Below are 57671 nucleotides of genomic sequence, written 5' to 3'. Positions count from 1 at the left end.
AACAGCAGCATGAGTGCAAGGCTCAAGATCGTCCCTGCCAAGAGAAACATCATCCGCTCCCCCCGAGGTGAAAATCGCCTCGGCTCCGGTGCTCTTCTCTTGAGATTCCCCATACTCGAACCGACGCTAAACGAATGTTTGTTTATGCGTCAAGTAAATTTGATCCCGAGCTCATAATCGCCTGCCCGCCCCCCCCCCGGAACGCTGCGCTTGAGGACAGGGCGCGAGATTGCAAGAGTGGCGAGGTGGCCGGAAAAAAACTGCTCTATCGAATTCGTTTTCGCACCGAGGACAAGATTCTCGAGGTCTATTGCCGGAATGTGACCCAGGGCGAGTTATTCGGCTTTATCGAAATTTCCGGCTTCGCATGGGGGCGCAAGTCGGAAATCATCGTCGATCCGACCGAACAAGAAGTGCGCAACGAGTTCGCAGGCGTGAAAAGCGCCCAAATTCCCATGCATGCCGTGGTGCGAGTCGATCAGGTCGAAAAAGGCGGGACGGCGAAAATTCTGCCGCTCGACAAGACCGAGGAGAATTCCACCTCGGACCTTCTCGGCGGGCCGAATATCCCCATTATCGACCCTTCCAATACAAAACCACGCGGGCGCAAGCGCTGACTGAACCCCGCCAAGGAGAGAGTTTATGTTCGATTTGCAGGAATTCGAAGCGATCAAGCGCCTGAAGTACAAATACCTTCGGTGTCTGGACAACAAGCTCTGGGACGAGATGGGGGAATGCTTCCTCGAAGAGGCAACATCGGCCTACAGCGGCGGAAAGTACGCCTTCGAGGGGCGACAGGCCATCCTCGATTTCTTTCGGGAGTCCATGAGCGGCGGGCATATCCTCACCAGCCACACGGTTCATCATCCGGAAATCGAACTCGACTCCGAAACCAGCGCCACCGGCATCTGGAGACTCGAGGATGTCTTCATCGACGATGAGAATGGCTTCGCCATTCAGGGAACCGGCTGGTACCGCGACAGCTACCGCAAGGTCGACGGAAACTGGAAGATCCTGCACACCGGTTACAAACGCTCGTGGGAAGAAATGGTCAAGCGCAAGGGCGACGAACGCCTCACCATGCTGCAACGGTGGTCGGACCCTACCGGTGCCAGTTCCGGGATCTGAGAGATCTCGGACCGACATACGCCCTGCTGGTCGCGGGTAAATTCCGGTAAATTGCGAAAACGCCTCAGAACGGCGTCATTTCGTCGTCCGGAGGCGGAGCGTCCCCGAACGGCATATCGTCAGCGGGCATCTGATCCCCGGCGCGGGAGAGGTCCCAGACGTCGAGGCTGTTGAAGTATTTCACAACCCCATCCTTGGGACTGGTCCATTCTCGGCCACGCAGACTGAAATCCACCCGGACCTCGTCGCCCACCTTGAAATCCGCGAGCTTGTCGCAGCGGTTGCCCGTCATCTGGAAGAGGACATGCTGAGGGTATTCCGAGTTTTCCTCCAGAATCAGAACGAACTCACGCTTCCGGAAGCGCTCCGTGATCTGCTTGGTTTCCTCAATTTTGTGAATTTTGCCGGCAATCTCGATTCCCATACCGTCCGGTCTAGCGCCTCCTGCGAAAAAATTCACCCCGGCTGACTCGGGCAATCGATTGACCGGAACAGGTCCGATGGCCTAGAGGAGAACGTAGCATCGGTTGCCCAACCTCAGGAGATTCGAAATGCGCACGGAAGATCTGATTCTGGTCAGTATTGACGATCATGTCGTCGAACCTCCCGATATGTTCGAGCATCACCTCGCTCCGGAATGGAAGGAAAAAGCACCCCGAGTCGTCCAACAAAAAGACGGCACGGATATCTGGATGTTTCAGGGGCAACCGATCATCAATCTCGCGCTGAATGCGGTGGTCGGACGCCTGCCCGAGGAGTACGGCATGGAGCCGACCTCCTTCAGTCAGATTCGACCGGGGACGTACGATATTCACGAACGCATCCGGGATATGAACGTCAACGGCATTCTCGGCTCGATGTGCTTTCCCTCCTTCATCGGCCTTTGCGGCGCCCTCTTCTCGCGCCATGAAGACAAAGCGCTCGCGCTGGTCATGCTGCGAGCCTACAACGACTGGCACGTTGATGAGTGGTGCGGCACCTACCCGGGGCGGTTCATTCCGCTGGGGCACGTCCCCCTCTGGGATGCGGAACTGGCCGCCGAGGAAGTGCGACGCCTGGCCCGCAAAGGTTGTCACGCCATCAGCCTGAGCCAGAATCTCGAGGAGTTGGGCTTTCCCAGTTGGCACAGCCCGTCCTGGGATCCGCTTTGGAAAGCGTGCTCCGAGGAAGGAACGGTGGTCTGCATTCATATCGGGTCGGGCGCGGGCATGCACTTCACGTCGATGGAAGCACCTGTGGATGTGATGATCACGACAGCCCCCATCACCATCGTGAATTGCGCGGCGGATATTCTCTGGTCACGCACGCTGCGCGCCTTCCCGGACCTGAAAGTCGCTCTCTCGGAAGGCGGGATCGGATGGATTCCCTACTTCCTCGAGAGGGCCGACTACGTGCACGCCAACCACCACCAATGGACGCATCAGGATTTTGGTGGAAAACGGCCGAGCGATGTCTGGCGGGAGCATATGATCTCCTGCTTTATCGACGACCCCATCGGTTTGAAGAATCGACACGAGGTCGGCATCGACACCATCACCTGGGAATGTGATTACCCCCACTCCGATACCACCTGGCCCAATTCACCCGAGGTGCTCGCCCGTCAGCTCGACGGGATTCCGGACGACGAGATCAACAAGATCACGCACGAAAATACCGGCCGATTCTTCCAATTCGACCCGTTTGCCCACAGAGAGCGTGAAGCTTCGACCACAGCCGCTTTGCGCGCAGAGTCGCCGGATGTGGACACCCGCGCAAAAAGCGTTCGGGAAGGAACACCGCCGTCTGCAGAGGCCGACCGCCCGGTAACCTCCGGAGATGTCGTCGCCCAGCTCTCAAGCGTCTACGAGCAGCAGAACCAGACCGGTGGATCCTGAGCTGTAAAATTCAGCCCCGAGAGGCACAAAGCCTCCCGCCCGATCTAGAACCCGCGATGTCCGGGCCGATGACCCCCAATATGCCGCGCCGACTTTTCGCGACGTTCTTCTCGATTTTCATTTTCTTCCTGTTCAACCTGCGCGGTCTCCGTCTCCGTCGCCGTCGCCGTCGTATTCGAACCTTTCAACTCGTCGACGCCTGACCTCAAGACTCTTACCGGCGCCTTGAAGACCGTGGAGGCCGCCGTAGTGATTCGCGGTGCCCAATCCAACCAGCGGTCCTCGGGCTTCTCGGCAATCTTGAAATAACTATTATTCGGCACAGGTGCCCCGGGGTCATCGGGAGTCGCAAAGGCGATACCACCCGCGATCAAGGATTCGAGCGATTCGAGCGACACATCCAAACCGCTGAACAATCCGAAATGCGCCTTCACGCCGCTGGCGTTCCAAAACACCGAGTTATCGCGAACCAGGGGGGCGTACTTCGGCCAGATATTGACGTAGACGAGTACCTTGCTCGATTCGGAGCCTAACTTCTGGCGCAAAACCTGCCCGACTTTGACTTCGCGATAAGAAACGGGATCCCCTTTCTTGACCGAGCCTGCAGATCCCGACTCAAGAATGACCACCAGTCCGTTCTTGATGCGCCTCTCGCGGTGAACCGCGTCCAGATCCTCGAAGAGTTCAAACTCGACTCCATCGGCCACCGAGCCACCCGCGCGCTCGCCGCTTGGGGTCAGAAAGGAAATCCCACCGAGCAGCACCGCTGCCAGCGATTGCGTCTTGAATTCCAACCCGGCGGCGCCAAGGGTCATATTGATACCGCTGGCGTTCCAGAACTTCGAATGCTCGCGCACCAGATAGGCATGTCGCTTGTAGACAACGGCGGTCAAATCCACCCCGCTGCGATCCTCTCGCAGTTCATAGCCGGTAATTTCACCGACCTGAATTTGGCGGAAGGCTATTGGCGATCCAACCTCGAGCGACGCCAAACCCGTCGACCGGAACTTCAACTGCAATCCCGGGATCCGGGTCGTCGCCATCGGCGGCTGTCCCACCGCAACAAATTCCTTTTTCTTGCTGCCTTGCCCCGGAACCACACCGATATAGGAACCCGAGACCAGTGTCTCGAGTCCGCTGATCCCGCCGATTCCGATCGAGGGCCGCACCACCCAGTATTCAGCACCGTCGAGGGCCATTTGTGTCGCTGATTCGTCAAGGCGAATCTCGGTTCGGACCGACTTCAGATCCTCGGACAGTTCGACTGACTGAACCCGTCCAACCTCAACCCCTTCGAAAAGGACTTTGGTCTTCCCCGCCTCCAGACTGCTGCCGTCATCAAAGAGAACCGTCACCATGGGCCCGCGAGACTGCAAGGCTTGCAACCAGAGCCCCCCCGCGACCACGGCAGCAATGATCGGAACCATCCAGACAATCGAGATCCCGCGTCGTTTGCGCACCTCTGCTTTGGGGGCCGGCGGAGTTTCTGCAGTTTCGTTTTCGCTCATCAAACTTCCTCCAAATCATCCCAGATCAACCGCGGATCAAAACTCGCTGCGGCAAACATGGTGATTACGACCACCAGAGCAAAACTGGTAGCGCCAATTCCAGGCTCGATCGAGGCGATCGCACCGAAACGAACCAGTGCCACCAACATCGAAAGAAGAAACATGTCCAGCATGGACCATCGGCCCACAAATTCGATCGCGCGGAACAAGCGCGTTCGATCGCGCCGCAGCTTGCGCCCGGGGCGAGCACCGCGGCGCGCCCGGTACACGCTGATCAGAAGATAGGACAATCCGACCAACTTCAGCAGAGGGACCAGAATGCTCGCACTGAACACCAGCAATCCGATCTCCCACATTCCGCTCTGAAAGAGTTCCTTCACGCCGGTGAAAATCGTATTTGGGTCGGGCCGACCCACGAGTTCGATCGTCATCACCGGGTAAAGATTCGCGGGAACGTATAAAATAAAGCCGGCAATCACCAGCGCGACCGTCCGAGAAAACGCGTTCGGTCGCCGAAGGTGGAGCGTGGAGCGACAGCGCGGGCACTCCATCCGCGGAAGATCCGGCTCGGGAACAGCCACCAGAAGTTCGCATACTTCGCAGGAACAATAGCCCGCCCGACGCGCTGTCTGGCCCGTGCTCATCGAAGCACGACCAGACGACGCCAGATATCGCGGCGGTCAATCGCGCTGCTCGTGGCGATCATCAGGACGGCTGCGGCGACAAGCGCGAAGCAGCCGGTCGAAATTGTCGCATTGGCCAGATCGGCCAACTTCACCACCGTCACCAGAATCGCCAATGCGTAGACATCGAGCATCCCCCACTTTTCAATCGACGAGACCGATCGGAATACCGTTCTTGCACCCGGCAGGGACACCCCCGCTCGCAGGGGTAATAGCACATAGAGCAGCCCACCCGTGCGCAGAATCGGAAAGATGATGCTGGTGAGAAAGACGAGCAGGGCGACCAGCTGCAGCCCGCCGTCAGCGAGCCAAAAAACTCCATCGAGCAAAGTATTCGACTCGCTCTGACCGGCGTAGCTGAAGATCATGATGGGAAAGACATTGGCGACGAATAACAAAAAAACTGTCGCGATCGTCAGCGAGAGTGCGCGGTCGAGCGCCCGAGGATCATTGGAAAAGAGCACGGCCCCGCACCTGACACAGCACCCGCGGTCCCCTTCGGGAATCGCGTGCTCCCGGTTGAGCAAGTCGCAATCCGGGCAGGCAATCAGCCCGGAGGCTGGTTCCACAGGGGGATTCATGGAGAGAGCCTACCCCTTGCCCCCCTGATCTCTCAAGCCGAGGAGACGAAAATCCCGGCTCTCGCCGAGATGGCCCTCGCATGGCCAGCCCTCGAGGTTGACGCCCGGCCGGGACGACCATAGCTTGAAGCGAAGATCAATTGTCCAACCGGCCCGATATCGCAAGACCAAAGGAGACAGAATGAGATTTGCCACCCCGCCCCAAGCCCTGCTCGCGCTCGCCGCTTTCACTGTTTTTTTCGCTGCAGGATGCGGCGACTCGAAATCGGGCTACAACCCGACACCAGAGCCAACGAGCACGCCCGCACCGGAACCGACAAGCTCGCCCCAGCCAACCCCGCCCGGGATGGAGCCCGCCAGTTTCGAGGCTAATGGAAGCGTCAATCAGGTCTGGGTGATCGATGCCGAACCCGGACAAACACTGCAGCTGAAAAATGCGTCCGGCGAAGAAATCCGGATCGGCGAAGCCGATGATCTCGGTAGCATTATCTTCCGCGAGATCCGGGCAGGCGATGGGTATCGTGTGACAAGCCCGGAAGGGGCGCCGGCTGGTGTCGCCTCCCCCGCCTTTACGGTGAGAAACCCCGACCAACATCCGGGTGCTGATTTTTATGCGGATATCCAACTTCGCGAGGGCTACCAATACCTCGAGACCCGTGACGGCACACTGCTTGCCGTGAACGTCATCTTGCCCGGTCCGATCGAGGACGGTCCCTACCCGACTGTCGTTGAATATTCAGGATATTCCCCCGCCGATCCGAATAACCCGCAACCGTCGATGTTGATCACCGGCGTCCTCGGGTACGCCTCGGTGGGCGTCAATATGCGCGGCACCGGATGTTCGGGCGGGGCCTTCGAGTTCTTCGAGGATCTGCAGAATACCGATGGCTACGATGCGATCGAGGCTGTCGCTGCGCAGGCCTGGTCGGCACACGTCGGCATGGTCGGACTCTCCTACCCCGCGATCGGGTCGCTCTTCACGGCCCAGACGCAACCCCCAAGCCTCGCGGGAATCTTCCCGAACTCGGTCATTTCCGATACCGGCAAGGGAACGCTGCGCCCGGGAGGAATCCTGAACTCCGGCTTCGCCGTCAGTTGGGCCGGTGGCCGCGACGCCGACTCCAAGCGCGGCGGTCAGAGATGGTCGCGCGAACGCCTCGAAGCCGGCGACCAGACATGTATCGATAATATGAAGTTGCGAGATCAGACCATCGATATCTTTGGCGTGATCGAGGATAATGCTTTCTACCGACCCGAGGTCGCCGATCCTCTCGCCCCGGATACCTTTGTCGACAAAATCACGGTTCCTGTCTGCCTCGCCGGGACCACGAATGACGAGCAAACCGGTGGCTACTGGCTTAATATGATCGCGAAATTCACCGGCACCGAGGATAAAAAATTCACCATCACAAACGGAGGACATACCGACTCGATCGGACCGGAGAGCTTCGCTCGGTGGCTGGAATGTCTCGAGCTATTCGTCGCAAAGAGAACGCCCCAGCGCGGAGTGGGCGTCCCTCTAATTCTCGACTTTGTCGCCGGAAGTATTTTCAAAGTCGACAGTCTGGAAATCCCCGAGAGTCGTTTCGACCCGGACATGCCTTACGAAGAAGCGCTCGCCTTTTGGCGGGAAACGCCTGATGTTCTGGTGCTGATGGAAAACGGCGGCTACCCGGAATACCCGGGATACCCCTACTCCACTTTCCAAATTGAATTGGAAACCTGGCCCACCCCCCACGAGAACCTGACCCTGTATCTGGAAAGCGCCGACCCTTCGGGCGATGCCGGCGCGACTCTCGAAGGCGGTATGACCCCCGAGGATCTGCCCACAAGTCTGGCTTTGCCGGAAACGGGTCCATCAGCTCCCGCATCGGAGGAGTTTCTCTACGACACGAGTTTCTCCAAAGTGCAGACTCTCGATGGGGCCGATGGCGGTCCCTGGGATGCACTTCCCGGCTGGAATTGGCAGGAGGCCACGCAGGGCACAAACCTTAAATTCACCACCGCACCGCTGGAGGAACCTCTACTCCTCGCCGGATCCGCGGCGGCGAATCTCTACGTGCATGCTTCGGTGGCCGATGTCGACCTGCAGGTCACCCTGAGTGAGGTGCGCTCGGATGGATGCGAGGTCTACATCCAGAACGGATGGCTGCGCACGAGTCGGCGCAAGCTGGACGCCGAACAATCGACAACCACCCGACCGGTATCGACCCATTTCGAGGAAGACGCCGCCGACCTTCCGGCCGATGAGTTTACGCTGGTTCAGTTGGAAATCTTTCCTTTTGCACATTACCTGCGCGCCGGTTCCAGCATTCGGATGGAGATATCGGCACCAGGACGCACCCGCCCCGAGTGGCAATGGGATGCGCTGGAGTATGAGGACGAAGTTGTCGTCAAAATCGCCGTCGATGGAACTTCTCATCTCACTCTTCCGGAGGTTATTTCCGTGACATCGATGACCATGCCACCGGAAACCCTGCCGGCCTGCCCTGGCCTGCGCGGGATGCCGACGCGACAGGCGCAATAAGAGTACGGAGGGGTGCGGGCACTTGTTCGTGCCCCGCCCCTCCGCATTCGGCGCTCGATTCCACGAGAGATTCCGTACCGGATTTCATAACGGAGTCCGGGACGGCCTTTCGCCTGCAGTCCAAATCTCCGGTACCCCGGCATGGGGACTCCGAGAGACCCTTTGACCGGGCATCTTCCAGCACCTAGCGTGCAACGGGCAGATGAAGGATCGCGCACCAGAAGAAATGCAGGACATCCTGCGGGCCAACCCGGCGCTCGACTTTCGAGATCCCGAAATGGACCTCCACGAGACGATTCGGCCCGAGGAACCCCTCGACAGTAATACGCCGACGATTCTCGTCCCCGGCACCCGGTCGCCCTCGCCTGACACCGAGAAGGAGAACGAACGGCCACCGCCGCCGGCTCAGGGGTTCGAGATTCGCGACCTCCTTGGGCGCGGGGGGATGAACGTTGTTTACCGTGCCCTGCAGCGAGATTTGCAGCGCGAGGTGGGCATCAAGAAAATCCGTCCCGAGAAAGAACGGCTGGGTTCGGCGCAGCGGGATTTCTTGCGGGAAGCTCGCGTGACTGGCGCATTGGAGCATCCGAATATTCTGCCGGTGCATGGAATCTCCGTGAACGAGAAGGGCGATATCGCCCTCGCCATGAAACTGATCGAGGGCCAAACCTGGGCCGAACTGCTGCACCCGCAAACACCAGCGGGGATCGAAGCTGCGCGCGGCTTCGATCTCACGGAGCATCTTCGCCTCCTGATCACTGTCAGCAACGCAGTCTCCTTTGCCCATAGCCGGGGTGTGATCCACCGCGATATCAAGCCGGAGAACGTCATGGTGGGGGCTTTTGGTGAAGTGGTGCTGATGGATTGGGGGATCGCCCTGGAAACCGGCATTGAGGATTCCGGGAGCCGGGCACCCGGTCCGCGCGTCCGCCTTGCCGGCACGCCAGCCTATATGGCCCCGGAAATGGTCTCGCCCGGGGGACGCAATATCAGCCAACAAACGGACGTCTATTTGCTCGGGGCCCTCCTTTTCGAACTTCTCGAAGGGAAGGCACCACAGGCTGCGGGAACGCTATTTGAAGCGCTGGCATTGGCCACCAGCAGCCGGCCGCCGAAATTTTCCGAGGATACGCCCGGCGAGCTCGCGGACCTCTGCCGGCGAGCGATGGCACACGATCCCGCCCAACGGCCATCGAATGCCCGGGAATTTCGGCAAGCAGTCGAGGAATATTTATCCCATAGGGAGAGTCTCGCGATTTCTTCCAACGCAGCAGCTCTTCTGGCCGCGACACAGACCTCCGACTCGGGTGTCGGCGCCCCGGAGCCGGAACATCGCGCGGATCTTTACTCCCAAATGTCTCGCATCATTGCCGGCTTCGAGCAGGCTCGCCTGCTCTGGCCCGAGAACCCCGAAGCCCTGCAGGGGGAAGACGATGCACGGTTCCACCTCGCGGAAACCGCTCTCGAATCCGGGGATCTGGTCATGGCGGCCTCCGCAATCAATGCACTCCCCACGGCATGCCAGGGCGTGCTTCAGGCCAGGCTGAGCTCCGCCCGCGGAGCCCGCGAAAAAGCGCGCCATGCCGCGCGACGCACGGGTGCAGGCCTGATCGTGCTCCAGATCGTGATTGCGCTGATTTTGGGCGTTTTTGCCTGGGGCGAACTCGACGAATTCTACCACGAAGAGACCGCCCTGCGGCTGCGCGACGTCAACCCGCTCGCGATGGCCGCCCTGCGCGAAGCCGGCTCTCTGGAACCCGAAATAGTGGACCCGATTCTGGACGAGATCGCTGCCGGAAAGGATATGCGGCTGACCGTTCTCGATACCGATGGACGCGTGCTCGGAGATTCCCACGGCGACCCCGGGAAAATGGAAAATCACGGCAACCGGCGCGAAATCCGCGAAGCCCTGCAGACCGGTGAGGGCTCTGCCGTTCGGGACAGCACGGTCCAGAAATCTCGCGTCGTCTACTACGCGCGGCCAATGCTCGATGATGCAGGAAAGCCCGTCGCTATCGTGCGGACATCGCTCCCCTGGAGCGCCGTCCACGAAAGTCTCCTCGACTTCCTCACGCCGCTGGCAAGCGCTCTGATCATTTCGGTGCTGGTCGGCGCTCTCGGAACCTGGCTTGCCTGGCGACGCCTCGACCGCCGCGTCGCCCAACTCTGATTCCAATCGGCTCCACAGCCCCGAGATTTCCAATTTTTGTAAATCTGATAGGGACTCTCCTATGGATCGATTTGTGGTCGGAACGGGTCGTTGCGGCTCAACCTTGCTCTCACGGATGCTCGCCGAACATCCCGATCTGCTGAGTATTTTCGAATTCTTCAATGGACTCGACGGCGCTCGGCGGTTTTCCCGCTCAGCCGTCTCGGGAGCGGAGTTCTGGGAGATCATCTCTCAACCCCATCCCTTTATCACCATGATCACCAGTCGAGGCTATCCGGTCGAAGAAATCACCTACCCTTTTCGCGCAAACGATCGCTTCCAACGAACCGATGATATCCCCTGGCTTTTGGTGACGACTCTCGGTCGACTCGACAACGATCCCGATACACTTCTCGACCGGACCGAAGCGTTTGCGCGAAAACAGCCCGGCCAAACTCTGGGAGAGCATTACCGGAAGCTCTTTGCGTGGCTCGCCGAGGTTTGCGGGAAGACGATCTGGAATGAACGTTCGGGATCTTCAATCGATTATATTGCCGATCTCGCGCAGACATTCCCCGGTGCACGCTTTCTCCATATTCACCGATCCGGAGAGGAAGCGGCCCTCTCGATGCGGGAGCACCATGCCTTTCGGCTCGCCATCTCCCTTGTCCACGGGCTTCATCCCGATGTCGATATTGCCACAGCAATCGCCCATCGAACGCCACCGAAAAATGCAGAAGACCCGGTCCGTAAAATTCTGGAGAGTTCTCCGGATGCTGCCTATTTTGGTCGGTTCTGGAGTGACCAGTTGACGCGCGGATTTCGTCAGCTGCAATTCCTCGACGCGAATCAATATATGGAAATTCGCTTCGAGGATCTGATCACCGAGCCCACGACCACTTTGAAGAAGTTGTCGGCGTTTTTCGAGCTGCCCGACCGCGAGTGGATCGCAAAGTCCGCAGCACTGGTGCGCCAGCTGCCGCCGCCGCGCCTCCCCACGCTTCCGGAGGAAGAGCAGGCACGCCTCATCGAAGCATGCCATGCCGGAAACCAGCTGCTCGGGCGGGCCTGAATAGCCTCAGAGCAGAACGGCCACCTCTTCGGAAAAAGCATCGATTTGATCGAGCATTTCGTCAGCATCACGAACATGCAGGCGAATGCCCATATGCGTGCATCCCGCCCGCGCGTTTTCGTGCATGAATTCAGCCATTCGCTCCGGGCGACCCGTGAGAACTTTATCCGCGACCGCGTGCGAGGGTTCCCCGACGTAGGCATCCAGAGCCATCCCACCAATTTCCAGTGGCTTGGTCCTGTTGGAATTCGCACGGCGTTCATGAAGAAATTCAATGGCATTCGCCATCCCCACGGCAGGTGGCCCTTGGGGGAGCCATCCATCGGCGAGTTCGGCTGCACGTCGCATGGCGGCGCGGCTCGAACCGCCAACCCAGATCGGCGGTCCGTCCACCTGAACCGGCCGCGGTTGCTGGCCCAGATCCTTGTACGACCAGAACTCGCCGTCGTGCTCCGGGTAGTCCTCACGAAAAGCCTGCTCAACGCAACCGATCGCCTCTTCGAGCATCTTGCCACGCTTCGAGAAGTCGAGCCCCAGGGCTTCGAATTCCTTTTGTGCGTGCCCGGCCCCGACCCCGAGAATGACCCGACCGCCGGTCAGGCAATCCAGGGTCGCGTAGGATTTGGCTGTCTGCAGTGGATGCCGATAGGGCAAAACAGAGACGTAGGCCATCAAGCGGACCCTGCATGTCGCCGAGCCTAACCAGGCCAGCGTCGCCACCGGATCGTACCATGTGGCCGACATATGGGGGACCAGATCTCGCGGAACGCCGACATGGTCGGAGACAGCGAGATAGAGAAAACCTCGCGCATCGCATCGCATTGCGATCTGCCGCATCTCTTCCGGACCACAGGACGCCTCCCAGGGTTGAACAAAGGTGGGGCTCTGCTGTGCTATCGGCATATGGATGCCGTAGGCCATTTTTGCCGACTTGGAATCGACCGTCTTTTCGTCTTTGTGGGCTGCGCTCATCTGCGGAGGTGGTAAGTCTTTTGGTAGGCCGAGGTCAACCCGGCGATCTTTGTGAAAAGAAAACTTCGTTACGAAAAGGCTCGCAAAGAGCCTCAGGAGAATTTCGATGTTGCATTTTTGTGTGTCCGGCGCCTTCCAGCCGATCGAGCATTACGTTCCAGTCGCCAAAGCCGCCGAGGCGGCCGGATTCCGGTATATGGCGGTCTCTGACCATATCGCGCACCCCGAGAAAATCGAATCCCCATACCCCTACACACCCGATGGGGGCCTGCGCTGGGAGCCGTTCACCAACTGGCCTGATCCGATGGTCGCCGTTGGTGCCATGGCCGCTGCAACTGAAACGATCCGCTTTGTCACGGGGATCTATATTCTACCCGCACGTCGGCTTTTCTCCGTCGCCAAATCAGTGGGAACGGCGGCCGCTCTTTCCAATGGTCGACTCACACTCGGGATCGGTGTGGGATGGATGAAGGAAGAGTTCCAATTAATGGATGAAGATTTTCATACCCGCGGCAAGCGGACCGATGAAATGCTCGAAGTCCTCCAGAAACTCTGGGCTGGTGGGTGGGTCGAACATCACGGGAAATTCTATGACTTCCCCCGCGTCGAGCTGACACCGGCGCCCGGCCGAGTTCCTGTTCTCGTCGGCGGTCTCTCGGAGGCGGCCTTGCGGCGCACGGCACGGCACTCCGATGGCTGGATCTCCGATATTCATACGACCGAAGAACTGCGTGCCATCATTGCTCGAATTCGCGAACTGCGTGCGGACACATCCAGAGCGAATGATCCTCTGTACGTCTTCGCCGCAGCCGTTGATGCTTTCGACGTCGATGCCTATCGACGTCTCGAAGACGTCGGCGTAACTCACGTGCAAACAAAACCGTGGATGCTCGAAGGCATCGAGGAAACCGACCTGCAGGGAAAAATAGACAGCATGAATCGGTTTCGCGACCAGGTTATCGACAAGCTGGTCTGAGTGGCGCCAACTTCGGAAATCGGTTGTCCTGTCTCCGAACGGATCCGGCACATCTGGCGCGACCCTCTCGAAAAACCGGCCGGCCTCCTCCATGTCATGGCTGTCGCCAGTCGCATCGATGGAAGCCTCGGCGCGATGCGAATCACGCCGCAAACGCCAACCAGCGGGACGGATCAATTCAGTCTGGAGATCGCGCGTGCTCGGGCGGATATCATCCTGACAAGTGGGGCTATCTTGCGCAGCGAACCAGATCTCCAGCATGGGATCTCTCCACCCGCGACGGTCTGGCGCCAGGAAGTTCTGGGCAAAACAGATCCGCCGGAGATCATTTTTATCAGTCGAGGCCAAGCAATACCCTTCGACCATCCCGCGCTGCAGCAACCGGGGGCAACCCTGGCAACCGGGTCGGCCACAACCCCCCAATTCATGCGCGAGGTCCACAGACTCGGAATCCGGCACCGCAAGCTACCCGGAGACTCTCCCAAGGCACTCGTCGACCAACTGTTCTCCGCAAAAATGCGGACCATCACACTGGAGTGCGGGCCATCGACTGCAGCGGAGTTCTATCAGGACAGCATCCGCGTAGACGAGTTGATGCTCTCGTGGTGCCATGGTTTCGAGCTTCCCGACTCGTTGAATGCAGGTACGGTGGAATCCCCCGCCGGTCTGCGCCGCCACTTCGGATCGCCACGAAGCGAATACGCCGCTGATGATTTTGGCCACCGCTGGAGCTTCAGTCGTTGGGTGGCTCCCGGAGAATTCGGCGCTTGAAGCCAACCACATTTTACCGCAAGGATGACGGCATGAAGCTTTCCCCGCACCGGCACAGCCTCCGAACAACGTCCATGGTTGCGATGAGTGGTCTTTTGCTGCTCCTCAGCGCGGGCGGCGTGGGCGCCGCGAGGCAGAGCATGTCCCGGGACCTTCTGCCGATATTGGCAACAATTTCAATACCCGAACCGAAACCGGCCGCCGTGAAATCTCATTTCGACTGCACCCCCGAACTGGGCAAAAACTGCCGTATCATCGCGAAGCGCTCCAACCGTCGCCAATCCTTCATCATGGCTCCCGGCGACGAATCCCGCATCTCCATCGAAGCGAACTCCGGTGATGAAATCCGCTTCGCCCTCGATCGGCCCCTCAGCCGCTCCAATCGACTGCAACTCGAGGTCCGTGTCGAGCACCCCGAAGGCACGTTCGCGCAAACATTCAAGACGCCACCACCGACAAAACCATGGACCGAGATCACCGTTCCGATCCGCCACTCAGGCAAACAGGTTCTGACGTTTCGCGTGAAGCAGCAGCCCGGGAGCCTCGACGTCGATGCTCTTGCGATCGCCGCACCCCGCCTGATCCTGCATTCGAAAACCGCCGAGCCCCAGCCACCGAATATTCTGCTCTACCTCATGGATACACTCAGAGCGGATCATACCTCCGCTTTGGGGTACCACAGAGACACCACGCCAAACCTCGCCGCCCTGGCCAAGACCGGCTGGAACTTCACAAGGGCCACGAGCACCGCCCCACGCACGCGCGCGTCAACGGCGAGCATTTTGACGTCGCTCTACCCCACTCAAAATCAGGCTGTCCTTAATAGAGGATTGGATCTCGAGGTGGAAACTCTAGCCGAGATTCTCCGACGGGGCGGCTGGGCGACATACGCCTACGTCGCCAATGGCAATGTATTTGAGCCTGCTTTCCGGTTTGATCAGGGCTTCGATCAATTTGTGACGATCCGCGGAAAGAAGCTCGACAACCATGCTCATACAATCGAAATCCACGAGAAGATTTTCCCCAACCTCGACCGCCTGAAGGGCGAGCGCTTCTTCCTCTACGTCCATGCGGTGGACCCGCATTCCCCCTATGATCCGCCAGAGGAGTCCCGCCATCGCTATACAGACGCTGATTATCAGGGCTCCATTGACCCGAAAAAGACGGTGGCACGTAATCTCAAAAAAACATCCTTGTCGCCCGAGGATTTCAACTTTGTCGTCGGTCTTTACGACGAAGACATCCGGTACCAGGACGCAAGTTTCGGCAGACTGCTCAAGGCTATGCGGGACAGGGACTTGCTGCAAAACACGCTGATCGTCGTCGTCTCCGACCACGGCGACGAATTTCTGGAACACGGCGGGTGGGAACATGGGATGCGACTTTACGAACATCAGCTACACGTTCCGTTTATCGTCCATGGACCGGGCATCGACACTCATACGATCGACAAGCCGACCTCTCTAGTCGATGTGATGCCCACGATTCTGGCGCAAGCCGGGCTGGCCGCTCCGAAGAAGGGCGAAGGACGTAATGCAGCGCCCCGGGCGAGCGAGAAACCTGCAACGCCCGGTTCCCCGATCTTTGCCGAAGAAATCAAGCCAGATTTTCGAATGCAGTCTCTCCGTCAGGGCCCCTGGAAGATTATCCGACATATCAACCGCGCACCGGACGGGTGGAGGGAAGAGAATGCCAGCTACACCCTGTATCGCCTCGACAAGGACCCCGGCGAGCAGACGGACCTCGCCTCTGTCGAAACCGGGAAACTCGACGAAATGCGACAGCAACTGAGCGCGCTGCAGACGCGCCTCGCCGGTGGAACCGCTCCCGCAGATATTCCGACACCGCCGCTGGCCATCGATGAACGCACCCGCCGCCAACTCGAGGCATTGGGGTATGTTGTCGATGAGGGCAGCGGAAAATAACGTTGTTCTACGTTTCGGCCCGGGCCAACGTTTCGACGAGGTCGACGGGGCGTGTCCGCGGGGTTAAGCAGTGTGCCAGAGTAGTGAATCCGTGAGGCCTACCGCAGGCGAGGAGAAACCATCATGAGCACAGGCACAGCACAGAATCCCATCGGCCCACACACCGATGTTTCGACCATTCCCGGAGTCGTGAACGACCTTCGTTCGAATTTTCGGGATGGGCACACCAAGACCCTCGAATGGCGGCGACGCGAGTTGGGAAAACTTCGCGATCTATTCACGGAGAACACTCCCGAAATTCAGGAGGCCCTCGTCAAGGACCTCGGAAAGCCCAACGTCGAGTCATACGTGAGCGATGTTGCCATCGTCGTCACCGAAATCGATCTCGTGCTGAAAAATCTTTCCAGCTGGACTCGGCCGGAAAAAGTCACCACTCCGATGGCGCAACAGCCGGCGCAATCGAAAATCATCCGTGAACCGCTTGGTGTGGTCCTGATCATTGCCCCGTGGAACTACCCGGTCCAACTTCTGCTCAGCCCTCTGGTCGGGGCCATTGCTGCCGGTAATTGCGCCGTCCTCAAACCCTCTGAAATCACCGTCCACACCTCGACGCTGCTTGCGAAACTCGTCCGCAAATACCTTGATCCGAAGGCCGTAGCCTTGGTCGAAGGCGCGATTCCTGAAACAACGGCGCTTCTGAATGAACGCTTTGATCATATTTTCTACACCGGCAACGGAACCGTCGCTCGCGTGGTCATGGAGGCCGCGGCCAAGCACCTCACGCCAGTGACTTTGGAACTGGGCGGGAAAAGCCCGGTGATCGTCGCCAAGGATGCGGACATCGGGGTAGCCGCTTACCGAATCGCCTGGGGTAAATTCCTGAACGCCGGCCAGACCTGCGTCGCACCCGATTATGTTCTGGTGGATGCCACCCACGAGGCGGCTCTCATCGAAAAGCTGCAGGCCGTGATCGACGAGTTCTACGGCAAGGACCCCCATCAATCCGCCGACTTCGCCAGACTCGCAAGCACCCGACATCACCAACGCCTGACGTCCCTGCTCGAGGGACAGGATGTCGTGACCGGCGGCAATGGCGTCGAAGACGAGCGCTACCTGGCACCAACGCTGGTCCGCCGCCCGGATCCCGAGTCCAGAGTGATGAAAGAGGAGATCTTCGGCCCGATCCTTCCTATCCTGCCCGTCGAAAACCTCGAGGAAGCGATCGAATTCGTCAACGAGCGCGAAAAGCCGCTCGCCCTATATGTCTTCACGCAGGACAGCGGGATCGCCGATCGGGTGTTGATGGAAACGAGTTCCGGCGGCGCCTGCGTGAACACTGCGATCTGGCATGTGGCCAACCCCCACCTGCCCTTTGGCGGCGTCGGTGCGAGCGGCATGGGGGCCTACCATGGCCGTGGTACTTTTGAGACTTTCAGTCATCGAAAGGCCGTCGTCGACAAAACGACACGGATCGATCCGAAGATCGCCTACCCGCCCTATACACGCTTCAAAGAGACCGTGGTAACCAAAATCGTTTAAGAGTGTCCCTACTCCGCCCGCAGCGCAACGACAGGGTCGAGCGCGGCGGCGCGGAGTGCCGGGAGCACCCCGCAGGCAAGGCCGATTACCGCCGACAAGAACTCGGCAGCAAATACGTAGGCCCATGGTGTGTTGACCGGAACGATCGGAAAGACCCAATGGACCAACCATGCGCCTCCGATCCCGACCAGCAGCCCGGCGAAGCCTCCCAACGAGGAGAGCACGACAGCCTCCGCAAGAAAGAGCAGCAGGACCTGTTGAGTGCTCGCCCCAAGGGCTCGCAACAACCCAACCTCGCCCTGTCGTTCGCGAACGGCAATCGTCATGATTGTCAGGATGCCGACCGCGCCGACGAATAGTGAAATGCCGCCCAATGCCGCGACCGCCGAGGTCAGAACGCCCATGATTCCGTCCAGAACCTTCAGCATATCTTCCTGGCTCGTCACGGTGAAATCAGCCTGGCCATGTCGGGCCACCAGGATTCGTTCGGCCGCATCCGCAACCTCTTTGGCGGAAGCTCCCTCTTCGTAGAATAAATCAATCTCCATCAAGCCCCGCTTGTCGAAGAGACTGAGCGCACGAGCGGTCGGGATGTAGATTCCGTCATCGAAATCAAACCCCAACATCTGGCCCTTGGACTCCATCACCCCGACGACCCTATACGCTTCGCTGGCGACCCGCACTCTCTGGCCCAGCACCGGACCTTCGGGAAACAATTCCTTGCGCAATGTCGACCCGAGAACCGCCACTGGTCGGGCTCCCGACCCACTATCGTCAGGTAAAGGTTGTCCGATCTGGATGTTCATGGAGAACACGGTATGGAAATCCGAACCCACGCCGTGAACTGCGGTCCGACGCTGCCGCGTGCCGGCCTCAACCTCCGCATTGCCCATCACAAACGGCACAACCCCGATCACATGAGGCACGCGCTTTAGTGCTTCGGCGTCCTCGAGCGTCAAGGGCCGCGTTGACCCAAAGAGACCGGCCGGCCCCCCCGATGTATGCGTCCGACCCGGGTTGATCGCAATGATGGTGGTTCCGAATTGCGAGAACTCCTCGACCATGAATTTCTGAACGCCGGAGCCCAGCGAAGTCAGCATGACCACGGCAGCAATCCCGATGCCGATCCCCAGCGCGGTCAAACCACCTCGCAAGCGGTGCGAGAGCAGAGAGCGCAGGACCAGTCGAAGAAAATCACGCGTCGCCATGAGCCTACCTCCCTGCCAATGCGTCTACTGGATCGAGATCTGCGGCCCGTCGCGCCGGCATTAATCCAAAAATGATTCCCGAAAGGAAGGCAAAGGTGGGGGCCGCAATCATGGACCATAAGGGAGGCGATAATGTGACATCCGGAACGTAGGTGCCAAGAACTTCGTTCATCGCCAACCCGAGAAAAACGCCGAGCACCGCGCCCAGGAAAGCCAGCCCCCCGGACTCGAGCAAAAAGAGCGTCAGAATTAATCGTCGCGAAGAGCCGATTGCCTTGAGCAAGCCAATTTCGGCGGTTCTCTGCGACACAGAAACCAACATGACATTCATCAGGAGAACCCCCGCAACGACAAGGCTGATGGAGGCAATCCCGCCTACGGTATACGTCAGAGCGCTCAACACGCGATCAAAAGTCGCCACGACTGCATCTTGCCGAATTACCGTCACGTCTTCTTCGCCTTGATGACGGTCCCGCAGAATCGCGGTCGACTCCGCGGCCGCTCGATCAAGAGAATCGCGCGAGCGTGCTTCGACCATGATCCGGTAGAGCCCGGAAATATCGAAGAGCTCCATCGCGCGAGCGACCGGAAGAATCACAAGTTCGTCGACATCCATGCCAAGCGAGCGCCCCTCTGTGGCAAGGATACCGATCACGCGGAATCGACGGTCACCGACGCGCAGAAAATTCCCCACCGCAGTCTCGGTACCGAAGAGGTCCTTGCGGATCTTCTCGCCGATCACAATCACCGCGGGCGCGCGCTCGGGATCGCCCTTGGGCAAAAACTTGCCTTGTTTCAGCTTCCAATGCCGCAGCTCCAGAAGACCAGATGTCGCGCCCACAGCTGGTGCCTGACGAATCCGTCCAGCGTGCGACATGCTCGCCTCGCCGACGACCATCGGAACAACCGCTGCAATTGCCGAACTACGGCGCAGAGCATTCGCGTCCTCCAAAGTCAGATCGCGAGCGGTCGCACCAAGAAACGAGGGCCGACCGCTGCCGGATGTTTCACTTTTACCCGGCGTAATGATCAGCAGCTCGGTTCCAAGAGAGCGAAACTCGTCCGTAACGTAACGCCGGGCAGAGTCGCCCAATGAGGTCAGGACAATCACGGCGCCTACCCCCACCGAAACCGCCAACAACAGAAGCAGGGTTCGCAGGCGGTGCCGGAGCAACACCCTCACAACCCAGCCGATGGAGTCTGCCGTTCTCACAAACCCTCTTTCTCGTCCGAGACCACCAGCCCGTCTGCGAGACGCAGCCGTCGGCGCGCGCGCCCACCAAGGTCGGCGTCGTGCGTCACCACAACCAGGGTGATTCCGCTCGCGTTCAACTCCTCGAGGAGCCCGATGACTTCGTCACCCGAGCGCCGATCCAGATTCCCGGTTGGCTCATCGGCCAAAAGAACGGTCGGATCCGTCACGATCGCTCGGGCAATGGCGACTCTTTGCCGCTGGCCTCCCGACAGTTGATCGGGAATATGATCCATCCGTTCCTCGAGGCCGATCCGCGACAACGCCGCCTCGACTCTTTCGCGACGCATCGCTGCAGGCACACCGCTCAGAGTCAGAGGTAATTCCACGTTCTCGAAAGCCGTAAGATAAGAGACGAGGTGAAAGAACTGGAACACAAAACCGATTCGTTCCCGACGGGTCCGCGCCTGCTCTTCTTCATCGAGAGTGACCGTGTCACGCTCGTCGATCAGGTAATGACCTTCCGTGGGACGGTCCAACAACCCAAGGCAGTGCAATAGAGTCGATTTACCCGATCCGGAGGGCCCCATCAGGGATACATATTCTCCCTTTTCGATCCTGAAGCTGACCCCATCCAGCGCGCGCACCTCCTGGTCGCCCACTTGGTAGAAACGCTTGATGTCGCGAACTTCGATCACGAGGCTTCTTCAGTTTCCGGCGTGACCGATGCTCCGCCCTCGACACCCTCGCGGTCGATCGACAAGATCACCTGATCGCCGGAGCTGAGGCCCTCGCGGACCTCGCTGAACCTCCAATTCGAAATCCCGGTCTGGATCTCGAGTTCTTCCACCAGACCCTCCGGGGTATACTTGAGGACCCGTTTCCCCTCGAGGATCGCTTCGGTCGGGATACGAAGTCTGTTCGCCTCACGGGCGATCACGATCTCGACATCCGCACTATAGCCCGGCAAGAGAGCATCGATCGCCTCGGGGTCGACGAAATCGACTTCGACAGCCACCGTCCGAGCCTGTTTCTCCAGATCAAGAACATAGGGCGCGACCCGTCGGACCCGGCCTTCGAGCGGTGCGTCGGGAAAAGCGTCCAACGTAAGCCGCACCGGCATCCCCTCGCGTACCTGCCCGGCATCTACCTCATCGATCGGCGCATGCACGTAGAGGCAGCCAGCATCGATCAAGTCCACCGTCGGCAGCGTCGCGACCCCTACGGGGGACGGTGTGACTACTTCACCCAATTCGCCATTGATCTCGGCGACTACGCCGGCAAACGGTGCTCGCATGATGGTTCGCTCCAAAGCCGCCTTCGCCGCCTCCACCTGAGCTTGGGCGACTTCGGCCTGCGTCTCTGCCGCACGACAACCTGCCTGCTGTGCTTCCGCCTGCCCTACGCCGCGCTCCGTCTGTTCTTCGGAAACAATCCCCTGCCCCTCGAGACTGGCGAGACGGTCGGCTTCCTTGGCTGCCACTCGCGCCATCACACAAGCCTCTTCCACACGCGCATTCGACGCTCGGGCCTGCCCTTCGGATAAACGTACCTGCGCTCTCAGGTCCTGATTCCAAAGTTCCAGAATCACGTCGCCCTCGGCGACTCGAGCCCCTTCATCGACAGGCAGCCGGGCCACCTGTCCGCCGATGATTGGCGCCATACGCGCTCGACGGCAGGCCTCGACGGTCCCCGCCCGGGTATTGGCGACTGTTGACTCAACCACTCCGGACTCGACAGTCTGGAGTTCCACTGGAATTGGATCGGCAGTCGTATAGACGAATCCTCCGGCAATCAGCAGAAGCACCAGAACGATTCCGAGATAAAGTTTGGATTGCTTACTCACTCATGAATCTTACTCAGGAATCTTCCTGCGGTCCAACCTCGGGAGTCCCCGGGACGGTAAAAAAAGAACCCTTGCGAAAACTCAAAAACACCAATTCCGGGAGACTCCAGAAGGCCCCGCGAGCGCCCGCAGCGAGCAATTGCCCCCTGTCAAACGGGGCCGCGGGCACACCCAGAACCGTCGCGGCCAGCGCCGCAGTCAAATTCACGATCCCATAAACAGGGCGAGCCCAGACGATATCGTCGGTAAAAAAGATGAAAATGGAATCTTCCGAGTTGTAGCGGTAGATCGTGGACGTCAAGGTGTTTGATTCCCGCAAATAGACCAGGGCGCCATCACCCTCCCGGGCGTAAACTCGAGCCAATTGCTTGCTGCGATAAGACGGAAGTTCAATGGTTTCAGCGACTCGCAGGTTTCCGGCCACCGCGTCGGACGACACAAAGGGTACAAAGACAAAACCCTGCCCCCCGGCCACATGCCCCCCCAACCGGGCCATCGAAACAGCGACAGGATCGGCCCCCTCGGTTTCGCCAAAAATTTCGTCAATCGAATCGAAAACCTCGGAGACACAATTCCGGGTGATCAGATTATAAGAACTCTGTTCTCCCAATTTCCGCAGGATTGCGCTCTGGCTTTCTCGGTTTGCCGCAATCGCTCTGTCACGCGACTCGCCTGCAAGTGCCCGGACCCGCAGGTCCGTCCGCCAGGCCGGTTTTCCGGGAAGCATTCGCGGCCCAACGATACGGAGCGGGCGTCCGCTATCCATGGCGCGCCGAATCTCGCGACGACGGTTCGAGGCATCCTCCAGACGGGAGAGGTCCAACTCCGAGGGCGCCTGCCCGGTCTGCAAGGTCGCCAGGCCCAACTTCAGTTCATTTTCCGTGACCGACAGAAGGTCTTCGAGACGGCCGCCGCGCTTCTCGACTTCAGCAACCTCGATCGTTTCCGCGTCATGAGGGTATGCATCCAGAATATGCAACTGGCCCGAGGCGAGCGACTTCGCCACGACCGCCCGCCGTGCCAACAGAACGAAGCGGACTTCACCAACGTCGGCACGCGACGACCCCGCGAGAGAATCGAGCTGTTCGCCCAGCCTCCCCTCAAGAGATCGCAGGGCTTTCTTCTGCCCGGGGCTCAAGGTGCCCAGGGCTCCTTCAACCTGAAAGAAGGAGCCTGCCCGAAGATCAGTCCCTCCCCCCTCGGTGGCACGCGAAAGTTGGTCAGCCAATTCGTCCGGCGAGAAGATTTCTCCCGCCAGTCCAGCCTGCTCCGGGCGCGCATCACCGTCAGGGTAAAAATACCCCGCGCCGGGAATCGGTACGCCGCGGGAACCTGCTCCCATCCCTTCCAGAACGGCTTCCTCTGCTCGCAGATCCTCCAATTCAGCCAGCAAGACCTCGCTTTCGAAATACCGGGCATTGAAGCCGTCGCGAAGCAGATCGTAGGTTTCCTGATCGACCTCGATTCGATGCTGGCGGAGGTTCCGATTCTCGCGGACCCGGTAGGCGCGCTCAAAGGCTCCGGTTGCGTGCCGGACAGGGAGCAAAAAGCCCCCCTCCCGATACTGAAAATGGAAGATCTGGCCTCCGAAAGCCAGCCCTACATGTCCCCCACTGGCCTGACCTTCATTGGAGTCCACATAAACGTAGTCGAGAAACGCAGCTGCTGCCGGTCCCGCCCCCAGGCTCAGGGACGACCAGAACAGCAAACCCAGAAATGCGAATCGCGAAGTCGTCAGGTGCAGGCGATCAACTGCTGACCTTGGCACCTGCGGCGACCTGCGCGCTGGAATAGCCTCGACGCATCGCCGAAGCCCAATCCGCATGGCCGTTCGCCAGCATATCAATCGTCGCCTGCGCCTGCGTGGTCGGCATGCCCGCAGTTTCGATTCCTTCACCAATCCCCACCCAAGTCGAGGCACGCGCTTCCCAATCGGTCACACCATGCTTTTTGGCAACCTTGCTCAGCTGCTTGCGAAACTCGTCGAGATCGTCCGATCGTTTCAGCTGTGCTGCGGTGAAGTCGCGAATATCTCGCAAATACGCCTGCTGCTCTGCAGTCTTGTCTTCCGGTTTGGCCGGAGTCGAGGAGGCCGAACTCGATTCAAAAGGACTCGAAATCGAAGCCGAGCTTCCTTCGAGCGAAGCGCCCACGCTTACCGAAATTGAACAACCAGCCACCCATAAGGAGGCCATCATCAGTCCAAGAATTTGTATCGTTCTCATTGTTTTCGTCCTTGCTCAGTTCAACGCTACCATGGGTCGGTACCGGCCTGCAGAAAAACTTTCGAAATATTCTTCGATCATCGGATGGCGAATCGGTTCAGGGTCCTCAACATGCCGCAGATTTCGCTCCGCGACGTAGGTCATATGGACTGCATCATGGACCAGCACATGATACCATGGTCGATCCTTTGGAGGACGACCTTTGGCCATCTTTTCGTACCATTCCTCATCCATATCAAACTCGGGGTCAACGTCCACGATCACCCCTCGGTAGTCGAATCGATTGTGGTGTACGATTTCCCCGACTCCGAATATGGCAGCACTTTCTGGCACATAATCGGAATCTCAGATCATTCGGAGTTCGTCAATCTCGAATCTGAATGATCGTCTGCAGACGATCCCATTCTTCGAGAAAGCGCCCTAAATGGGCCCGTTCCGGTTTCTCCATTTCCGATTGAATCAACTCACGGACACGGAGCTGCTCGGCCTCGTAGGCGACGGCGGAAAAATGCCCTCCGAAATAGGCCAGGCGGAGCCATACGAGGTAGGTCGTCAACGCATCGGTCTCATTATAGGCGACAATCTTAGCCAAATCGTCTTCCAGCCACAGATCGGCCACACCGTCTCCGGCCACATCGAGCTTGCCGGGGATGCCGGACTGCACGGCAAGCTCGTGCAAGGACGGCGTCCCCCGGCCAAACCCGGATACCGCATCCTTGATATCGACATTATGATCGCTCCCTCGAGCAAAATAATCGACCCCCTCCCAAGGCTTGTCGGGGCGTCGACAAAAAGCCGGGGCCGGCTCGCCAAGAATCATCGCACGCTGCACAAGAATTTTGAGATCAGCGCCGATCGAATTGAAACCAACCAACTGCGGGCGGTCACGCCCGACGGCCTGCAGAAATTTTCCGATGATCGACCGCTCGGCGATCGCGGCCTGGTCTTGCGGATCGCGAGGCAGTGCGAGAAGCGACAGCTTCACCCCGCCTCCCGGGTCTTTCTCGCGCAGCACGGCGGCGATCGACACAATGCGGCAAGTGGCCATTTTGAGAAAGGGGCGCGGCTCCTGCTCTGTGGCACCGCCATGCAGCCACATCGCCTCCATCACACGTCGGTCGTCTGATTCTGCAGCGACCTCCGGAAACAACAAACGACCGGCCAAGGGGTCCGGCACCCATTCGCAGTCAAAAACCCAAACACGATCCATTACTTGCTTGAACACGTCGACACCCCCTGTCCGAGGTAAGCCTGCTTTTGCTTCGCAGGCAAACTTCATTTCACGGCAGGAAGCACTGGTAATTGGGCGCTGGGGACTGCATCCTATGGAAGTGCGAATTTCTCAACTCCCCTCGGCACTCGCCGCCTTCGACAAGATCGCGCCTCCGGAAGCTGATCTGGCGCTTTTCCTCGACTATGATGGAACCCTTACGCCAATCGTGGATCGTCCCGAGGATGCTCGCCTGTCCGACGAAATGCGCGAGACTGTTCGCAATCTGGCCCAGCGAACGCCCGTCACGCTCGTCAGCGGTCGGGAGCGCAGCGAGGTCGCCCGATTGGTCGGTTTGGAAGATCTCGGAACCGTGGGCAGCCACGGCTTCGATCTCCGGGGCCCGGCGGGGAGCGCCCTCCGTCACGAAGTTGCTACGGAGTCCTTGCCACTTCTGGATATTGCGGAAAAAACTCTGCAGGAACGTTTTCAGGATCTGGAGGGCGTGATCGTGGAACGTAAACGCTTCGGGCTCGCGGTTCATTACCGGTTGGCCGCTCCCGCTGATGTTCCCGATGTCTGCGCAACCGTTGCCACCTTGGGCGAGGAAACCGACGGGTTGTGCGTCTGCCACGGGAAAATGGTCATCGAGCTTCGCCCCGACGTCGACTGGGACAAGGGGAAAGCGGTACTCTATTTGCTGGAAAAGTTGGGCTGGGAGCGCCGACACCCCATTCATATCGGGGACGATCTGACCGATGAAAGCGTTTTTCAGGCGCTCGCCGAACGCGGTATCGGGATCTACGTTGGCGAGGACACAGTCGAAGATCGTGAAACCAGCGCAGGGTTCCGGCTCCGGAATCCTGATGAGGTGAGAACCTTTCTCAAGCGAATCACGGCCCGCGACTGAACAGACTATTTAAGTCCGACCACGTAAACGAGGTAGGTCTCTTGCTGCTCGACAGCGACCGTTGTGACGTCTTCATACTCCCCGTTACCATAATAGAGGCCATCGTCGTCGGCCTCTTCCTCAAGCCCCTCCCAATACAGCCGCACTTCCGCAAAGCCGACCTCTTCGAGGAGATCTCGTAGTTCGGGAATGGTCCATAAGCGCCAGTCGTAGGTGAACGCTTTTTTTCGCTTTGAGCCGTCCGGAAACTGGTAGTGGATGTAGCAGAGGGTCTCATGGGTCAGCGGATCGAACGAGTGCTGATCCCAGATATAGACCATATCGTCCAGATCGCGCTCCTCCTCGCACTCCTTCATGGCATCGAGTCCGCCGTAGATCTCCAGAAAGATCAGCCCGTCGGAGCGCAAGCCCTCGAAAGCGGCCGCCAGATAAGCCTTGAGCTCTGCCCGCTTCTTGAAGATGCAATAACTGAAGTTATTGGCGCAGGTGATATCCGCTTTCGTCGTCAGCGGATCCAGAACATTCCCATGGACCAACTCGATTCGGTCGGCGGCCGTCGAGGGCACCACATTGCGCTCGCGACCCCATTCCAAAGTTGGCTGGTCGAGGTCCACACCAATGGCTCGGCGAGTCTCATCCGCCTCGCACCAGGCGGTGGCAATTTTTGCCGTGCCGCAGAAATCCTCTCGCAAGACTTCCGGCTTTGCACCCCGCAACTTCAGATAAAGCTCGTCGAAAAAGGCGCAATCCTCGTCCGGTGCCATGACCGAATTCTCGTACAGTTCCAGCAAGTCGACCTGTGAGGCCATCGTTTTCCGTTTGGCCTTACCCTTCGACTTCCCGTCCGTGTTGCTCGGTTTCTGTTTTTTTTGTTTCACCATAAAATCACTCAGCTTCGTTGCGCTGGAGGGAGAAGGTACCCTCGCCGTTGTACCAGCACCACCAATGCCGGCAGTAGAATCAGATTTGCCAGCACCGTGATCGTCAAACCGACCACCAGAAGCAAGCCAAGACTCGCGATCCCACGGTGTGCGGAGAGAGCCAGGCTGCCAAAACTGACAATCGTCGTCAGAGCACTCCAGAAAACAGCCTGCGCCGTGACCGACTCCAGGAGCGGCTTGCCGCGCCCCGCTTCGCGCGCCCGGTGCACGAGATGCACGCCACTATCAACCCCGATCCCGAGCAACAGCGGCAGAACAATCACATTGGCAAAGTTGAACGCTCGGTCGAGGACGACCATCGCCGCACCCGTCATCACACCCGCCAGAATCAGGGGCAAGAGCACCAGAGCCGCGTCGAGCGGTTTACGCCAGATCAGCAGGAGAAGGACGGTAATCAGAATCAGGGCCAGGGAAAGCGCTTCCACCAACGAACGCGCCGTAGCTCTACCAAACTCGATGAGATTGACAGCCACGCCCGTCGCGTCGGGCTGGACTTGCCGGATCGCATCCACGAAAATCTCACGCGCATCGCCTTCCCCCAAATTGCCGCTCGGAAAGACCTGCACCCTTGCCTTGCCGTTGGGCGCGAGCATGCGCTCACGCAAATTTGCGGGGAGCGTTTCCAGACGGACCTCGTCGGGATCGAGTGCCAGTTGCAGGCGGCGAAATTGATCCGGGAAGCTTCCGAGAAGAAGCTCTTCGAATCGGTTGACCGCCTCTGTCGGATCTGGCGAGTTGCCCACCTTTGCGAGAAATTCGCCGAGCATGGCATTCAGCTTGGCGCCCGAAAGTGCGAGCGTCGAGTCACCCTGCACGACCGTGCTTTCGGTCAACAGTCGCTGCAGATCGCGGATTGCGGCAATCTGTTCTTCTACCGTCGGGCCCTGCGAGGCAATCCGGTCCGAGCGCGGCACGTCGAAGAGCATCGAGGTGTCCGCCAGAATTTCGAGCTTCTCGGTTTGATCTTCGGGTACATAGGCGCGCACGGTAATCGCTTCGGAGACTTCCGGGAGCTCTTCAAAACGCGCTGCGAGGACTTCGGCTTCCTCGAGGTTATCGGCGACGGCATCGATATACCACGGGGAGGTCCGGGGGTCTTCAAGCAAATCCTTGAAGGCCTCCACTGATTCCGTGCGCGGATCGCGCATCTCCACAACATCCGAATCGAACCGGGCCCCGGGCGCGAGGAAGACTCCGACAATTCCCAGAAGAAGTGCCAACGAGACCACCACCTCCGGTCGATTGGTCACAGCCGCAGGCACTCGGAATTGGAATCGCGAAGTCTTGGCGAACAATTCCTTGCCACGACTACCCACAAGAAGTGTGGAGAGCGCGGGAAAGAACGTCACGGTCTGGATCAGAATCACAAACATCCCCGTGCCCGAGATCAGGCCCAATTCGGCCACGCCCAAATAATCGGTCGGCACGAAGGAATAGAACCCGATCGCGGTGGTGAAGGTACACAGGATCAATGAACTCCCGACCTCCCGACCAGCGCCCTGCAAAGCCTCTCCCGGCCGCAACCCCGCGCGAAGCCCCGCGACAAAATGCATTCCCAGATGAATTGAAAAGTCGACGCCCAGACCGATGAACAAGACCGCAAATGCGATCGAAATAAGATTGAGCGCACCAACCGTCGCCGCAGCGAAGGCCGCGGTCCACACCAACCCGACCACCAGAGTAGCCCCGGCAGCCAGCGAAAGGCGGGCCGAGCCAAAAGCAAAAAAGATCGCCACGAGAACGATCATGAACGAGAGAATTCCCGAGACACCCACGTCCCAGAAAAGACCGATCATTTCCTCGACACTCAGCGCGGGGTTGCCCGTAATCCGCAACTCGATCCCACGGTCGGCCACAAGTCCCAGATCCTGCGCGGTGCTACGGATGGACTCCATCGCGGGGGAGGCCGCGAGAACTGCCTCAAAATCAAGAATCGGCTCGGCGATGACCACCCGCCGGGAGCCCGGGTCGATCGCCGAGCCTTCCATCATCAGATCCTGCCAGGAAACGGCGACCGGGTACTCCGCAAAGACCTCGACCGAAGCATCCCCGATACGATCGAAGATCCCCGAGAATTCGGTCGCTGATTCGTCCCCCCCGACGCCCTCCGCAAACCCGCGCTCGAGCATGGAGGTCAGATTCATCAGGCTGGGATCACGCGAGAGTTCTGCAAGTATTGGCTGGTAGGCGGCCATCTGGTCCGCGAAAGCCTCGAGGTCGTCGGGTGATCGATAGAGCAGCCCGTGGCGCTCGAAAAAACCTCCGGAACCCGGTTCGAAGACGCCCGTGAAGAGGTCCGTCTGCTCGGCGAGTGCGGCCGCTAGGAGATCGGCGCTCTCCTGCGCCTGCGTGCCCGAGCGAGCGTCGATCACGATCAGGAGAGAATCATCGAGGGAACTGAAATTCTCCTGAAAACCGGCTGCGGCTTGCTGGAAGGGTAAATCCGGATCCAGCAGGCGCATATTGTCCGCATTCACCCCCAGGTTCATGGCCGCATAGGCCGCAAGAATCAGGCTCAAAGCCAGATTGCCCCAAACGATGCTCCGCGCGTGACGCGTGACCCCGTCAGCCCACGCCAAAAGACCCCTTTGAAATCTGCCCTGTTCCGCTTGCACGGTCGAACCCTAGCATGCCGCCGACAGCTTGGCCGGTTCTGCTGCCTATGGATTCACTCCCGAACAACCCCTAAGCTTTGGGAGTGATCGCGAGAAAAACTCCATTCGGGCGACTGATACTGCTCACGATGATCATCGTCGCCGGTACGTTCAGTGCTCCGAAACGTGCAGCGTGTGAACCGTCCACTGTTCCATCGGCGGCTCCCGCGGGCGCGGCCACCGCACCGGATACGGAATACGACCCGCTCTTCGATGAGGACTGGCCCGAAGATGCGACCAGCAGCCAGGACGTCCCTGATCCATGGGAATCCGTGAATCGCCGAACGCATCAACTCAACAAGGGCATGGACACCTGGTTTCTGCGACCGGTAACGAACGTCTACGGGCAGAGCCTCCCGAAGCAGGCGAAGCTGTCCGTGATGAATTTTTTCGAAAATCTCGGCGAGCCGGCAACCTTTGTCAACGATCTTCTCCAACGCGAATGGGACGATGCTGCGATCACATTCTCCCGATTCCTGGTCAATACAACCATCGGAGTCGCCGGACTTTTCGATCCCGCGCGCGTCATTTTCGACATGGACGGTCATAACTCGGACTTCGGACAGACCATGGCTCTCGCCGGGGTACCATCGGGCCCATATGTCGTTCTCCCCCTGATGGGGCCGAACAACCTGCGGGATTCGACCGGCCTGATCGTTGATCTGTTTCTGCGGCCAACCTTCTGGCTCCTCGGCCCCACCGAGTATATCGTCTACACGACTTTTCAGGGCACCGGGCACGGCATCGCCTTGCGCGAACGTCACGCACGAAACATGAGCGCTCTGGAGGAATCTTCGATCGATTACTACACGTCGCTGCGCAACGCCTACGGCCAGGATCGTGAGTCGGCTATCTGGTCACGCCGCGAAGACCACCGCTAGGGAGCGGAGGCCGCGAGTTCATCGCGTTTGCCGTCAACCGCCGCGATCAACGCATCAAAACCATCTCTTTTAAGAACTCCGGAGTACTCCGCACGTCGCAAAGCCAGCTCACTGACAGTGCCGTTGAGGAAGACGTCGATCACGCGCCAGCCCTCGGGAGTTTCGCGAAGCCGATAGTCCAGAGCGACATCATCATCTCCGGGGACGTGCAATATGGTTCGGACCAGAAAAGTTCCATGCCCCGCCTCGGACTCCTCGACGGTGGTAAAGGATTGCTCGGACCAACCGACAAATCTCCCGGCGTAGTTCTCGGTCATCAGCCCGGCAAAGCTCTCCCGCCAAATCGCCTGTTGCTCGGGGGTGAGCTGCTTCCAACCACGACCCAGAACTTTCTGTGCCATGAACCCGAGATCAAAGTTTTCCTGCAGCGAAGGTTGCAGCGCTGCGCTGCGCCCCTTCTGGTCCAGCGAATCGGAATTTCGCAGAAGGTCGAGGAGGTCGGTATTGAACGCCTCGACGACAACAACCCGCGAGCCGGCAGGCGGTGCAACCGCCATATCTCCCGCGGAACCAGCCGCAGGTTTGGCGGCAGGTTGAGCGGCAGGTTGAACGGCAGGAGCAGTTGCAGGACTGGCAACATCCGCCGCGATCGAGTCCTCCGCCCCGGCGGGCAGAGCGAGAAGAAGGCCGCTCAGGCATAGCGCACAAGATGAAAGCGCAATCTTCCCCAGCAAATCCCGAGCCCGGAGCATAGGACCGGGGTCGAGAGCGACGGGACGCGAAAACAGGAGAGGCTTCAGGCAACTTTGAGCAACAGGCACCAATAATTTCTAACAGCAACGCCGATCTTCGACAAAGCTGGTGGACCCTTGTGGGGAGCGTGGTCGGCAACGCTTGCTCCTGACGGGTGCGCGTGAGATGCCGGATAGATGAAGACTCGATTTCTTGGCTGGATTCCTCTTTTGGCAGCAGTTCTGTTCGCCGGAAGCTTTTTGACGGCACCGCTCGCTGGGGCACAAGATGGTGAATTCGGAACCTTCGACGGCGATATGGGTCGCGACGGGACCCTCGCGGCCCCAGGTGTGATTGCCGAGCCCGATGCCGGCGATGCGCCCTCGATCGGTTCCGTCGGAATTCCCGCTGGTGAGAATATTCCCGATGCGGGGGACGCTCCGTCGATCGGCTCGGTTGGTATTCCGGCGGGCGAAGGACTTGATGATGTCGGCGACAACCCCTCGATCGGCGAAAGCAGCCAAATTTTCGACTGAACCCGGTCAGGAGCCGGGGTCCCCGCGGGTCAATTCAACCAAGCCGCCCCGCAGCTGATCAAAACCAGGACCAGTACGATCCGGTGCAACAAGACGTTGCCACTCTTGATCGCGAGAAAAACCGCGACTCTGGCACCGAGGACCATACCCGCTGCCAGTGCGAGTCCCGGCAACCACTCGACCTGCCCCGCGGCGAGAAAAATCAGCAGCGAGAGCGCCGTGAAAGCGGCAGCGATCGCGCTCTTCATCCCATTCGCGTGCACCAGATCGTATCGGAGCAGACCGCCAAGCCCCGCGAGCAGAAAAATACCGACGCCCGCCTGCGCAAACCCGCCGTAGAGGCCGATCGCAAAGAAAGTGATGAAACTCTTCTTGTCGGGCGCTCGGGGTGCCTCATCGGTCGGTTCGGGGGCGATCAGCTTCGGAGCAAAGAGCATGGTCAGAGCGATCGTCGTCATGACCAGAAGCAGAATCGGCTTCAAGTACGAAGCCGGAATCTGGGAGGCTGACGCGGCCCCCACCGAGGCCCCCAACAAGGCAGGCACCAGGAGGGGGCCCAGACCTCGCCGGTCGAATTTTCCTTCGCGATCGAAAAACGTCACGCTCGCCAATGCCTGCGCCAGAACGGCAACCCGATTGGTGCCGTTCGCAAAATCCGCGGGCAAACCAAACAGCATCAAGGCCGGGAGCGTCAGCAAGGACCCCCCGCCGGCAAGCGTATTCATGAAGCCGGCGAAAATACCCACGAGAGCCAACAGTAAAAAATCCAGTTCCATTATCGCTCCAAAAGCTCGTGCATGGGCTCTCGGAGGCCGGCAAGTGCATCCCGGTGCAGGCGTCGTCGACTCTCGTAGAGCGAGGCGAGATCAGGGTCCGGTCGGACTTCGCTGGCAATGGGCGGGAGCGGACATACATCGACAGCCGCCTCGCCGCTCACGGACATCCGCGCCAAACGAGCCGCTCCGAGACTCGGTCCCATCTCGGCCCCCTCGGGGTACTGCAGGGGCTGACCAAGCGCGCTCGCGAGAATTCGGCCCCAATAGAGGCTGCGTGCGCCGCCGCCCGAAACCAGAATCGAATCCACAACGCCCCCGGCTGCGAGAAGCGCTTCTTGTCCGTCGGCAAAAGCGAATGCCACGCCTTCGAGGACCGCCTGCACCAGATCGCTGCGCGTCGTATCATGAGAAAGGCCCACAAAGGCGCCGCGCAACTCGGGATCATTCCACGGAGTTCGCTCACCCGACAGATATGGCAAGAAAAGAACTCGAGAGGACGATGCCCTCTCCTCGAGCTCGGCCAGAAGCAGCGCTTCCGTCTCCCCACCGGTTGCCCGTGCGACCCAGGAGAGACAACTGGCTGCGGATAGAAGCACCGCCGTCTGCACCCATGCCCCCGGCAAGGCATGACAAAAGGCATGCGATGCTGTGCTCGGGCTGGGCGCGAAACGGTCTCCGGCGAGCAGGAAGACACCCGATGTTCCCAAGGAGAGGAGCCCCTGGCCGGGACGTACGACGCCGGCGCCGATCGCACCCGCTGCATTATCGCCCGCACCGCCTGCCACGACCACTCCCGTCGAGAGCCCCCAGGCATTGGCCACCGTCGAGCGCAGCTCGCCTGCCGCGGCATTCCCTTCCACCAAGCGCGGCATATTCGTTTCGCACAAACCGGTAGCAGCGAGCATTTCGCTCGACCAGCGGCGGCCGCCCACATCCAACCAGAGAGTTCCGGCGGAATCCGCCATATCCGACACCGACTCGCCGGTCATCCGCAATCGCAGGTAGTCCTTGGGCAGCAGAACCTTCGTCAGGCGACGCGCGATTTCGGGTTCATGTTCCTGCACCCACAAAATCTTCGGCGCAGTGAAACCGGGGAACGCCAGGTTCCCGGTAATCTCGGGGAGACGCGGCTCCCGACGCAACAATTCCTCACATTGGGCAGCACTTCGACCATCGTTCCAGAGGATCGCTGGTCGGAGCACATGATCGGCATCGTCCAGAAGCGTGGCCCCGTGCATTTGCCCGGAGAGGCCGATGGCCTCCGTCGCCGCGAGTGCCTGCGGTGCCGCCGCCCGCAGTCGGGCGATGCCTTCTTCGGTAGCGCGCCACCAATCCTCGGGATCCTGCTCGGAGAAGAGCGGTTCGGGTCGAGACACCGCCAGGGAGACCGAAGCCTCAGCCAGCACTTTCTCACCTGCATCGACCAGCAATAACTTCACCGCCGAGGTTCCGACATCAATCCCCAAGAACATATGCAGATTCCTATGCCCTGTGCCCCTCGGATGCCAGACCTCGGCGGATTTACCTTGCGGGGTGATTCCCTCCGCGCGAGGCGCTAAACTGCATCCATGGCCGAGACACGACGGGACATTGCTCTGATCACGGGAGCCTCCGAGGGAATCGGGCGCGAACTCGCTCGTGCGTTCTCCGATGCCGGCTTTCATGTCGCTGTCGTCGCACGGAGTCGGGATCGCCTCGAGAGTTTGGCGGACGAACTCCGCTCGGCGGGCGGCCCTCGAGTCCACGCCTTGCCGCACGACCTTCTCGACCCGCATGCCCCGGTGGCCATCGCCGCGCAGTTGGAGGAGATGAGCTTCGATGTCGACGTCCTGGTCAACAATGCCGGCGTGATGGAGGTGGGGCGCTTTCACGAACAGGATGATTCTTCGGTTCTGGGCCAGGTCAACCTGAATGCAGTCGCACCCACCGCCCTCTGTCGCCAATTTATTCCGGGCATGGTTGCGCGCGGCCGGGGCCGGGTGCTCAATATCGCCTCGACAGCGGGATTTCAGGCAATGCCCGGCATGAGCACCTATGCCGCCTCGAAGGCCTACCTGCTCGCCTTGGGCGAGGGGCTCGCAGAAGAATTGATCGATACGGGAGTCACGGTCACCACCCTCGCTCCCGGCCCCGTGCAGACACAATTATGGCGCGGCGCACAACAAAACTCGCCGCGTGCGGGACGCATGATCCCTGACGCAATCCTCGGGGATGCGGCCGCGATTGCACAGGAGGGGTTCGCCGCCTGCATGGCCGGTGAGGTCGTACGCGTTCCCGGCCTGGGAAACCGACTCACGGCATCTATTTCGGATGTGATTCCGCGCTCGATCGTGCGACGCCTTGCTGGCGTCGTCGGTCGTCGGATCGTCTGATTTCGCGAGCCGGCGCCAGCAGATCCAACACCACCGCAAAATGGTCGCTGACATCGGAGTCCGTCAGCGCCAGATCCGCGTCTGCGAGAGCCTCGGGTAGCAGCCCCCGCGTATCAAATACAAAGGACTCAGCCTCGACTGCCGCTGCGCCATCGTAGAGAATCCAGTCCAGACGCCCCGGCGTGAACCGCGAACGCGGGTCCCGCCACGTGTGGTGAACCTCATCCCCGACCAGAGGCGCTTGCGCCGGCTGCAGGTCGCCGCCACCCTGCCCCAGTCCAGCCGACAGAACCTCCAACGGCTTGCGCGAGCCGACCAGATTAAAATCACCGCCGACGACGCGGATCGATTCCCTTGCATCAAATACCGAAGAGAGCATCCGATGAATCGCTTTGACTTCGGCCACCCGTGCCCGGTCCTGCCAACTCCCGGCAAAGCCGCAGCAGCGCAAATGAATTGAAGCGAATTCCACCGGGCCGAGCGCCGTATCCGTCCGCGCCGCGACGACCCGCAAGGACTCGTCTGGACGAAAGTCGTCCGCCGGAGCACCTTCGGGACGGTTGACCTTCGCCAAACCCAGCCGCGCAAGCGGCGTCCGGGACACCAACGCAACACCCCAGCCAGTCGAGGTCAGGGCATGCCACGGAGTTTCCCGGGGAACATGCGTATCAAACCAGGCGGCGAGCGACCGGCCATCCACCTTCTCCCACTCCTGGAGCATGATCATATCCGGATTCAGTGCTCGGAAGATCCGCGCAAATGGTTCCGGGTCCGCAAGCGGTCGCGCAAAAAAAACATTCCAGGAAACCAGTCGAATGCGTCCGTCGCCTCCATCCGGAATCGCCCGCAGACCCCGTTCCGATGCCGTTCGCGGCGGCAAACGAATCTGCAGAACCTTCGAGCGCCACGCGTCCGATGCCTCCTCGGATGCAACCGCGAGCACCAACGACAAACTCTTCGACTCCGAGCCCGTCGACATCACCGGCCGAGCGAGACGTAACTCAAAAGAGCGTGCTTCGGTGATCGGCGCAAAGATCAGCCCCAATCGCCCGGGACTCACAGCCTCGCCATCCACCGAAATCCCCGTGCCGACAACGCCGACCCCGGAACCACGCGCACCGGCCCTCCGGGTTGGCGAGAAGGTCACGACCAGATCCGGTCCCAGACCGAACGTTTTTCCCAGTCCCGCGTTGCTTGTCTCCGGGTTGTCATCCAGATCGAGAAAGAGTCGGATCGGATGCGGCGCGCCTTGCAGCGTGACCTTGGTCGGCAAGGTAAACTTCAGATAGATATATTCACCGTCCGCACGGGCTTGGATTTTTTCCGTCCACTCCGGGAACAATCCATCAATCCGCGGCGAGACCGCCGGCATAGAAAATGTTGGAACCGGGAGCGTCAGCAGCAAAAGGATTCCGACGAAAAGAGTCCGCCCCCGCAGCCTCATGACGAACGTGCTCGGCGAAGGACCAGAAAGCCTTCGCCGAGAATCCAGACATCGCAGATCAGAATCGCACCACCGATTCCCAACAAAAGAAAGCGTCCGCTTTCCCAATAGCGACTCATTTCTTCAGCCATGGCCAACAGCGTCACGCTGCTCAGGAAAAGCAGCGGAATCAGGGTGTAGCGGATAGACTTTCCCTGACGCTTCAACCACACCGACAGGATGAGCAAAGTCACGCCGGCGAGAAGCTGATTGGAGGTGCCGAAAAGGGGCCAGAGAATCAAGCCCCCCTGCCCGCTGCCCTGCGTCACGGCCAGCAACAAGGCGAGACCGATTCCAGTCGCCGAAGCAACGAAACGGTTCTGCAGAGGGCGGACGCCGTAGATCCCTCCGAGTTCAGCGATCACCAACCGCTGAATCCGCGCGCCGGTGTCCAGCGAAGTCGCCGCAAAGGCAATCACGATGACCGCCATAAAAGTCGACGCCGGCCCCTGCGGAATACCGACGCCGCCGAGGAACACGGCGCCACCGTCCACGAACGCCTCGAGCTTGGCTTGCAACCCCTGCGCCGCCCCCCAGCTGGCATAATGATGTTCCCACGCCGAGCGCGAGGAAAAGCCCGCGGTTGTCGCCAGCACAGCGAGCAAACCGAGCGCCCCTTCCCCGAGCATTCCTCCGTAGCCGATCGAGCGGGCATCAGTCATCTTCATGACCTGTTTCGACGTCGTCCCCGATGCGACCAGCGCATGGAACCCGGAAATAGCGCCACATGCGATCGTGATAAACAGAAAGGGAAACCAGGAGGGGGCCCCTTCGGGCGACAAATTGAGCGCGGGCGCGTGGATCTCCGGCCGCACAATCAGAAGCCCCAACGAAAGCAGCACCAGGGCTGTCACCAACTGATGGGCATTGAGCAGATCGCGTGGCTGCAAGAGGACCCAAACCGGCAGGACCGAAGCGACAAAACAATACGTCAGTAGAATCCAGACCCATTGCACAATGGACACCTGGGCCAACCACGGGGCCTGCGCGGCGACAGCATCTCCTGCGAATACCGCACCAAGCAAAAGAAGAAAGCAGATCAGAGATGGCCAGAGGATCGGAATCCCGCGGCGGTGCACCAGCCAACCGAGGCCGAGAGCGAAAAGAATCTGTACGTTGATCGGGAAAATAGAGCCAGGATAGGTGCGAAACAAGGTCGCGATGATAAAGGCGAAAACAGCCAGAACAATCCAGGTCAGAAACGTGATCACGAGAAGAGCGAGCGCCCGGAGGCGAGGGTTGAGAACGTCGCCTGCCAGATCGCCGATTGATCGGCCCTGATGGCGCAAGCTCAAAACCAGTGCGCCGAAATCATGCACCGCCCCCATGAACACCGTACCGACGCACACCCAGATCAAGGCCGGCAACCAACCCCAGATCACCGCCAGAGCAGGACCCACAATCGGGGCGGCTCCCGCAATGGAGCTATAGTGATGGCCGAGCAGAATCCGGCGCTCTGTCGGCACGAAATCCACACCGTCTTCGAACTCGCGCGAAGGAACCAGTTCATCTTCCCGGAGGGCGAAGATTTTCTCCGCCAGAAACCGGGAATAGAAGCGGTAGCCAAGGGCAAAGGCGACAAAGACGATAGCAGCGAGAGTAGCGGCGTTCACAACGTCCCTACCCTAGCTTCCCGGCACCACCCGGTGCAAAAGCTGACAAAAAAAGGGAGGCAGCAAAGCTGCCTCCCTTTTCCATCCGACGGAGATCTTTTTCAGTTTCGATCGCCGCACGGAAATGTCTTGTCCGGGATCCGTCGTGGATCGGAGCGCCGAGTATCCTTGGTGGAGCAACCGATGATGCCACCACCCACCGAATCATATACGGCGTATTTGATGGACGTGCTGAGCAGATCACCAGGGGTGCCGAACTGGCCCTGATCGGGACAGCAGACCTCATAATGCAGCCAGTAACGTTGGCGCCCCTTGCCCTCGATCGTCTGACCATCGACGAGAGTCACGATCCCGCCGGGAGTGGTTGCCTCGTTGACCTGTTCGAGGCTGGTCAGAGTCGCTGTGACTTTATTGCCGGGGCAATTCGGACCCTGTCCGAGAGGACACGCCTTGACGTTGGGAATTCGGTAGCGCTCGACGCAACCAGCGACGCTCCCCACAGGCTCGCCGCCACAGGCTGCGATGCTTGTGTCTCTGACGGCAACCACTTCATCCAAGGTCCGCGTGAGGTTTTCCGTATCCCAGGCCAACCAGGAGATCTTGGAGCTCGCAGTGTTCTTGAAGACATGAAAGCGGCCCATCGCGTCCAATGCCCCGAGCTTGCTCTTGCAGGGCCCTGCGTGGCAGAGGGTGAAGGGTGTGGTGTCCTCGCAGATGCCGCGCTCGTAGCGGGTGATGGCCGCCGCCGGTTCACAGGCTTCCACCTCGGTTGCGGGCATCCAGGCCGCGACGAGAACGACAGACAAAAGAAGAAATCGGATAAAACTTCCTGGCAAATTGAGCATTCGGGTTATCCTTATTATTGAGGGGGGGCAGCTCTGTGAGCTTTGCTACGGTCTCTGCCCTGCAGCATAGCATGAGCTTCGGCTGGATTACTAGCCCCATCGCAGCTCTCGAGCCGAAATCTTGGCCGCCCGAAAAACCCGGATGAATCCTCGGCTCTTCTATGCTTTTCTGAAAAATCTTCCGGAATTTCTCCGGTATTTTCAGCTGCAGGTTGATGATCAAATCCATGCGAAAAGACCGCAAAAATCCGAGCCGAATCGGTATCTTTTGCTGGATCGGCGCCCTGCTGATGGGTTTTGTGCCCGCAGACGCCGAATTTGCGGCGGCACATTCGCTGGATGCGCAGGCGCCGACCCATCTCACGACACGCCCCGCAGCCCTCGCGCGCGGGGTTGGTCGGGAATTCATCGCGATCCCCGAATCTGAGGCAAATCCAGAGGCTTTGGCGCTCTATGTGCAAGGCCTCGCGCAGCTACACGGCTATCGATGGATCGAAGCCGCACGGGCCTTCCACACGTCTTTGCGGCTCGACCCGACTCTCGTATTGGCCGAGCTCGGTCTGGTCCGGGCCTACGAGGCGATGAAAGACCCTGTCAGAGCTGACCTTCACCTGGAGAGAGCACGCGCCCTCGAAGCCGAGGCCGGCTCCCGCGAGGCGCTGCTGATCGAGGCAATGGCCCTCCGGCGGCAAGGCCACCAGACGGGTCCGAACGGACAAGCCGCTCACCTCGCCTACCGGCGCGCACTGGACGGGATTCTCAAGGTCTACCCGGAGGACGTCGAAGTCCTCCTGCTGCGCGGAAACGCTTCCGAAGCCGTTGCCTGGGGCAAGGGCATGAGCGGAAGGGAAGCCTCCATTCCGTATTACGAATCCGCCATTCGCATCGCCCCGGAGCACCCCGGTGCCCGGCACTATCTGGCCCATTCTTACGAAAATACCGGGCGCTATTTTGAGGCCGCGAGCGAAGCCGCACGGTTTGCTCGCCTGGCTCCGCGAGTGCCCCATGCCCGCCATATGTATGCCCATACGCTGCCGCGGATCGGAAAGTGGGACGTTGCCGTCGAGGAATTGGAAGCAGCCGACGCGCTGGAAAGAGAGTATTTTCGCGAAGAGGGCATTCCTGCCGATGCCGACTGGCATCGTGTCCACAACCTCTCGCTTCTGGGGCTGGCCTACTTGCGCGTCGGTCGCAACCGCGAAGCTGCCGCCGCCCTCCGCGAAGCGTTCCGGACGCCGGTTCCGGACCCGCAAACGGTGACCTGGCACACCATCTGGCCGGAGTACCTGCTCTATGCCGGGCGGAATGATGAGGCTCTGGCCGCTGCGCGCAAACTCTCCAGCAACCCGAATTCGATCAGCCAGATCGTCGGTCTGGCGCTTGAGGGCGAAGCCGCGTTGAACGCAGCCGATATGAAACGTGCGAACGAAGCACTGGTTGCAGCCCGGAACCGGCTCGCGCTCTACCAGAGTCGCGAAGCTCGGCAGCACCCGATGGGATCGCCGATGGGCTGGGTGGCCGAGGGCTCGATTCAGATGCTAGCCGATCGGATCGCCCTGCGAACATCGACCCCCACGGACTCACATCGCGCGATCGAGGAACGCGCGACTGAAATCGCCGGTCGGCCCGGCCTCGATGGTTGGGGCGCGGGGTGGCTTCGCCTTCTGCGGCTGGAGAAACAAGCGCGCGCCGCCGGCCATGTGGCACTCGCCGACCGACTCGCTACTCTATCCGGGGGGTCTCCTGCCCCGAACGAATCCGATGCGTCAAGATAACCGCCCATATACTCTGGTGCGCCTTCTGGGTGCCTACAGCGATTGGTACGCGAAGCGATTCCTCCACCCACAATTTGAGTCCATCGGTCCCGGTGCGGACTTTCGAAAACCCACCTGCTTCGAGATCGTCGGGCCGCGGGTTTCTGTTGGCGATCACTTTCACGCCATGGCGACCAAGGACGGCCGGATCCGACTGGTCACCTGGCCCGAGACCGAGGGGCGCATTGAAATCGGCAGTTATGTCGCGCTCTCCCCGGGCGTGCGCATCAAAAGTGCGACCTCTGTCAAAATCGGCGACTCCTGCGTGATCGCGGAAAATGTCTACATCACGGATGCCGACTGGCATGGCATCTACGAGCGAATCTATCCGCCAGGCGAGATGGCGCCGGTCGAGATTGGCAATAATGTCTGGATCAGCGATCGAGCCACCGTTCTCAAAGGCGTGCGGATCGGTGATAACAGCATTGTGGCCGCTGGTGCCGTGGTCACCTCGGACGTGCCGCCCGACACGATTGTCGGCGGCGTTCCCGCGAAACCGATCCGGCAGTTGGACCCCAAAGCTCGCTACTCGACTCGACGCGACATGTTCCAGTCGAAAAAACCCTACGAAGAGCTGGAGGAAGATATGGAACGGCGCTTTCTCGGGCCCAACCGATGGCTGGATTGGATACGCTCGCTGATCTCGCCCTCGCCGCGCGATTGAGGAATCTGCCATGACCATGAACGCCCAAATGCCCAAGGAAGCCTGCGCCATTGCCGAACAAGCAAAAGGATTCCTCGACCCTGCCGAGGGTCTTCGCCTCTTCTCGCTCGCACGCGACCACGCCCACCTCGGACCGGTCGTCGAGATCGGGAGCTACTGCGGCAAATCCTCGATCTACCTCGGTTCCGGCGTGAAGGCCGCCGACGGACTGCTGGTCTGTGTCGACCACCACCGTGGCTCGGAGGAGCACCAACCGGGCGAGGGATACCACGACCCCGACTTGCTCGACGGGGCGATCGGCAAGGTCGACAGCCTACCCCACCTGCGGCATAACCTGCATGCAGCAGGCCTCGAAGACGCCACCGTCATCGCCGTTGCCGGCAGCCTCGCGGCCGCAAAACTCGTAAGCGCTCCGCTGGGCATGGTCTTCATCGATGGCGGCCACAGCATGGAAGCGGCTCAGGCGGACTACTGCACCTGGGCCGGCAAGGTCGCCCCGGGTGGAATTCTCGCCATCCACGATCTTTTCCCGGACCCCGAGACCGGAGGCCAGGCTCCCATCACGATCTATCGGCAAGCCGCCGCCTCGGAACTTTTCGAGCCGCTGGAAACCACCGGCACCCTCGGCGCATTGCGACGCCGCTGAACCTTTCCCGGTTCCGCAGGCGCCCCGACCCCCGATTTCAATCAGCGGCCGTCGCCGCCAATTCCTTGTCCTGATGCTTCGACGACGAAGCCGAGGCGGCCACCGCGACCTCGCGCTTCTCGGCAACCTCAAACTCCTCGCCAGCCAGACTCCGGAAGAACCCCGCAGTTGCGGATACACCTTCAATCGCATCCGCGGCCATCAAGACGGTTGCTGCGGTCCAGGGTGTCTCTTCCCCGTCAGGATAAAGTTCTCGTTCCGGATGAGTGACTCCAGTCCAATAGCCACCATCCGCCGTGCGAAGCGGGTGCACCCACGACAACATCTGCCGCGCGCGACTCGTCAAGCCAACCGCGTCCAACGCCAGCACCAATTCGCAGGTCTCGGCAACGGTGTACCAGGGGCGATCCACAACGCAGCGGATTCCGACGCCCTCTTCGACGAAGCCTTCCGTGGTATCGACTTCGAGCAATCGGTCACGGCCCTCGGAACCCCGCAGGGCACCGCCGAGCACAGGGTAATACCAATCCATGGAAAAACGACCGACCTCCTCGGGCAAATCCGTATCTTCAAAACGCTCGACGTTATGGCGCAGGACAAAGGCCAGTCGCTCCAGAGCGCTCTGCCAATCCGACTTGTCGTAACCGAGGGCTTTCGCGATTCGCATCGCGCAAACGAGACTTCCATGAATCGAGGACGAACCGGTGAGCAAGGGGGCATCCCAGAACTTCCCCTCGGCTGTCACCGCCCAGGAGAAACCCCCACACGGGAGTTGGTGCTTGGCGACAAAATCGATGGCGCGCTCGACACACGGCCACATTTCCTCGAGAAACTCGCGGTCGGGTGCCGCCAGATGCAGGTACCAGACCCCGGCGGCGATGTAGGCTGCATGGTTCGTTTGTCGCGTCGGGTCCACGACCTCCCGGCCGCGCAACTCTGCGGGCCAGGCGCCATCTGATTCCTGCGTTTGGGCCGAGAATCGCAAGGCGTGCCTCGCTTGCTCCGTATAACCGGCCAGTGCCAGCCCCATGGCTGCATGGATATGATCCCAGGGATCCATCTTGCCGCCTGCGGCCCAGGGGATCATCCCGTCGGGTTCCTGCATGGAGGCAATCCATGCCGCCGTTACCTTGAAATGCTCTTCCCCAATGGGATTCCGCCCGCCACTTCCCGTCATTCGATTCATCCCTTAATTGCGTAAAAAACCACGCTCTTGCCGATCAGCGGGTTCAAAAGTTTCTCTGTAAATTGCGTCAACCACGGTTTTTCCATCATGTCCCAGACCAACAAGCGATGGTAAACTCGGACCGGCCAAGCGGCCTCGTTCTCCAAACCGAAGAAGCACTTCAACCACCAGTAGGGCGCATGGAGTGCATGCGCATAATGCGTTGCCTCGATGTGGTAGCCATTTCGTTCCAGCATCTGGGGAAGTTCCTGATCGCGATAAATCCGAACATGGCCTCCCACACTCTTGGGGGCCGGGTATTCGTCCGAAAGCGCCCAGCAAACCGCTTCCGGCCCCTCGCGGGGGACGGATACCGCCAGCGTTCCACCGGGACGAAGAACCCGGGAGACCTCGGCGAGCGCAAGTTCGTCTTCCTCGAGGTGCTCCATTACCTCCGAGATAATCACGCAATCGAATTCGCCATCGGCAAAGGGCAGGTCGTAGCTGCTGCCGCGAATCGAGGCCGCGGGGCCCGGATCCTCGACGGCGCCGCCCATCTCGAAATCGATCGATCGCATCTCATCCAACCGCTGGCTGGTGACACGGACTTCCTGCTCTCCCAGATCGAGACCGACAGCCGTCACTCCCGGATACCGAAGCGTATGTTGGACATGGCGTCCCTCGCCACAGCCCACATCCAATATCTTCGCACCCGGCTTCAACGCCAGCCGGTCGAGCTCGATGGTCAACATGCGGCTCGCTCCTCTCGCAAAGCCATCGCTTCGCGATAGACATCCACGGTTCGTTCGGCGGCCCGGCGCCAGGTGAAGTTCTCCAGAACACGGCGGCGGCCGGCCGCGCCCATCGTTGCGCGCCTCTCCTCGGTCATGCTGAGCACTTCGCGAATCGCGCGCGCCAGATCGGCGGCATCACCGGGTTCCGCGAGAACACCGCATTGACCATCTTCGCCGACAACCTCAGGCAGCGCGCCACCTCGGGTGGAAACCAGGGGGACTTCGCAGGCCATGGCTTCACCGGCCGGGAAACCGAAGCCTTCGTAGAGAGAAGGCACAACGGCCAGAGTCGCCCGGGAGTAGCGCTCTGCAATTTCATGGTCTTCCACACGACCGGTGAACTCGATCGCACCGTCGAGCCCCAGCTCGCGGATACGATCTGCGGTCCCGGTTCGCTGTCCGGGTTCGCCGATCACCGTCAGTTCCATATCCGGATGAGTTTCCCGAATCAGCGCCAGAGCCTCTGCGAGAAATCGGAAGCCTTTCAGGGGCTGATCGGCAGAAAGCGTGGTGATCAGACGGTTGGGAACGCGCACCGCGCCTGCGATCGGCTGGAAGACATCCACATGGATGCCATTGCCAACGACCCGCATCCGATTTTCAGGAATCCGATATTCAGCGGCGATATCCTGCCGCGAGCAATCCGAAACCGTCATGACCCGCTCCATCTGGCGCGCCACGCGGATCTGCTCGGGGAGGAAATTATAGAAGCGGAAATGCCCCCACCACTGTTTCAAGCCACGGCTGGCTTCGAGCGCGAGCCGACGATCCCGGGTCACGGGATGATGAATCGTCGCGACCAACGGTGCGTGGGCCTGCAGGGGCAGCAGAGCCGCTCCCAGCGACTGATTGTCATGGAGAATATCGTAAGGGAACCCTCCCTCCAAGGACGTCAGGCGACGAGCGGCCCGACGGCAGAAGGTAATCGGTTCCTTGAAACCGCCCGTGACCGTGCTCGCCCACTCGGCGAAGTCGATGGAGTCCCGCACCTGACGAAGCGCCTCATGTCGGGGCTTGTCGGGATCGTTCCAGAGATCGAGGGACGGAATCTCGTGCAGCGCAACACCGTCGAGGAGCTCCGGATAAGGCTGACCACTCCACACGTCGACGTGATGGCCCAGCTCCACGAGGGCACGGGAGAGCAATCGGATATAAATCCCCTGCCCTCCTGAACGTGGATTCCCACGATACGTGAGCATCCCAATGCGTAGCGGTGCGTCCAAATGTGAAACCGATCCCCAAAAAAACCTTTAAAAGATGGATCGAGGCCCCATTGTCGAGCCGCAGAACGCAGCTCATCCCCCCCGACCATTTCGTATCCGATTTGTTAGATAACGAGAGGGAAACTCGCAATACCCCCATCGAACATTGTTTTAAACCTGCCGATTTTTATCGGCTGGGTATGCGAAAATCCTGAGAATCTGCTTGTTATCGGGCTGTGAGAGACTCCACGACCCAAGAGCAACCCAATCCCGAACACGCACCTTCTTTCGCCGGGATGCCGCGCGTCGACCGCAGGGGAGCGGATGAAATCGAAATTCGTTGGGATGAGGGGCCGGAAAGCGAGATCCTGGTCGCCACGCACCCTACCTCCACCGCAGCCAGTGACGGGGTCTCGGCTGGCCTTCTGACCTCCGGCGGCAAGCGCCTCCGCGGGTATCCCCGCCACCAGCGTCGGTACTTTCAGCTTCGCCCCACCGATGGAACGGCGCCCCGCTGGGTCGCGGAGCGCCGTTTGGGACTCGACGGACAACCGAACCTGCGTGACCTCGGCGGATACGCGGCCGCGGACGGGCGAAACATTCGCTGGGGCCAGCTCTTTCGCTCCGGTGCTCTGAGCGAGCTCAGCGAAGCAGACCGGGGGACGCTGGACGATCTCGGAATTCGGGTCGTCTGCGATTTCCGTACGCCCCTCGAGCGCGAACGCGAGCCGCATGAATTCAGCGACCACCAACCACCCGAACAGATCGCGGTCAGCCGCGAGCAGCTAGCCGGGGCGCTCCAGCCCGATGATATGCGCGAGCGCATGTCTGCCGGAAACTTCGATGACCTCGAGATCGGCACCCTTCTCGTCGACGGCAATGATGCGTTTGCGACCAGCCATCGCTCGCCCTTCAAGAACATGATCCATGTGGCCTGCAGCGCAGAAAACTATCCCCTGCTGGTCAATTGTACGGCCGGGAAGGATCGGGCCGGTTTTGCCTCCGCGGTGCTCTTGATGGCACTCGGGGTTCCCCGCGCCACCGTGCAGCACGACTATCTCCTCTCCGGCTACTTTCGTCGGGAGGATTCCGCTCGGAAAATGAAGATGATCCGCCAGCAAGTGCCCCCCGAAGTCGATGTCTCGGTGCTCAGTCCCTTGTTCGAAACTCGTCCGGAATATATCCAGGCCGCCTTTGCCGCGATCGACCGGGAATGGGGATCCGATAAGGCCTTTCTCACCGACGGCCTCGAGGTCAGCCTCGACCAGATCGAGGCGCTCCGCGATCGGTTGCTGGAATAAGTTTCCGGCGGCCGACGGGAGCGCGCGGATCTGATTGCACACATGTCATGTGAGACATACACCTCTGGATATGCCCACGACATTCAATCTTGCTGACCTCTTTGAACGCGTTGCCGATCAGGTTCCCGAACGAACCGCTCTGATCTGCGGCGAAACCAGAACGACCTTCGGTGCCCTCGAGGCGCGTGCCAACCAGATCGCCCACCATCTCCTCGCAAACGGCGTCGGCCCGGGCGATCAGGTCGGCCTCTACCTCTACAACGGCAACGAATTTATCGAGGCTATGTGGGCCTGCTTCAAAATTCGCGCCGTCCCGGTCAACGTCAACTACCGCTACGTCGATGATGAGCTGCTCTATCTCTTCAACAACGCCGATATGGTGGCCTGCGTTCACGCACAGGAGTTCGTGCCGCACATCGAAAAGGTGCGTAGTGCCGCACCCAGACTTCAGGCGCTGCTCTCGGTTGCGGACGGCTCCGGACATGATCCCGCCAGCATCGGCTCGGTTGAATTTGAAGCCGCCCGACGTGCACAGCGCGAGGACCGCGACTTCGAAGATCGCGAGGAGGATGATCTTTTTATTCTCTACACCGGCGGCACAACCGGCATGCCCAAGGGCGTGATGTGGCCCCACAAGAATCTATTCATGGCCGCTCTTGGCGGAGGGGGTTATCTCACCGGCAACGGTCCTTGCGACAAGCCGGCAGATATCGACCAACGGATCCTGGAGAACCCGATGATCGGCATGGCGCTCGCGCCGCTCATGCACGGCGCGTGCTGGTGGTACGCACTGATTCAGATGCTGGCCGGGTCGACGGTCGTGCTGAACCCCAACCGCAACTTCGACGGCAGCGGTATCTGGGACATTTGCGAGCGCGAGCGAGTGAATTCGCTGGCGATCGTGGGCGATGCCATGGCCATCCCGCTGATCGATGCCCTCGCCGAAAATCCCGATCGCTGGGACCTGACCTCGATGTTCAACATCGGCTCCGGTGGCGCGGTCTTTTCACCCGCAAGCCAGCAAGCGTTTCGAGATCATTTCCCCAACGTCTTTATCTCGAACTCGTTCGGATCCTCCGAGTCGGGCAATATGGGCTTTGACTCAGGCAACAAGCGCGAAGCCGGCGGTCTCGGCAACGTGGTGAAATCCGACTTCATGGATGTCATCACAGAGGAAGAAGGCCCCGAGGGCGCCGTTCATCGGCACGCAAAACCCGGAGAAGACGGCATCTTCGCCCGGTCGGGCTACATCCCGCGGGGATACTATGGCGACCCCGAAAAAACGGCCAGGACGTTTGTCCCCGTCGATGGCAAGACATGGCTGCTCACCGGTGACGAAGCCCGTCTGGAAACCGACGATTCGATCACCGTCTTCGGTCGCGGTTCGAATTGCATCAACTCCGGCGGCGAGAAAATCTTCCCCGAAGAGGTGGAGCAAGCCCTCAAGGTCCACCCCCATGTCTTTGATGCGCTCGTTGTCGCCACCCCGGACGAGCGATGGGGCAGCAAGGTGACCGCGGTCGTCGCCCTGCGCGGCGACGGAAGCCTGACACTCGCAGAACTGCAGGAATCCGCCCGCAACCATATCTCGGGGTACAAAGTCCCCCGAGAACTCCATATCGTGGACGAAGTCCCGCGGGCACCCAGCGGCAAACCAGACTACCCACGTGCGCAAGAGATTGCTTTGGAAGGCAGCTGTCGGGTCTAGAGGCGCGGCGTGCGGGCCGAGAAAGTCTCCGTGCACGAGCGACAGAAATGGCGTAGAATCGGGGCCATGACGACGCAGGTGACTCCTTGATGCAATTTCCCAATATGGTGGAACTCGCGATCCCCTTCTTCGGGATCACCCTGCTCATCGAGGCATTCCTGTCGCGCTTTCGGTCCGATATCGACTACGAACTCAAGGATACGCTCGCCAGTATCACGATGGGCGTCGGCAACGTTCTCGTCGGTTCCACCGTCGGCATGCTCGTCTATTATGCCTACGTCTTCGTATACGAGTTCCGCTTTTTCGATCCTGGATTCGCATGGTGGGTCTTCCCCCTGTGTTTTTTCGCGGAAGATTTCGCCTACTACTGGTTTCATCGGATCGGGCATGAGTCCCGTTGGTTCTGGGCCAGCCACGTGATTCACCACAGCTCGCAAAAATACAATCTCTCCACCGCGCTGCGCCAGACATGGACCAGCACCATCACAATGAATTTCATCTTCCACCTGCCGCTGCTTCTCCTCGGCTTTCCACCGACCATGGTGCTGTTTTTTCAGGGCCTCAGTCTGGTCTACCAATATTGGATCCACACCGAAGCGATCGGGAAAATGCCGCGATGGTTTGAGGCCATCGCCAACACGCCCAGCCACCACCGAGTCCACCATGCCACCAACCCGCGTTACCTCGACGCGAACTACGCGGGCGTTCTGATCGTCTGGGATCGAATAATGGGAACCTTTGTCGCGGAGCAACAGACGGACCCTCCCGCCTACGGCATCGTCAAGAACCTGAAGACATTCAATCCGTTTCGGATCGCCTTTCACGAATGGGCGGCTATCGCCCGTGACGTCACCAGTACAAGAAAGCCCGAGGAAATCGCGAGGTACCTGTTCGGATCCCCAGGCTGGAGCCCGGACGGCTCGCGGCAGACCACAGCCGACATCAAGGCGCAGTGGCGTCGGGAGCAAGTTCTGCCTGAACCCGCCTCCGGCACGGCCTCCGAGCCAGCCTCCGAGCCTGCCTGAGAGCCTGCCTGAGAGCCTGCCATCAAGTTGACCTTCGAGTTGACCTGCGTGTCCACCAGGTCTCTGCTACCTTGCTTGCATGCCGCTTACCGGAAAACAGCGACGCCAACTGCGTGGACTCGGACACGGACTGCCTCCGGTGGTCCAGATCGGCAAGTCCGGACTCAGCGAATCGGTGAAAAACGCCATCGATGAGCAACTGCTCGCTCATGAGTTGATCAAGGTGCGGCGCTCGAGCGACTGTCCTCTGGATAAAAATGCCATCGCGGCCGCCATCGAAGCCGACCTCGGCTGCGAGATCGCCCAGAAACTCGGCCATACGTTACTTCTCTATCGCGCCCACCCGGACAACCCCGGCATTGAGCTCGCTTGAGTGCGACGTCGCCCTGAAGTCAGAAACCGCACACGGAGTCCCCGACGGGCGCCAACATCGGCCCTCGGTCTGCGTCGAGAAGGCCGCGCCCATAATCCCGAACGGCGTGCGCCCGGATCGATTGCGTATTGCGGTCGGTAGGGATGCCAAGGCTGCCGACCGCGAGGTCCGCGCCAACCCCGAACAAGCCCGCGAAGGCGGGCAGTCGATGGCCCCCGGCAGCGCTGGCAACCATCACAAATTCCCCCGATTCCAACAGCCTCAAAGACAGGATTGGAGATATCCATGAGCACCGAAAAAGTCGCATTGGTCACAGGAACCAGTACCGGTATCGGTCTGGCGACAGCCATAGACCTCGCCCGAAACGGTTACTCGGTGTTCGCCGGCATGCGCAATCCCGGCAAATCCGAGGCCTTGCGCGAAGCAGCCGAAGGATTGCCTGTGACCGTCGTGCAAATGGACGTCACCGAAGACGCCTCGGTCGCGGGCGCCATCGAGGCCGCCGGCGGCCCGCAGGCAATCGATGTCCTCGTCAACAATGCGGGGATGGGCGGCGCGACGCCTCTGGAAATCACGCCCATGGCAGAGCACGAAGCGATGTTCCAAACCAACTACTTCGGCGCCATTCGCTGCATTCAGGCTGTCCTCCCCGCGATGCGCGAGCGACGCTCGGGCTGCATCGTCAACATCACCTCCATGGAGGGTCTGGTCGCCATGCCGAATCAGGTGGCGTACTCGGCGTCCAAATGGGCGCTGGAATGTGCCGGCGAAGCACTGGCGCATGAGGTATCGAGGTTTGGCGTACGCGTCGTCAATGTCGAACCTGGTGTGATCATGACCAAGATCTTCGAGAATTCCGCGCCGGCCACTCGCTACGACAAGACCTCTCCCTACGTCGACCTCATGCGACGCAACGGCAAGATGTTCGTGGCGGGCTTTGTCTCTGCGGTGCAACCCGAAACCGTCGCCGAGACCATCCGCGAGGCCATCGAGACCGATGACTATCGTCTGCGCTGGCCGGTCGGTGAAGACGCGCACGGCATCCGCGCCGGGCGCGGTCGCATGTCGGATGAGCAATGGGTGGCCATGGGAGGCGACCTGTCCGACGAAGAATACAACAGCCTCTACGAAGACAATTTCGGCATCAGACTGAAATAGAGAAAGACCACCTCGAGGCGTTGTTCAACAGCCGGCCTTCGGCCATGGCCATCCAACGGCCACGATTTCGCACCGAGAAACCCAGCCCGCAGCCGAAGTCGCCCCGCTCCTCACTGTGCGTCTTGCACATCGAGCGAATCGCGCAGCTCCGGTTTCATGAATTTACCGCTCGCATTGCGCGGCAACGCCGAATCCATGAACCAGATATAGCGTGGCGCCTTGAAGGCGGCGATCCGCTCTTTCACAAAAGCGCGCAGCGCATCCGCATCCACTGACACACCGTCGGCCAGCACGACTGCCGCACCAACCTCTTCGCCAAGCCGATCATCAGGCACGCCGATCACGGCGCATTCAGCCACCGCGTCATGCTCGAAGATCGCCGCCTCGACCTCGGCGCAGTAAACGTTCTCGCCGCCGCGTAGAAGCATATCCTTGGCCCGATCCACAATCGCCACAAAACCATCTTCGTCGATGCGCGCGATATCACCGGTATGCAACCATCCGTTGGTGATGCTCTCGGCCGTCGCCTCGGGACGGTTCAGATAGCCGCGGATCACCTGACCACCGCGGACGCAGAGCTCGCCGACCCCGCCGTCGGTGACCGGCTTGCCATCCGGTCCCTCGATCATGGTTTCAAAAACCGGCAAAATAGGTCCCACGGTCTCGGGCTTGTCGACGAAATAATCCGCCGAGTTCATGGTGATCACACCACAGGCCTCGGTCATGCCATAGCCGGTCCCTGGACGGGCACTGGATACCCGTGACTCGATCTTCTCGACCAGATCGGGCTGAATCGCCGCCCCGCCGCCGCCGAGCGACTTCAGCGAGGAGGTGTCCGATTTCGCAAAATCCTCATGGGCGATCAATTCACGCGACATCACGGGCACACCCGAGATCGTCGTCACGCGCTCCTGCTCGATCAGTTCCAATGCCCGACCCGCGTCCCATTTATAGACCAGGATGAGCTTGGCTCCGGTGAGCGAGGCGCCGTGCATCACACAATTGCAGGCGGTGACGTGAAACAGCGGCGTCACGACGAGAAAAGCTGGCGGGTAGGAGACCTCGCCGGCAACCGGCGCCCGGGTCTTGCCCGCGGCGGCCAATGCGGCGGGCGAGGCGGCATTCCAGAACGCCATGCTCATGATATTGTTGGTGCAACCGCGGTGGGTGAGTTGTGCGCCCTTGGGCACACCCGTGGTTCCGGACGTATAAAAAATGCAGGCGTCCGAATCCGGGTCGATCTCCACCTCGGGCATGGTCCCCTCGCCCGCCACCAGTTCCGACCAGGGCTGCGATCCGGCAGGCGCACCCTCGCTCACGCGCACGGTAATGATTTGAAAGTCGCCGACTTGATCGCGGACCGGCTCCAGCCGCTCGAGTCGCTCCTTGTCGGCAATCAGCAATGTCGGTTTCGCGTCATTCAGGGCATAGACCATTTCGGGTCCTGTCCACCAGGCATTCATACCGACCACACTCGCCCCCACCGAGATCGCCGCCCAATAGGAGAGCACCCATTCCGGATAGTTGCGCATGGCAACCGCAATGCGATCACCGGGCTTCACCCCGAAGCGGTCGACCAAATTGCGCGCGGCCGCCGCGACCAGCTTGTGGGACTCGGCATAGGTGAGCCGTTCGTCCTCATACACCAGATAATCGGCATCCCCGTGGCCGGCGGTCCCCAACCAGACCTGGCGCATATCCGCCGGCGCGTTCTTGTAGGTGCGCAGGGCGACCCCGTCGAGCTCAACTTCAGCGATCTCGAAGGGTCCGCCTTCGCCGGTGAGCTGCGCTGTGATTTCGTGAAGTTCCTTGTACATTTCCGTTCTCCCATCCCGGGTTGCCGTCAGGCTCCGAACCTTAGCGGCCCGCACGCGTGTCCTCAAAGCGGCGGTCGGCCCCTGCGCCAGCGTTAAGGAGGCCGCGGACATCGATCGCGCGTCCTCAGCGCGGTGCGAGTCCGCCGAGCATGACGTCGAGCAGAAGATGGATCAATTCCTCGCGATCTTCGATGCCGCGTTTCTGCGCAACACCCATCCGCAAGGCCTCGGCGCAGCCGAGGATCGAGGCCCACAGAATCATCGTGAGCTTGTCGGGGGGCAGATCACGGATCGCGCCTGCCTCCTGGGCCGACACAAAAAGCCGCCGCACGAAATTAAAGGCTTCATCATCGGCGGCCCGCAGCTCCGGATCGTCACGGTCGACGCTGATTTCCGCCCCGAAGACGATTTCGTGGTAAGCCGCATCCTCCACGGCAAACTGCAGATAGCCCTGCGCGACCGCGGCCAACTGGACCAGAGGGTCCGGATCGAGATCGGCGGCCGCCTGGTCCATCCGGTCGGCCAGTTTGCGGAAACCGTCGGCGGCAACAGCCGCAAGCAGCGCGTCCTTGTTCTTGTAGTGAGCATACGGGGCGGTGTGCGTGACCCCGGTGCGCCGGGCGAGTTCCCGAAAGGTCAGGCCTTTCTCGCCGCTCTCCTGCACGATCTCTAGCGCGACGGTCTTGAGAGCCTCCTTGAGGCGCCCGTGGTGGTAGGCCTGCGCCTCGGAATCCGGGTTTTTTTCTTCATTTGCCATCGAGTTCTCCCCGGCTTCAGACGTACCATTTGAACTTACTATTAGAAAGTAACTTTACGGAAGAAACCCATGGCGGCGAAAAAATAAAAGAAAAAGTTCCCGTATTACATAGCATTTGCATTTTCTTTACAGTGCTTAGTTGACAGTGTTTAGTTTCTTTCCTATCAATACTTTCCATTGTAAAGATCTTCTAACGAAGCCAACCAAGGAGAGAGAAAAATGAACACGAACGAAAATGCGATCCGGAAATTTTATCGAAACCACTCCATCAAGGGTCTGATCGGGATGCTCTCAATCGTCGCGATCTGCGCGGCCAATACACCTGCACAGGCAATGTCGGAGGGTGCAAAGTGCGCAATGAAGGCAGACCTCCTGAAAGGAGATCTCAGCCTGTGCCTCAGCAAGGCGGACGCAAACGTCTCGAAGGGTCGATCAGCGGACACGCGAAAAGCTGACAAAAAATGTCATCTGAAGTTTCTGGCAGGCTGGGAGAAGACCCGGGTCAAAGCGCAGAGCAAGGACGCCGAGCTTGGTGACAACTGTGCCGGGCGAATGACGGACGCAGAATCCAGAGCGTCGCAGGCCTCCGTGCTGGCTGCGTTCGAGCGCAACCTGGAAGAGTTCGGAGTCCGTAACAGAGACCTCGCAGCCAATTCCACGATTCGAAGTCTGATTGAAGAAGTACCCAACGCGACCTTCACATCTTGCGATGAACCGGAGCTCACGAATGGGCAATGTCGGCGCCGGCGATCGAGCGCAGACAAAGATCCGAGTGCTTCTGCGGGACTCTTTCGAGGTTGTATTCCGATGGACACGGACAGCGAAGATCCAGGTTTGGGTAACATGTCCATTCACGGCGATGAAGACCAGCCGATAATCAACGATGAATTCGATGACGTCATGGATCAAGAATATCACGTGTTGGCGGACGACACCTGCGACTGCGCGGAGGCGCGGGTGACACAGCTCTTCGAGGTCGAGGGTGCGCTGCGGACCGCTGGCGACGAGTTGGTGGTCGCCGAGGTCGATTTTCGAAGCCTGATGGCATTCGCGAAGGAGGCCTCTGGTGAGTCCCTGAACCTACCCCCCGAGGGCGAGGCGTCGCTGGAGAAGCTCTCCGAGATGCGGATCCTGGCGATCACCGACGGCGCTACGACGGACCTGTATGCCTGGGGACACGAGGGCGCTGTCTTCAGCCAACTCCGCGCCGACGGCTGGTCGATCGTGCAGGAGTGGGACGGCGCCTCCTTCGGCGAGCACCTATCGCTGGCTGTCTCCCCTGAAGACGCCGACGCCATCGGCGAGCAGCCCGCGCCCCTCGCGCTCGGCTTCGATCCGACGGATCCGGAGGGCGCCCATGAGGGCGTGACCTTCGCGGCGCTGGACGGAGACCTCCTGGCGTCGCTTTGGACACCTCTGGACCTGTCCGACATCGACCCGCTCTATGCCACAGGGCGCCCTCAAAGCTGCGGTGAGCAGGCGATGATGATCAGCGACGACTGCGAGACGCAGGAGGCCGCTGCGGCGGAGTGCTGCGGAAATGAGGCCCAGGGGGCGCGCGAACTCTGTGAAGGTCTGGACTTCTGGTCCAACACGATCGTCGACACCGCCGCCGCGGTCACAGTGATCTTCTCTACCCCGTTAGCGGGTGCCGTCGGCATCTTCGGCGCCACCATGGGCCACGCGCTGAGTCCCAATTGTCAGGGAGTCTATGATACGGCCTACAACGTGTGCTTAGGCCCCGCGACAATATTCATCATGCAGGGTGATGACTGCGGCGGCGGGCTGCTTACTCCCTAAAAACGCCATACGAAGGTGCCTCCGATCTCCGACGCTGATAAGAGTGCGGCTCATTCAAATCATGGAAATTCATGGATTCACCGACGCGCGCTTCGCCCCGGTCCGCGACGCCTTCTGCAGGAACATGGAAGAGCGCCGCGAGGTCGGGGCCGCGTGCTGCGTCTACCACCGCGGCGAGGTGGTCGTGGACCTCTGGGCGGGCATGGCCGATGCGAACCGGGGCCTTCGGTGGCAGGAAGATACGCTCGCGGTGGTCTTTTCCTCCACCAAGGGTGTCACCGCCATTCTGGCCAACCTGTTGATCGAACGCGGCCTGCTCGATCCCGACCTGCCGATCGCGCATTATTGGCCGGAGTTTGCCGCTTCCGGCAAGGCCGCGATCCCGGTCAACATGATCCTCACCCACCGGGCCGGCATCCCGATCATCGATGCGCCGCTGACTCTGGACGAATGTCTTGCCTGGGATCCTGTCATCGAGGCTATCGCCAGCCAGAAGCCGTTCTGGGAGCCGGGAGAAAAACACGGCTACCATGTCCGCACCTATGGATGGATTCTGGGCGAATTGATCCGGCGTGTAACCGGCGTGAGCCCGGGGACTTTTCTGGCCACCGAAGTGGCCGGGCCTCTGGATGCCGATTTCCATCTCGGCCTGCCGGAAGATCAGGAAGCACGCGTGTGCCGGATGATCGGGCCGCCGGAGCCTGAAGACCCGGCGCTGCGCGAGGCGATGGAGAAATTCGTCGGCCCCGACACGCCGCTGGGACGTGCCCTGCATGGGCCCTCGCAGCTCTTTCACTACGACGAGATGTGGAATACCCGAGCCCTGCACGCAGCCGAGATGCCTTCGTCCAACGGGATTGGCACCGCACGCGGACTGGCTCGTCTCTATGCCGGCACGATCGACGAACGTGCCGACCACCGCATTCTCCAACCCGAAACTCTGGCCCGCGCCACCGAGCCGCAGGTTGATGGCCCGGACGCGATCCTCGGGGTTCCCACCGTCTTTGGCCGGGGCTTCATGAGACCGCCCGCGCTTGTAATGACCTCAGGACCCGGCGCATTCGGGCACCCCGGAGCGGGCGGTTCCCTCGGGCTGGCGGATCCCGAGACAGGACTGGCCATGGGCTACGTAATGAACCGTATGGCGCCGGGCCTCAGCGGTGACGTTCGGGCCGCCGAACTGGTTCGCGCGGCCTATGCCGCCCTGAACTGATCCGGATCCAACGGCCGCATCCGCAAGACCGCATCAGGGTCCTACTTTCTTTTGTCGCAACGCAGTCCGAACGGGGTCGCGCGACAATTCCGACCACACTTTACGGTGCCGAAATTATCCGCCACGCAGCTCTCATTCTTGCGCTGGGCACACTTGATCGTATTCTGCGAGATCGCGCAGCCGTAGCCACAGGCCATCTTGCCGAAATCGGTCTGCAGACACATCTGGTCAGGCCGCGCGGCGCACAAGACCGTCCCCATCGACTGGACGCAATGATATCCGCAAACCTTGGCGCCAAAAGAAGACCTGCATTCGTAGCCGGGATACCGGCCATCCGGCCCAGCGGTGGTCTTGTCGAGCGCGAAGCGAAAGCCTTCCGCATACGACTGATTCAGAGAGGCCTGAAACTGTGGACAGGACAAGCCCGCCGCGTAGTTTCCCTTCATGTCCTGGCGGTTCTTGGCATCATTGATACCGGCAGCATAAGCGGCGCTCGGCGCACAAACCTCAGCTACATATTGTGCCTGCATCGCCGCACAGGAAATGGTTGTCAGGGCAGCGCCCATGGCCAGCAGCACAATCCCGATTCGCGATCGCTTGTTCGAATTCATTACAGATCCTCTCCTCATCCCCCGAGCCGTTTCCCGAAATCTTCGGCGCGAACACTGTATTCGGCAGATCATTTCAGATTCTTGACCGCGAAATCAAAAAAGTATTTACGCGATAATTCGTACCCAGCGCGCGACCGGGCGCGGCGCCTCCAGCCACGAGGCTGCCGCACATCGGTGGTTCTCCCGAGATTTCGGAGCCTGATCATCGTTGTGGCGTTGCCTCAGGTGATCAACCGTATGGTACCGGGCCTCCCGGGGGATATTCGGGCCGCCAAGCGGCTGCTGGTCCCCTACCAGCCGCTGAACTAAAGAAAATTCATCGCAGGCATGAGCAGGGCTGATAGAAAAGACCGTCTCCGAGAAGTTGCAATGATGTCTCGAGGCGCTAAAATTAAAAGAACTCATGAGTAATCCGCGCTTCAAAATCTGGTCTTCCGTCGGCAAGAAACTCCTGACCGGAGTCACCGGAATCGCCCTGATCGGTTTCATTATCG

At 60.2% G+C, this 57671-nt stretch carries 53 protein-coding genes (1 of these 53 running past the window's edge); 24 read left to right on the top strand and 29 right to left on the bottom strand.

What is annotated here, in order from left to right; translation table 11 throughout:
• Positions 1-53 carry the 5' end (the start) of a hypothetical protein gene (locus tag P8K07_08005; protein MDG1958468.1) on the bottom strand. Its footprint begins 3262 nt before the window's first position, so only the first 53 of its 3315 coding nucleotides appear in the window; it begins with the start codon at positions 51-53; its stop codon lies off the left edge, out of view.
• 192 nt (positions 54-245) lie between these two features.
• Here P8K07_08005 and P8K07_08000 point away from each other — a divergent pair, with 192 nt between their 5' ends.
• Positions 246-617, top strand: a complete 372-nt coding sequence (locus P8K07_08000) for a DUF1820 family protein (protein MDG1958467.1) — start codon at positions 246-248, stop codon at positions 615-617.
• A 25-nt stretch (positions 618-642) separates the two neighbouring features.
• A complete protein-coding gene (locus P8K07_07995; GenBank protein MDG1958466.1) occupies positions 643-1128 on the top strand; it encodes a nuclear transport factor 2 family protein in 486 nt (161 codons plus the stop codon).
• Between the two features lie 64 nt (positions 1129-1192).
• Here P8K07_07995 and P8K07_07990 read toward each other — a convergent pair whose 3' ends face one another.
• Complete coding sequence (locus tag P8K07_07990) at positions 1193-1552, bottom strand: DUF3127 domain-containing protein (GenBank protein ID MDG1958465.1); 360 nt, start codon at positions 1550-1552, stop codon at positions 1193-1195.
• Positions 1553-1679: 127 nt separating this feature from the next.
• On the opposite strand from P8K07_07990, the gene P8K07_07985 reads away from it, so the two are divergent.
• On the top strand, positions 1680-3002 hold the full coding sequence (locus P8K07_07985) for an amidohydrolase family protein (protein ID MDG1958464.1): 1323 nt from the start codon (positions 1680-1682) through the stop codon (positions 3000-3002).
• A gap of 44 nt (positions 3003-3046) precedes the next feature.
• On the opposite strand, the gene P8K07_07980 is transcribed toward P8K07_07985, so the two are convergent.
• The 3 genes from P8K07_07980 to P8K07_07970 are packed head-to-tail and all read right to left on the bottom strand — an operon-like array spanning position 3047 to position 5774.
• Positions 3047-4510, bottom strand: a complete 1464-nt coding sequence (locus P8K07_07980; protein ID MDG1958463.1) for an MlaD family protein — start codon at positions 4508-4510, stop codon at positions 3047-3049.
• Positions 4510-5154, bottom strand: a complete 645-nt coding sequence (locus P8K07_07975) for a paraquat-inducible protein A (protein ID MDG1958462.1) — start codon at positions 5152-5154, stop codon at positions 4510-4512. Before P8K07_07975 ends, P8K07_07980 begins: the two co-directional genes overlap by 1 nt.
• Positions 5151-5774 carry a paraquat-inducible protein A gene (locus P8K07_07970; protein MDG1958461.1) on the bottom strand — a complete coding sequence of 208 codons (624 nt, stop codon included), beginning with the start codon at positions 5772-5774 and terminating at the stop codon, positions 5151-5153. The genes P8K07_07975 and P8K07_07970 overlap by 4 nt, the downstream gene beginning before the upstream one ends.
• A 181-nt stretch (positions 5775-5955) precedes the next feature.
• Between P8K07_07970 and P8K07_07965 the strand changes: the two genes are divergently transcribed.
• The 3 genes from P8K07_07965 to P8K07_07955 all read left to right on the top strand — a co-directional run bounded on the left by P8K07_07965 (position 5956) and on the right by P8K07_07955 (position 11522).
• Positions 5956-8301 carry a CocE/NonD family hydrolase gene (locus tag P8K07_07965; GenBank protein ID MDG1958460.1) on the top strand — a complete coding sequence of 782 codons (2346 nt, stop codon included), beginning with the start codon at positions 5956-5958 and terminating at the stop codon, positions 8299-8301.
• 202 nt (positions 8302-8503) lie between these two features.
• A complete protein-coding gene (locus P8K07_07960) occupies positions 8504-10471 on the top strand; it encodes a protein kinase (protein MDG1958459.1) in 1968 nt (655 codons plus the stop codon).
• Positions 10472-10532: 61 nt separating this feature from the next.
• Positions 10533-11522 carry a sulfotransferase gene (locus P8K07_07955; GenBank protein MDG1958458.1) on the top strand — a complete coding sequence of 330 codons (990 nt, stop codon included), beginning with the start codon at positions 10533-10535 and terminating at the stop codon, positions 11520-11522.
• A 6-nt stretch (positions 11523-11528) separates the two neighbouring features.
• Here the strand turns inward: P8K07_07955 and P8K07_07950 are convergent, their stop codons facing one another.
• On the bottom strand, positions 11529-12494 hold the full coding sequence (locus P8K07_07950; protein MDG1958457.1) for a TIGR03619 family F420-dependent LLM class oxidoreductase: 966 nt from the start codon (positions 12492-12494) through the stop codon (positions 11529-11531).
• A gap of 106 nt (positions 12495-12600) precedes the next feature.
• On the opposite strand from P8K07_07950, the gene P8K07_07945 reads away from it, so the two are divergent.
• The 4 genes from P8K07_07945 (at position 12601) to P8K07_07930 (ending at position 17705) form a co-directional block, all read left to right on the top strand.
• Positions 12601-13470, top strand: a complete 870-nt coding sequence (locus P8K07_07945; GenBank protein MDG1958456.1) for a TIGR03619 family F420-dependent LLM class oxidoreductase — start codon at positions 12601-12603, stop codon at positions 13468-13470.
• Positions 13471-14241: a dihydrofolate reductase family protein gene (locus P8K07_07940; GenBank protein ID MDG1958455.1), complete on the top strand. Its 771-nt coding sequence runs from the start codon at positions 13471-13473 to the stop codon at positions 14239-14241. It abuts the gene before it with no gap.
• Between the two features lie 32 nt (positions 14242-14273).
• Positions 14274-16166 carry a sulfatase gene (locus tag P8K07_07935; GenBank protein ID MDG1958454.1) on the top strand — a complete coding sequence of 631 codons (1893 nt, stop codon included), beginning with the start codon at positions 14274-14276 and terminating at the stop codon, positions 16164-16166.
• 123 nt (positions 16167-16289) lie between these two features.
• Positions 16290-17705 carry an aldehyde dehydrogenase family protein gene (locus tag P8K07_07930; protein ID MDG1958453.1) on the top strand — a complete coding sequence of 472 codons (1416 nt, stop codon included), beginning with the start codon at positions 16290-16292 and terminating at the stop codon, positions 17703-17705.
• 8 nt (positions 17706-17713) lie between these two features.
• Here P8K07_07930 and P8K07_07925 read toward each other — a convergent pair whose 3' ends face one another.
• Genes P8K07_07925 through P8K07_07890 form a run of 8 tightly spaced genes read right to left on the bottom strand, consistent with a single transcriptional unit; the run spans position 17714 to position 25401 of the window.
• Positions 17714-18913: an ABC transporter permease gene (locus P8K07_07925; GenBank protein ID MDG1958452.1), complete on the bottom strand. Its 1200-nt coding sequence runs from the start codon at positions 18911-18913 to the stop codon at positions 17714-17716.
• Between the two features lie 4 nt (positions 18914-18917).
• Positions 18918-20126 carry an ABC transporter permease gene (locus P8K07_07920; protein ID MDG1958451.1) on the bottom strand — a complete coding sequence of 403 codons (1209 nt, stop codon included), beginning with the start codon at positions 20124-20126 and terminating at the stop codon, positions 18918-18920.
• Entirely contained in the window at positions 20123-20803 is a 681-nt protein-coding gene (locus tag P8K07_07915; protein ID MDG1958450.1) for an ABC transporter ATP-binding protein, read from the bottom strand. The genes P8K07_07920 and P8K07_07915 overlap by 4 nt, the downstream gene beginning before the upstream one ends.
• Entirely contained in the window at positions 20800-21951 is a 1152-nt protein-coding gene (locus tag P8K07_07910; protein ID MDG1958449.1) for an efflux RND transporter periplasmic adaptor subunit, read from the bottom strand. Before P8K07_07910 ends, P8K07_07915 begins: the two co-directional genes overlap by 4 nt.
• 13 nt (positions 21952-21964) lie before the next feature.
• On the bottom strand, positions 21965-23719 hold the full coding sequence (locus tag P8K07_07905) for a hypothetical protein (protein ID MDG1958448.1): 1755 nt from the start codon (positions 23717-23719) through the stop codon (positions 21965-21967).
• Entirely contained in the window at positions 23700-24176 is a 477-nt protein-coding gene (locus P8K07_07900; GenBank protein MDG1958447.1) for a putative lipoprotein, read from the bottom strand. The genes P8K07_07905 and P8K07_07900 overlap by 20 nt, the downstream gene beginning before the upstream one ends.
• A 15-nt stretch (positions 24177-24191) precedes the next feature.
• The gene (gene hspQ / locus P8K07_07895; GenBank protein MDG1958446.1) at positions 24192-24509 is read right to left on the bottom strand and encodes a heat shock protein HspQ; all 318 of its coding nucleotides are present in this window, start codon (positions 24507-24509) and stop codon (positions 24192-24194) included.
• 31 nt (positions 24510-24540) lie between these two features.
• A complete protein-coding gene (locus tag P8K07_07890; protein ID MDG1958445.1) occupies positions 24541-25401 on the bottom strand; it encodes a 3'-5' exonuclease in 861 nt (286 codons plus the stop codon).
• Between the two features lie 100 nt (positions 25402-25501).
• Between P8K07_07890 and otsB the strand changes: the two genes are divergently transcribed.
• Entirely contained in the window at positions 25502-26296 is a 795-nt protein-coding gene (gene otsB / locus P8K07_07885; protein ID MDG1958444.1) for a trehalose-phosphatase, read from the top strand.
• A gap of 5 nt (positions 26297-26301) precedes the next feature.
• Here the strand turns inward: otsB and P8K07_07880 are convergent, their stop codons facing one another.
• Positions 26302-27105, bottom strand: coding sequence for a class I SAM-dependent methyltransferase (locus tag P8K07_07880; protein ID MDG1958443.1), 804 nt, complete (start codon positions 27103-27105; stop codon positions 26302-26304).
• Between the two features lie 80 nt (positions 27106-27185).
• Positions 27186-29816: an MMPL family transporter gene (locus tag P8K07_07875; GenBank protein ID MDG1958442.1), complete on the bottom strand. Its 2631-nt coding sequence runs from the start codon at positions 29814-29816 to the stop codon at positions 27186-27188.
• Between the two features lie 119 nt (positions 29817-29935).
• Here P8K07_07875 and P8K07_07870 point away from each other — a divergent pair, with 119 nt between their 5' ends.
• Positions 29936-30772 carry a VacJ family lipoprotein gene (locus tag P8K07_07870; protein MDG1958441.1) on the top strand — a complete coding sequence of 279 codons (837 nt, stop codon included), beginning with the start codon at positions 29936-29938 and terminating at the stop codon, positions 30770-30772.
• On the opposite strand, the gene P8K07_07865 is transcribed toward P8K07_07870, so the two are convergent.
• Positions 30769-31593, bottom strand: coding sequence for an ABC transporter substrate-binding protein (locus P8K07_07865; protein MDG1958440.1), 825 nt, complete (start codon positions 31591-31593; stop codon positions 30769-30771). The genes P8K07_07870 and P8K07_07865 overlap by 4 nt on opposite strands.
• Before the next feature lie 108 nt (positions 31594-31701).
• Here P8K07_07865 and P8K07_07860 point away from each other — a divergent pair, with 108 nt between their 5' ends.
• Complete coding sequence (locus tag P8K07_07860; GenBank protein MDG1958439.1) at positions 31702-32040, top strand: hypothetical protein; 339 nt, start codon at positions 31702-31704, stop codon at positions 32038-32040.
• A gap of 29 nt (positions 32041-32069) precedes the next feature.
• On the opposite strand, the gene P8K07_07855 is transcribed toward P8K07_07860, so the two are convergent.
• Both P8K07_07855 and xylB read right to left on the bottom strand, forming a co-directional pair.
• Positions 32070-32816 (bottom strand): sulfite exporter TauE/SafE family protein, encoded by a 747-nt coding sequence (locus tag P8K07_07855; protein ID MDG1958438.1) that lies wholly within the window; start codon positions 32814-32816, stop codon positions 32070-32072.
• Positions 32816-34288 (bottom strand): xylulokinase, encoded by a 1473-nt coding sequence (gene xylB, locus P8K07_07850; protein ID MDG1958437.1) that lies wholly within the window; start codon positions 34286-34288, stop codon positions 32816-32818. The genes P8K07_07855 and xylB overlap by 1 nt, the downstream gene beginning before the upstream one ends.
• Before the next feature lie 96 nt (positions 34289-34384).
• On the opposite strand from xylB, the gene P8K07_07845 reads away from it, so the two are divergent.
• Complete coding sequence (locus tag P8K07_07845; protein MDG1958436.1) at positions 34385-35188, top strand: SDR family oxidoreductase; 804 nt, start codon at positions 34385-34387, stop codon at positions 35186-35188.
• Here P8K07_07845 and P8K07_07840 read toward each other — a convergent pair.
• The 3 genes from P8K07_07840 to P8K07_07830 all read right to left on the bottom strand — a co-directional run bounded on the left by P8K07_07840 (position 35118) and on the right by P8K07_07830 (position 39129).
• Entirely contained in the window at positions 35118-36560 is a 1443-nt protein-coding gene (locus tag P8K07_07840; protein ID MDG1958435.1) for an endonuclease/exonuclease/phosphatase family protein, read from the bottom strand. The two genes, P8K07_07845 and P8K07_07840, sit on opposite strands and share 71 nt — an antisense overlap.
• 68 nt (positions 36561-36628) lie before the next feature.
• Entirely contained in the window at positions 36629-38284 is a 1656-nt protein-coding gene (locus tag P8K07_07835) for a carbon starvation protein A (protein ID MDG1958434.1), read from the bottom strand.
• Positions 38285-38385: 101 nt separating this feature from the next.
• Positions 38386-39129, bottom strand: a complete 744-nt coding sequence (locus P8K07_07830; GenBank protein MDG1958433.1) for a hypothetical protein — start codon at positions 39127-39129, stop codon at positions 38386-38388.
• A 227-nt stretch (positions 39130-39356) separates the two neighbouring features.
• Here P8K07_07830 and P8K07_07825 point away from each other — a divergent pair, with 227 nt between their 5' ends.
• Genes P8K07_07825 through P8K07_07815 form a run of 3 tightly spaced genes read left to right on the top strand, consistent with a single transcriptional unit; the run spans position 39357 to position 42253 of the window.
• Positions 39357-40904, top strand: a complete 1548-nt coding sequence (locus P8K07_07825) for a hypothetical protein (GenBank protein MDG1958432.1) — start codon at positions 39357-39359, stop codon at positions 40902-40904.
• On the top strand, positions 40891-41607 hold the full coding sequence (locus tag P8K07_07820; GenBank protein ID MDG1958431.1) for an acyltransferase: 717 nt from the start codon (positions 40891-40893) through the stop codon (positions 41605-41607). The genes P8K07_07825 and P8K07_07820 overlap by 14 nt, the downstream gene beginning before the upstream one ends.
• A gap of 10 nt (positions 41608-41617) precedes the next feature.
• On the top strand, positions 41618-42253 hold the full coding sequence (locus tag P8K07_07815) for a class I SAM-dependent methyltransferase (protein ID MDG1958430.1): 636 nt from the start codon (positions 41618-41620) through the stop codon (positions 42251-42253).
• 37 nt (positions 42254-42290) lie between these two features.
• Here the strand turns inward: P8K07_07815 and P8K07_07810 are convergent, their stop codons facing one another.
• The 3 genes from P8K07_07810 to P8K07_07800 are packed head-to-tail and all read right to left on the bottom strand — an operon-like array spanning position 42291 to position 45411.
• Positions 42291-43430, bottom strand: a complete 1140-nt coding sequence (locus P8K07_07810; protein MDG1958429.1) for a prenyltransferase — start codon at positions 43428-43430, stop codon at positions 42291-42293.
• Between the two features lie 5 nt (positions 43431-43435).
• Positions 43436-44170: a methyltransferase domain-containing protein gene (locus P8K07_07805; GenBank protein MDG1958428.1), complete on the bottom strand. Its 735-nt coding sequence runs from the start codon at positions 44168-44170 to the stop codon at positions 43436-43438.
• Positions 44164-45411 (bottom strand): glycosyltransferase family 4 protein, encoded by a 1248-nt coding sequence (locus tag P8K07_07800; GenBank protein ID MDG1958427.1) that lies wholly within the window; start codon positions 45409-45411, stop codon positions 44164-44166. The genes P8K07_07805 and P8K07_07800 overlap by 7 nt, the downstream gene beginning before the upstream one ends.
• 239 nt (positions 45412-45650) lie before the next feature.
• On the opposite strand from P8K07_07800, the gene P8K07_07795 reads away from it, so the two are divergent.
• The 4 genes from P8K07_07795 (at position 45651) to yhbY (ending at position 49821) form a co-directional block, all read left to right on the top strand.
• Positions 45651-46715 carry a tyrosine-protein phosphatase gene (locus tag P8K07_07795; protein ID MDG1958426.1) on the top strand — a complete coding sequence of 355 codons (1065 nt, stop codon included), beginning with the start codon at positions 45651-45653 and terminating at the stop codon, positions 46713-46715.
• A gap of 70 nt (positions 46716-46785) precedes the next feature.
• The gene (locus P8K07_07790) at positions 46786-48423 is read left to right on the top strand and encodes an acyl-CoA synthetase (protein MDG1958425.1); all 1638 of its coding nucleotides are present in this window, start codon (positions 46786-46788) and stop codon (positions 48421-48423) included.
• A gap of 89 nt (positions 48424-48512) precedes the next feature.
• Positions 48513-49448 carry a sterol desaturase family protein gene (locus P8K07_07785; GenBank protein MDG1958424.1) on the top strand — a complete coding sequence of 312 codons (936 nt, stop codon included), beginning with the start codon at positions 48513-48515 and terminating at the stop codon, positions 49446-49448.
• Between the two features lie 79 nt (positions 49449-49527).
• Positions 49528-49821: a ribosome assembly RNA-binding protein YhbY gene (gene yhbY, locus P8K07_07780; GenBank protein MDG1958423.1), complete on the top strand. Its 294-nt coding sequence runs from the start codon at positions 49528-49530 to the stop codon at positions 49819-49821.
• A gap of 19 nt (positions 49822-49840) precedes the next feature.
• Here yhbY and P8K07_07775 read toward each other — a convergent pair whose 3' ends face one another.
• Complete coding sequence (locus P8K07_07775) at positions 49841-50056, bottom strand: hypothetical protein (GenBank protein MDG1958422.1); 216 nt, start codon at positions 50054-50056, stop codon at positions 49841-49843.
• 50 nt (positions 50057-50106) lie between these two features.
• On the opposite strand from P8K07_07775, the gene P8K07_07770 reads away from it, so the two are divergent.
• Complete coding sequence (locus P8K07_07770) at positions 50107-50979, top strand: SDR family oxidoreductase (protein MDG1958421.1); 873 nt, start codon at positions 50107-50109, stop codon at positions 50977-50979.
• A 110-nt stretch (positions 50980-51089) separates the two neighbouring features.
• On the opposite strand, the gene P8K07_07765 is transcribed toward P8K07_07770, so the two are convergent.
• Both P8K07_07765 and P8K07_07760 read right to left on the bottom strand, forming a co-directional pair.
• The gene (locus P8K07_07765; GenBank protein MDG1958420.1) at positions 51090-52796 is read right to left on the bottom strand and encodes a class I adenylate-forming enzyme family protein; all 1707 of its coding nucleotides are present in this window, start codon (positions 52794-52796) and stop codon (positions 51090-51092) included.
• A gap of 124 nt (positions 52797-52920) precedes the next feature.
• Complete coding sequence (locus tag P8K07_07760; protein MDG1958419.1) at positions 52921-53553, bottom strand: TetR/AcrR family transcriptional regulator; 633 nt, start codon at positions 53551-53553, stop codon at positions 52921-52923.
• Between the two features lie 219 nt (positions 53554-53772).
• Here P8K07_07760 and P8K07_07755 point away from each other — a divergent pair, with 219 nt between their 5' ends.
• The gene (locus P8K07_07755; GenBank protein ID MDG1958418.1) at positions 53773-55353 is read left to right on the top strand and encodes a hypothetical protein; all 1581 of its coding nucleotides are present in this window, start codon (positions 53773-53775) and stop codon (positions 55351-55353) included.
• 61 nt (positions 55354-55414) lie between these two features.
• On the top strand, positions 55415-56566 hold the full coding sequence (locus tag P8K07_07750; GenBank protein MDG1958417.1) for a serine hydrolase: 1152 nt from the start codon (positions 55415-55417) through the stop codon (positions 56564-56566).
• A gap of 41 nt (positions 56567-56607) precedes the next feature.
• Here the strand turns inward: P8K07_07750 and P8K07_07745 are convergent, their stop codons facing one another.
• Positions 56608-57177 carry a hypothetical protein gene (locus tag P8K07_07745; GenBank protein MDG1958416.1) on the bottom strand — a complete coding sequence of 190 codons (570 nt, stop codon included), beginning with the start codon at positions 57175-57177 and terminating at the stop codon, positions 56608-56610.
• Positions 57178-57671 lie beyond the last annotated feature (494 nt).

The organism is Candidatus Binatia bacterium, assembly GCA_029248525.1.
GTDB lineage: Bacteria > Desulfobacterota > Binatia > UBA12015 > UBA12015 > UBA12015.
This window is presented reverse-complemented; position numbering and strand designations above follow the sequence as displayed.

Bases quoted from the DNA above. Each gene is read 5' to 3' on its own strand.
- yhbY (MDG1958423.1), top strand. From the start codon at position 49,528: ATGCCGCTTACCGGAAAACAGCGACGCCAACTGCGTGGACTCGGACAC.
- P8K07_07990 (MDG1958465.1), bottom strand. From the start codon at position 1,552: ATGGGAATCGAGATTGCCGGCAAAATTCACAAAATTGAGGAAACCAAG.
- P8K07_07760 (MDG1958419.1), bottom strand. From the start codon at position 53,553: ATGGCAAATGAAGAAAAAAACCCGGATTCCGAGGCGCAGGCCTACCAC.
- P8K07_07935 (MDG1958454.1), top strand. From the start codon at position 14,274: ATGAAGCTTTCCCCGCACCGGCACAGCCTCCGAACAACGTCCATGGTT.
- P8K07_07960 (MDG1958459.1), top strand. From the start codon at position 8,504: ATGAAGGATCGCGCACCAGAAGAAATGCAGGACATCCTGCGGGCCAAC.
- P8K07_07745 (MDG1958416.1), bottom strand. From the start codon at position 57,177: ATGAATTCGAACAAGCGATCGCGAATCGGGATTGTGCTGCTGGCCATG.
- P8K07_07970 (MDG1958461.1), bottom strand. From the start codon at position 5,774: ATGAATCCCCCTGTGGAACCAGCCTCCGGGCTGATTGCCTGCCCGGAT.
- P8K07_07810 (MDG1958429.1), bottom strand. From the start codon at position 43,430: ATGACGGGAAGTGGCGGGCGGAATCCCATTGGGGAAGAGCATTTCAAG.
- P8K07_07995 (MDG1958466.1), top strand. From the start codon at position 643: ATGTTCGATTTGCAGGAATTCGAAGCGATCAAGCGCCTGAAGTACAAA.
- P8K07_07805 (MDG1958428.1), bottom strand. From the start codon at position 44,170: ATGTTGACCATCGAGCTCGACCGGCTGGCGTTGAAGCCGGGTGCGAAG.
- P8K07_07985 (MDG1958464.1), top strand. From the start codon at position 1,680: ATGCGCACGGAAGATCTGATTCTGGTCAGTATTGACGATCATGTCGTC.
- P8K07_07765 (MDG1958420.1), bottom strand. From the start codon at position 52,796: ATGTACAAGGAACTTCACGAAATCACAGCGCAGCTCACCGGCGAAGGC.
- P8K07_07785 (MDG1958424.1), top strand. From the start codon at position 48,513: ATGCAATTTCCCAATATGGTGGAACTCGCGATCCCCTTCTTCGGGATC.
- P8K07_07880 (MDG1958443.1), bottom strand. From the start codon at position 27,105: ATGGCCTCACAGGTCGACTTGCTGGAACTGTACGAGAATTCGGTCATG.
- P8K07_07800 (MDG1958427.1), bottom strand. From the start codon at position 45,411: ATGCTCACGTATCGTGGGAATCCACGTTCAGGAGGGCAGGGGATTTAT.
- otsB (MDG1958444.1), top strand. From the start codon at position 25,502: ATGGAAGTGCGAATTTCTCAACTCCCCTCGGCACTCGCCGCCTTCGAC.
- P8K07_07755 (MDG1958418.1), top strand. From the start codon at position 53,773: ATGAACACGAACGAAAATGCGATCCGGAAATTTTATCGAAACCACTCC.
- P8K07_07820 (MDG1958431.1), top strand. From the start codon at position 40,891: ATGCGTCAAGATAACCGCCCATATACTCTGGTGCGCCTTCTGGGTGCC.
- P8K07_07770 (MDG1958421.1), top strand. From the start codon at position 50,107: ATGAGCACCGAAAAAGTCGCATTGGTCACAGGAACCAGTACCGGTATC.
- P8K07_07980 (MDG1958463.1), bottom strand. From the start codon at position 4,510: ATGAGCGAAAACGAAACTGCAGAAACTCCGCCGGCCCCCAAAGCAGAG.
- P8K07_07900 (MDG1958447.1), bottom strand. From the start codon at position 24,176: ATGAGAACGATACAAATTCTTGGACTGATGATGGCCTCCTTATGGGTG.
- P8K07_07790 (MDG1958425.1), top strand. From the start codon at position 46,786: ATGCCCACGACATTCAATCTTGCTGACCTCTTTGAACGCGTTGCCGAT.
- xylB (MDG1958437.1), bottom strand. From the start codon at position 34,288: ATGTTCTTGGGGATTGATGTCGGAACCTCGGCGGTGAAGTTATTGCTG.
- P8K07_07815 (MDG1958430.1), top strand. From the start codon at position 41,618: ATGACCATGAACGCCCAAATGCCCAAGGAAGCCTGCGCCATTGCCGAA.
- P8K07_07965 (MDG1958460.1), top strand. From the start codon at position 5,956: ATGAGATTTGCCACCCCGCCCCAAGCCCTGCTCGCGCTCGCCGCTTTC.
- P8K07_07775 (MDG1958422.1), bottom strand. From the start codon at position 50,056: ATGGTTGCCAGCGCTGCCGGGGGCCATCGACTGCCCGCCTTCGCGGGC.
- P8K07_07955 (MDG1958458.1), top strand. From the start codon at position 10,533: ATGGATCGATTTGTGGTCGGAACGGGTCGTTGCGGCTCAACCTTGCTC.
- P8K07_07855 (MDG1958438.1), bottom strand. From the start codon at position 32,816: ATGGAACTGGATTTTTTACTGTTGGCTCTCGTGGGTATTTTCGCCGGC.
- P8K07_07825 (MDG1958432.1), top strand. From the start codon at position 39,357: ATGCGAAAAGACCGCAAAAATCCGAGCCGAATCGGTATCTTTTGCTGG.
- P8K07_07975 (MDG1958462.1), bottom strand. From the start codon at position 5,154: ATGAGCACGGGCCAGACAGCGCGTCGGGCGGGCTATTGTTCCTGCGAA.
- P8K07_07950 (MDG1958457.1), bottom strand. From the start codon at position 12,494: ATGAGCGCAGCCCACAAAGACGAAAAGACGGTCGATTCCAAGTCGGCA.
- P8K07_07860 (MDG1958439.1), top strand. From the start codon at position 31,702: ATGAAGACTCGATTTCTTGGCTGGATTCCTCTTTTGGCAGCAGTTCTG.
- P8K07_07925 (MDG1958452.1), bottom strand. From the start codon at position 18,913: ATGGCGACGCGTGATTTTCTTCGACTGGTCCTGCGCTCTCTGCTCTCG.
- P8K07_07845 (MDG1958436.1), top strand. From the start codon at position 34,385: ATGGCCGAGACACGACGGGACATTGCTCTGATCACGGGAGCCTCCGAG.
- P8K07_07830 (MDG1958433.1), bottom strand. From the start codon at position 39,129: ATGCTCAATTTGCCAGGAAGTTTTATCCGATTTCTTCTTTTGTCTGTC.
- P8K07_07930 (MDG1958453.1), top strand. From the start codon at position 16,290: ATGAGCACAGGCACAGCACAGAATCCCATCGGCCCACACACCGATGTT.
- P8K07_07840 (MDG1958435.1), bottom strand. From the start codon at position 36,560: ATGCCGGCGGTCTCGCCGCGGATTGATGGATTGTTCCCGGAGTGGACG.
- P8K07_07945 (MDG1958456.1), top strand. From the start codon at position 12,601: ATGTTGCATTTTTGTGTGTCCGGCGCCTTCCAGCCGATCGAGCATTAC.
- P8K07_07750 (MDG1958417.1), top strand. From the start codon at position 55,415: ATGGAAATTCATGGATTCACCGACGCGCGCTTCGCCCCGGTCCGCGAC.